The sequence below is a fragment of the Faecalibacterium faecis genome (assembly GCF_040096475.1).
Lineage (GTDB): Bacteria > Bacillota > Clostridia > Oscillospirales > Ruminococcaceae > Faecalibacterium > Faecalibacterium taiwanense.
The window spans coordinates 1-57,671 of record NZ_JBBMEP010000015.1; the positions used below are offsets into that span (position 1 = coordinate 1).

The 57,671-nt window shown below is 57.7% G+C and carries 47 protein-coding genes (1 of these 47 running past the window's edge); 26 read left to right on the plus strand and 21 right to left on the minus strand.

The features are described from left to right. Nucleotides 1-467 precede the first annotated feature (467 nt). The 5 genes from WMO17_RS08870 (at nt 468) to WMO17_RS08890 (ending at nt 5,769) form a co-directional block, all read left to right on the plus strand. On the plus strand, nt 468-1,811 hold the full coding sequence (locus WMO17_RS08870) for an MATE family efflux transporter (RefSeq protein WP_349137919.1): 1,344 nt from the start codon (nt 468-470) through the stop codon (nt 1,809-1,811). A gap of 170 nt (nt 1,812-1,981) precedes the next feature. Continuing rightward, nucleotides 1,982-2,707 (plus strand): YkgJ family cysteine cluster protein, encoded by a 726-nt coding sequence (locus WMO17_RS08875; RefSeq protein ID WP_154261051.1) that lies wholly within the window; start codon nt 1,982-1,984, stop codon nt 2,705-2,707. A gap of 189 nt (nt 2,708-2,896) precedes the next feature. Continuing rightward, nucleotides 2,897-3,928 carry an ABC transporter substrate-binding protein gene (locus tag WMO17_RS08880; RefSeq protein ID WP_154261049.1) on the plus strand — a complete coding sequence of 344 codons (1,032 nt, stop codon included), beginning with the start codon at nt 2,897-2,899 and terminating at the stop codon, nt 3,926-3,928. Between the two features lie 112 nt (nt 3,929-4,040). Next, complete coding sequence (locus WMO17_RS08885; protein ID WP_005939016.1) at nt 4,041-4,982, plus strand: ABC transporter permease; 942 nt, start codon at nt 4,041-4,043, stop codon at nt 4,980-4,982. After that, nucleotides 4,975-5,769 carry an ABC transporter ATP-binding protein gene (locus tag WMO17_RS08890; RefSeq protein ID WP_005939014.1) on the plus strand — a complete coding sequence of 265 codons (795 nt, stop codon included), beginning with the start codon at nt 4,975-4,977 and terminating at the stop codon, nt 5,767-5,769. The genes WMO17_RS08885 and WMO17_RS08890 overlap by 8 nt, the downstream gene beginning before the upstream one ends. Before the next feature lie 110 nt (nt 5,770-5,879). On the opposite strand, the gene WMO17_RS08895 is transcribed toward WMO17_RS08890, so the two are convergent. The 3 genes from WMO17_RS08895 to WMO17_RS08905 are packed head-to-tail and all read right to left on the minus strand — an operon-like array spanning nt 5,880 to nt 9,034. Continuing rightward, nucleotides 5,880-6,893, minus strand: a complete 1,014-nt coding sequence (locus WMO17_RS08895; RefSeq protein WP_349137920.1) for a restriction endonuclease — start codon at nt 6,891-6,893, stop codon at nt 5,880-5,882. Continuing rightward, nucleotides 6,791-8,161 (minus strand): 23S rRNA (uracil(1939)-C(5))-methyltransferase RlmD, encoded by a 1,371-nt coding sequence (rlmD, locus tag WMO17_RS08900; RefSeq protein ID WP_349137921.1) that lies wholly within the window; start codon nt 8,159-8,161, stop codon nt 6,791-6,793. Before rlmD ends, WMO17_RS08895 begins: the two co-directional genes overlap by 103 nt. Nucleotides 8,162-8,173: 12 nt before the next feature. Further along, nucleotides 8,174-9,034 carry an AraC family transcriptional regulator gene (locus tag WMO17_RS08905; protein WP_005939008.1) on the minus strand — a complete coding sequence of 287 codons (861 nt, stop codon included), beginning with the start codon at nt 9,032-9,034 and terminating at the stop codon, nt 8,174-8,176. A 230-nt stretch (nt 9,035-9,264) separates the two neighbouring features. Here WMO17_RS08905 and WMO17_RS08910 point away from each other — a divergent pair, with 230 nt between their 5' ends. Then, on the plus strand, nt 9,265-10,557 hold the full coding sequence (locus WMO17_RS08910) for a galactokinase (RefSeq protein WP_349137922.1): 1,293 nt from the start codon (nt 9,265-9,267) through the stop codon (nt 10,555-10,557). Nucleotides 10,558-10,624: 67 nt separating this feature from the next. Here WMO17_RS08910 and WMO17_RS08915 read toward each other — a convergent pair whose 3' ends face one another. The 11 genes from WMO17_RS08915 to rpsF form a co-directional block, all read right to left on the minus strand. Further along, complete coding sequence (locus WMO17_RS08915) at nt 10,625-10,984, minus strand: hypothetical protein (protein ID WP_337680018.1); 360 nt, start codon at nt 10,982-10,984, stop codon at nt 10,625-10,627. 47 nt (nt 10,985-11,031) lie between these two features. Then, nucleotides 11,032-11,490, minus strand: coding sequence for a hypothetical protein (locus tag WMO17_RS08920; RefSeq protein ID WP_154256146.1), 459 nt, complete (start codon nt 11,488-11,490; stop codon nt 11,032-11,034). 281 nt (nt 11,491-11,771) lie between these two features. Continuing rightward, nucleotides 11,772-13,235, minus strand: coding sequence for a 4-alpha-glucanotransferase (gene malQ, locus WMO17_RS08925; RefSeq protein ID WP_154256145.1), 1,464 nt, complete (start codon nt 13,233-13,235; stop codon nt 11,772-11,774). Between the two features lie 15 nt (nt 13,236-13,250). Next, nucleotides 13,251-14,093 (minus strand): carbohydrate ABC transporter permease, encoded by an 843-nt coding sequence (locus tag WMO17_RS08930; protein ID WP_120081444.1) that lies wholly within the window; start codon nt 14,091-14,093, stop codon nt 13,251-13,253. Next, nucleotides 14,093-14,944 (minus strand): carbohydrate ABC transporter permease, encoded by an 852-nt coding sequence (locus tag WMO17_RS08935; protein ID WP_349137923.1) that lies wholly within the window; start codon nt 14,942-14,944, stop codon nt 14,093-14,095. Before WMO17_RS08935 ends, WMO17_RS08930 begins: the two co-directional genes overlap by 1 nt. Before the next feature lie 103 nt (nt 14,945-15,047). Next, nucleotides 15,048-16,388, minus strand: coding sequence for an ABC transporter substrate-binding protein (locus tag WMO17_RS08940; protein ID WP_349137924.1), 1,341 nt, complete (start codon nt 16,386-16,388; stop codon nt 15,048-15,050). Between the two features lie 71 nt (nt 16,389-16,459). After that, the gene (locus WMO17_RS08945; RefSeq protein WP_349137925.1) at nt 16,460-17,467 is read right to left on the minus strand and encodes a LacI family DNA-binding transcriptional regulator; all 1,008 of its coding nucleotides are present in this window, start codon (nt 17,465-17,467) and stop codon (nt 16,460-16,462) included. A 354-nt stretch (nt 17,468-17,821) separates the two neighbouring features. Next, nucleotides 17,822-18,538, minus strand: a complete 717-nt coding sequence (locus WMO17_RS08950; protein WP_349137926.1) for a hypothetical protein — start codon at nt 18,536-18,538, stop codon at nt 17,822-17,824. A gap of 155 nt (nt 18,539-18,693) precedes the next feature. Beyond that, the gene (rpsR, locus tag WMO17_RS08955) at nt 18,694-18,951 is read right to left on the minus strand and encodes a 30S ribosomal protein S18 (RefSeq protein WP_015538096.1); all 258 of its coding nucleotides are present in this window, start codon (nt 18,949-18,951) and stop codon (nt 18,694-18,696) included. 46 nt (nt 18,952-18,997) lie between these two features. Further along, nucleotides 18,998-19,480, minus strand: a complete 483-nt coding sequence (locus tag WMO17_RS08960; protein WP_349137927.1) for a single-stranded DNA-binding protein — start codon at nt 19,478-19,480, stop codon at nt 18,998-19,000. A gap of 30 nt (nt 19,481-19,510) precedes the next feature. Then, nucleotides 19,511-19,795 carry a 30S ribosomal protein S6 gene (gene rpsF / locus WMO17_RS08965; protein ID WP_005938979.1) on the minus strand — a complete coding sequence of 95 codons (285 nt, stop codon included), beginning with the start codon at nt 19,793-19,795 and terminating at the stop codon, nt 19,511-19,513. Between the two features lie 329 nt (nt 19,796-20,124). On the opposite strand from rpsF, the gene WMO17_RS08970 reads away from it, so the two are divergent. After that, nucleotides 20,125-21,321 carry a cation:proton antiporter gene (locus WMO17_RS08970; protein WP_005938977.1) on the plus strand — a complete coding sequence of 399 codons (1,197 nt, stop codon included), beginning with the start codon at nt 20,125-20,127 and terminating at the stop codon, nt 21,319-21,321. Between the two features lie 57 nt (nt 21,322-21,378). Here the strand turns inward: WMO17_RS08970 and WMO17_RS08975 are convergent, their stop codons facing one another. Then, complete coding sequence (locus WMO17_RS08975) at nt 21,379-22,254, minus strand: UTP--glucose-1-phosphate uridylyltransferase (protein ID WP_097777715.1); 876 nt, start codon at nt 22,252-22,254, stop codon at nt 21,379-21,381. A gap of 68 nt (nt 22,255-22,322) precedes the next feature. Then, nucleotides 22,323-23,297 carry an RING finger protein gene (locus WMO17_RS08980; protein ID WP_082210830.1) on the minus strand — a complete coding sequence of 325 codons (975 nt, stop codon included), beginning with the start codon at nt 23,295-23,297 and terminating at the stop codon, nt 22,323-22,325. 216 nt (nt 23,298-23,513) lie between these two features. Between WMO17_RS08980 and prfB the strand changes: the two genes are divergently transcribed. After that, a complete protein-coding gene (gene prfB / locus WMO17_RS08985) occupies nt 23,514-24,635 on the plus strand; it encodes a peptide chain release factor 2 (protein ID WP_097775423.1) in 1,122 nt (373 codons plus the stop codon). Nucleotides 24,636-24,699: 64 nt separating this feature from the next. Here prfB and WMO17_RS08990 read toward each other — a convergent pair whose 3' ends face one another. Further along, complete coding sequence (locus tag WMO17_RS08990) at nt 24,700-25,248, minus strand: DUF1836 domain-containing protein (RefSeq protein ID WP_349137928.1); 549 nt, start codon at nt 25,246-25,248, stop codon at nt 24,700-24,702. A gap of 267 nt (nt 25,249-25,515) precedes the next feature. On the opposite strand from WMO17_RS08990, the gene WMO17_RS08995 reads away from it, so the two are divergent. The 18 genes from WMO17_RS08995 (at nt 25,516) to WMO17_RS09080 (ending at nt 48,745) form a co-directional block, all read left to right on the plus strand. After that, entirely contained in the window at nt 25,516-26,358 is an 843-nt protein-coding gene (locus tag WMO17_RS08995) for a DegV family protein (protein ID WP_154256143.1), read from the plus strand. A gap of 134 nt (nt 26,359-26,492) precedes the next feature. After that, nucleotides 26,493-28,034: a cardiolipin synthase gene (gene cls, locus WMO17_RS09000; RefSeq protein WP_349137929.1), complete on the plus strand. Its 1,542-nt coding sequence runs from the start codon at nt 26,493-26,495 to the stop codon at nt 28,032-28,034. A gap of 76 nt (nt 28,035-28,110) precedes the next feature. After that, nucleotides 28,111-29,145, plus strand: a complete 1,035-nt coding sequence (locus WMO17_RS09005; RefSeq protein ID WP_349137930.1) for a hypothetical protein — start codon at nt 28,111-28,113, stop codon at nt 29,143-29,145. A 231-nt stretch (nt 29,146-29,376) separates the two neighbouring features. After that, the gene (locus WMO17_RS09010) at nt 29,377-30,216 is read left to right on the plus strand and encodes a transporter substrate-binding domain-containing protein (protein WP_154261026.1); all 840 of its coding nucleotides are present in this window, start codon (nt 29,377-29,379) and stop codon (nt 30,214-30,216) included. A gap of 170 nt (nt 30,217-30,386) precedes the next feature. Beyond that, the gene (locus tag WMO17_RS09015; protein WP_005938622.1) at nt 30,387-31,031 is read left to right on the plus strand and encodes an amino acid ABC transporter permease; all 645 of its coding nucleotides are present in this window, start codon (nt 30,387-30,389) and stop codon (nt 31,029-31,031) included. A gap of 21 nt (nt 31,032-31,052) precedes the next feature. Beyond that, nucleotides 31,053-31,835 (plus strand): amino acid ABC transporter ATP-binding protein, encoded by a 783-nt coding sequence (locus WMO17_RS09020; protein WP_298637563.1) that lies wholly within the window; start codon nt 31,053-31,055, stop codon nt 31,833-31,835. Between the two features lie 192 nt (nt 31,836-32,027). Then, nucleotides 32,028-33,401 (plus strand): MATE family efflux transporter, encoded by a 1,374-nt coding sequence (locus WMO17_RS09025; RefSeq protein ID WP_349137931.1) that lies wholly within the window; start codon nt 32,028-32,030, stop codon nt 33,399-33,401. Between the two features lie 493 nt (nt 33,402-33,894). After that, complete coding sequence (gene recD2, locus WMO17_RS09030; RefSeq protein WP_332376398.1) at nt 33,895-36,117, plus strand: SF1B family DNA helicase RecD2; 2,223 nt, start codon at nt 33,895-33,897, stop codon at nt 36,115-36,117. Between the two features lie 353 nt (nt 36,118-36,470). Next, the gene (locus WMO17_RS09035) at nt 36,471-37,496 is read left to right on the plus strand and encodes a rod shape-determining protein (RefSeq protein ID WP_005941460.1); all 1,026 of its coding nucleotides are present in this window, start codon (nt 36,471-36,473) and stop codon (nt 37,494-37,496) included. A 163-nt stretch (nt 37,497-37,659) separates the two neighbouring features. Continuing rightward, nucleotides 37,660-38,019 carry an OadG family transporter subunit gene (locus WMO17_RS09040; RefSeq protein ID WP_097782221.1) on the plus strand — a complete coding sequence of 120 codons (360 nt, stop codon included), beginning with the start codon at nt 37,660-37,662 and terminating at the stop codon, nt 38,017-38,019. 15 nt (nt 38,020-38,034) lie between these two features. Further along, nucleotides 38,035-39,243: a sodium ion-translocating decarboxylase subunit beta gene (locus WMO17_RS09045; protein WP_097775430.1), complete on the plus strand. Its 1,209-nt coding sequence runs from the start codon at nt 38,035-38,037 to the stop codon at nt 39,241-39,243. 402 nt (nt 39,244-39,645) lie between these two features. Further along, nucleotides 39,646-42,324 (plus strand): ATP-dependent helicase, encoded by a 2,679-nt coding sequence (locus WMO17_RS09050; RefSeq protein WP_349137932.1) that lies wholly within the window; start codon nt 39,646-39,648, stop codon nt 42,322-42,324. Between the two features lie 7 nt (nt 42,325-42,331). Beyond that, nucleotides 42,332-43,111 carry an FAD-dependent thymidylate synthase gene (gene thyX, locus WMO17_RS09055; RefSeq protein WP_120081495.1) on the plus strand — a complete coding sequence of 260 codons (780 nt, stop codon included), beginning with the start codon at nt 42,332-42,334 and terminating at the stop codon, nt 43,109-43,111. Then, nucleotides 43,108-43,779, plus strand: coding sequence for a dTMP kinase (locus WMO17_RS09060; protein WP_349137933.1), 672 nt, complete (start codon nt 43,108-43,110; stop codon nt 43,777-43,779). The genes thyX and WMO17_RS09060 overlap by 4 nt, the downstream gene beginning before the upstream one ends. A gap of 28 nt (nt 43,780-43,807) precedes the next feature. Further along, nucleotides 43,808-44,623 carry a GNAT family protein gene (locus tag WMO17_RS09065; protein WP_349137934.1) on the plus strand — a complete coding sequence of 272 codons (816 nt, stop codon included), beginning with the start codon at nt 43,808-43,810 and terminating at the stop codon, nt 44,621-44,623. Nucleotides 44,624-44,641: 18 nt separating this feature from the next. Next, nucleotides 44,642-45,781, plus strand: a complete 1,140-nt coding sequence (gene mltG / locus WMO17_RS09070; protein ID WP_005941479.1) for an endolytic transglycosylase MltG — start codon at nt 44,642-44,644, stop codon at nt 45,779-45,781. Between the two features lie 14 nt (nt 45,782-45,795). Beyond that, nucleotides 45,796-47,019, plus strand: a complete 1,224-nt coding sequence (locus tag WMO17_RS09075; RefSeq protein ID WP_097782215.1) for a peptidase U32 family protein — start codon at nt 45,796-45,798, stop codon at nt 47,017-47,019. A gap of 10 nt (nt 47,020-47,029) precedes the next feature. After that, complete coding sequence (locus tag WMO17_RS09080; protein ID WP_349137935.1) at nt 47,030-48,745, plus strand: PASTA domain-containing protein; 1,716 nt, start codon at nt 47,030-47,032, stop codon at nt 48,743-48,745. A 76-nt stretch (nt 48,746-48,821) separates the two neighbouring features. Here WMO17_RS09080 and WMO17_RS09085 read toward each other — a convergent pair whose 3' ends face one another. The 4 genes from WMO17_RS09085 to gdhA all read right to left on the minus strand — a co-directional run. Further along, nucleotides 48,822-50,300, minus strand: coding sequence for a glutamate synthase subunit beta (locus tag WMO17_RS09085; RefSeq protein WP_349137936.1), 1,479 nt, complete (start codon nt 50,298-50,300; stop codon nt 48,822-48,824). 13 nt (nt 50,301-50,313) lie between these two features. After that, nucleotides 50,314-54,849: a glutamate synthase large subunit gene (gltB, locus tag WMO17_RS09090; RefSeq protein WP_349137937.1), complete on the minus strand. Its 4,536-nt coding sequence runs from the start codon at nt 54,847-54,849 to the stop codon at nt 50,314-50,316. 251 nt (nt 54,850-55,100) lie between these two features. After that, nucleotides 55,101-56,681, minus strand: coding sequence for a hydroxylamine reductase (hcp, locus tag WMO17_RS09095; protein WP_349137938.1), 1,581 nt, complete (start codon nt 56,679-56,681; stop codon nt 55,101-55,103). Nucleotides 56,682-56,794: 113 nt separating this feature from the next. Further along, nucleotides 56,795-57,671 carry the 3' portion of an NADP-specific glutamate dehydrogenase gene (gene gdhA, locus WMO17_RS09100; RefSeq protein ID WP_349137939.1) on the minus strand. The gene runs 476 nt beyond the window's last position, so the window shows 877 of its 1,353 coding nt (coding positions 477-1,353); its start codon lies off the right edge, out of view — the gene reads right to left on this strand; it ends in the stop codon at nt 56,795-56,797.

Sequence of the window (57,671 nt, forward strand, 5' to 3'; positions counted from 1 at the left end):
GAACACAGAAGTTAAGCTCACTTGTGCCGAAGATAGTTCGCTGGAAACGGCGCGTGAAAATAGGTAGTCGCCGACTTAAAAAAACGCTTCAGAAGAAATTCTGAGGCGTTTTTCTTTTGTCTTGAAACTGTTTTAGGAGAAAACAGAAAGGGAGGTATGCTTTGAAAATGATGTGAGCATTGAAGATGAAACAGACTGGAAGAGAAGGGCGCAATTTCATGCAGAGTGAAGCGAAAAATTTTATGATGTGTTTGTGCCTTATCTATTGAACAAACAAAAACCTTAAATAAATCATGGCGGCTCGGCTGTGCTGACCTTTTGGCACGACCGGGCCGCTTTATTGTAATAAAACCTTGACTCTTCAGTCGTTGTAGGGTTTACTATCTATAACGGAAAGGAGCTGCCCGGTCTGGCAGTGTAAGCTCTGTACATTCGGCAGAGAAGAGGGAAGCCGGGCAGAAAACATTATGGAAAAAAATCTGACCAGCGGCAGTGTGCTGAAAAGCATTTTGTTTTTTTCACTGCCCTATCTGCTTTCGTACTTTTTGCAGACGCTGTACGGCATGGCGGATCTGTTCATCATCGGGCAGTTTGAAGGTGTGGCCAGCACAACGGCGGTGTCCATTGGCAGTCAGGTGATGCATATGACCACTGTGATGATCGTGGGCCTTGCCATGGGAGCAACGGTTACTATTGGCCGGGCCGTGGGCGCAGAGAACAAACCTCGTGCGGCGCGGCTCATTGGCAACACAGTCACACTGTTTATGGCAGGATCTGTGGTACTGGCAGCTGTGCTGGTAGGGCTTGTGGATCCGATCGTACGCATTGTCTCCACACCGGAGCAGGCCGTGGCGGGCACTCGTACCTACCTGATCATCTGCTTTATCGGCGTTCCATGCATCACGGCGTATAATATCATGGCATCAATCTTCCGCGGGCTGGGCGATTCCAGAAGCCCGATGTACTTTATTGCGGTGGCCTGTGCAAGCAACATTGCGCTGGATTATCTGTTCATGGGCGCGCTGCATCTTGGCCCTGCCGGTGCAGCGCTGGGTACCACTCTTTCTCAGCTGGTCAGCGTGATCATCTCGTTGGTCGTGATCCTGCGCCGTAAGAGCGGCATCCACCTTTCGGGTGCGGACTTCAAGCCGGAACGCAGTGCACTTGGCGAGATTCTTTCCATTGGCATACCGGTGATGATGCAGGACGGCTTTATTCAGGTATCTTTTATGATCATCACCATCATTGCCAACCACCGAGGACTGACCGATGCCGCCGCCGTGGGCATCGTGGAAAAGATCATCAGCTTTTTATTCCTGGTGCCCAGCTCCATGCTGTCCACTGTATCGGCACTGGGCGCGCAGAACATCGGTGCCGGCAAGCACGACCGTGTGGATGCCATTCTGCGCTACGCCATCGGCATTGGCCTGACCTTTGGCCTGGTCGTGGCAGTAGCAGTGCAGTTCATTGCACCGTCGGTGGTGCGGCCCTTCACCTCGGACGAGGCTGTGGTGCTGGCCGGTGCATCTTACATCCGGGGTTATATTTTTGACTGCCTGTTTGCAGGCGTGCAGTTCAGCTTCAGCGGCTATTTCTGCGCCTATGGCAAGTCCGGGCTGTCCTTCCTGCATAACACGCTGTCCATTCTGCTGGTGCGCGTGCCGGGTGCCTACCTCGCATCCAAGTTTTTCCCGCAGACGCTGCTGCCCATGGGTCTTGCTTCGGCCTGCGGTTCGCTGTTCTCCATTCTGGTGTGCGTGATCGCTTACCACTGGCTCAAGCGGCAGCAGAAAGCGGTGCTGCATGGCTGAGCGGGAACCGTTCCAAATCGGTGAGATGGCATAGACGTACCGCCTGAGTGTGGGCGCGCTGCGCCACTATGAGCTGCTGTCAAGCGTACAGCAGCTTTTTTGTTGCACAAAAACCGGCCCTGCGGTACAATAGACCTGTTATTTATTATGCAGGAAAGAAGAGAGAACAGATGCGAGACCACCATATCGACCTGTGCGGCCAGATCGATTTTACCCGTACCGAGGCAATGCCCCTGCTGGCGCGGGATGCACATTTCAGCTTTGCGTGCAATGGCTGCGGCGACTGCTGCCGTGGCAGAGAGGACATTGTACTTTCAGGCTTTGACCTGTGGCGCATTGCAGCCCGGCTGCGCCTGCCGCCGCAGATCGTGGCGCGGGGATATTGCCGGGCCAGCATTGGCACGGTGAGCCATTTGCCGGTGCTGCGTCTGGCCCCGGTGAAGGAGAACCGGAACAACTGTCCCTTCCTTACGGGAGACCACTGCGCCATCCACGATGCCGAACCGCTGGTGTGTGCTCTGTACCCGCTGGCGCAGGAGATCAGCAGGAAAGGACAGGTGAGCTATTTTCTGCAGCCAACCGGCTGCGGCGGGCAGGTGATCGAGGCAAGGGTGGAGGACTATCTTGCTTGTTACGATGTCCCGGCCCGGGAACAGACCGATGTGCGCTGGGCGCAGACCTGCATGACACTGGAAGACACGGTGGAACAGCTGGGTGCGCAGCTCAGCCCGGTGCTGGTGCGCCGGATGCAGGACAAGCTCTGGCAGGCGCTGTATTTTGGCTACGACTATGCCGCACCGTTCTTGCCGCAGCTGGAGAAAAACCTGCACTGGCTGGATGCTGAATTTGCAAAACTGACAGAATATCAGCAAAAGCGGAATAACGCATCAAAATAATCGATCAATATATTTGATGCAATCGATAATAAAGGCCGTTTTAGGGCAAAAGTGAGTTGTTTTACCGTGAAATGTGTGATATACTTCACGAGTGTAAAGCGAGACTGTACGAGCCTTGCATACAAAACATAGCTTTTCGGTGCGGTACCTGTAGGCCGCACACGCAAAGAGATAGAGGAGATAAACATTATGCGTAAAATCACTCGTCGTTCGTTTCTGGCTGCTGCCGCTGCCTGCGGCGCAGCTGCTGCCCTGACTGCCTGCGGCGGTTCTTCTGCATCTTCTGCAGCTGCTTCTTCCGCTGCGCCTGCATCCTCGGCTGCTGCTTCTGCTGCAGCCGATGGCCAGAAGTTCACGATCGGCATCTGCCAGTTGGTGCAGCATGCCGCTCTGGATGCCGCTACGCAGGGCTTTGAGGATGCTCTGACTGCTTCCTTCGGCGAGAACGTCACCTTCGATTTCCAGAATGCACAGGGCGATTCCGCTACCTGCGCTACCATCACCAACGGCTTCGTTTCCTCTGGTGTGGATCTGATCATGGCCAATGCTACGCCCGCTCTGCAGGCTGCACAATCTGCTACCGACAGCATTCCGGTGCTGGGCACCTCTGTTACCGAGTACGGTGTGGCTCTGGGCCTGACCGATTTCGACGGCACCGTGGGTGGCAACATTTCCGGCACCTCTGATTTGGCCCCGCTGGATCAGCAGGCTGAGATGATCGTGGAGTGGATGCCGGAGGCCAAGAAGGTTGGCCTGCTGTACTGCTCTGCTGAGGCAAACAGCCAGTATCAGGTGGATGAGGTCCAGAAGTATCTGGAGGAAAAGGGTGTCACCGCTACCCAGTACGCTTTCTCTGATTCCAACGACCTGTCCTCTGTCTGCCAGAAGGCTGCCGACGAGAACGACGCACTGTATGTGCCCACCGATAACACTGTTGCTGCAAACACCGGCATTGTGGACGGCATCTGCCGCCCGGCCAAGAAGCCCGTGTTCGCTGGCGAAGAGGGCATCTGCGCCGGCTGCGGCGTGGCTACCCTTTCCATCAGCTACTACGATCTGGGCTACACCACTGGTGAGATGGCAGTGAAGATCCTGAACGGCGAGGCTGATGTCTCCACCATGCCCATCGAGTACACCGATGTGACCAAGAAGTACAACAAGACGATCTGCGACGATCTGGGCCTGACCGTTCCCGACGGCTACGAGGAGATCGAGGGCTAAAATACTCCGGGAAACCAAACAGAAAATCAGCGGAGAAGGGTAAAAAGTGCTCTTCTCCGCTTTCCCGTATCAAACGGGAAGTAAAAAAGTGTAACGTTTAGGAGGAATTGTTTTGGAAATCATTGCAAGACTGGCAAACCTGCCGGGCGCTTTGCCGGGTGCCTGTGCACAGGGCCTTATCTGGGGTATCATGGCCATTGGCGTGTACCTGACCTACCGTATTCTGGATGTGGCCGATCTGACCGTGGACGGCTCCTTTGGCACCGGCGGTGCAGTGTGCGTCATGTGCCTGCTGTCCGGCCAGAACGTCTGGGTCTCCCTGCTCATGGCGCTGCTGGCAGGCCTGCTGTCCGGCCTCGTCACCGGTGTCCTGCACACATTTATGGGCATTCCGGCCATCCTTGCCGGCATCCTGACCCAGCTTTCGCTGTATTCCATTAACCTCAAAATCATGGGCAAGGCCAATCAGGCCATCAACGTGGACAAGTACAACCTGCTGATCTCCCTGCGCTGGGTCAAGGAGTTTGCTCTCCACAACCCTATCGTTATGATCATCATTGTCACAGCGGTGCTGATCGGCATTCTGTACTGGTTCTTCGGCACCGAGCTGGGCTGTGCCATCCGTGCCACCGGCTCTAACCCCGCCATGTCCCGTGCGCAGGGCATCAACACCAACTTCAATATCGTGCTGGGCCTGGCTGTGTCCAACGGTCTGGTGGCGCTGTCTGGCGCTCTGCTGAGCCAGTATCAGGGCTTTGCAGATGTCGGCATGGGCCGTGGCGCGATCGTCATTGGTCTGGCTGCTGTCATCATTGGCGAGGCTCTGTTCAGCCGCATCTTCCACAACTTTGCACTCAAGATGGTTTCTGTCTCTCTGGGTGCCATCATCTACTACATTGTCATCCAGCTGGTGCTGACTCTGGGTTTCGATGCCAACCTGCTCAAGCTGCTGAGCGCTTCTGTGGTGGCTGTTTTCCTTGCCGTGCCGTACTGGAAGGGCAAGTACTTCTCGAAGCCGGTGAAGAAGGCAAAGGAGGATGCAAAAAATGCTTGAGATCCAGAATGTTTCCAAGACCTTTAACGCTGGCACGGTCAACCAGAAAACTGCCCTGAACGGCCTGAACCTGAAGCTGAACGAGGGCGATTTCGTTACCGTGATCGGCGGCAACGGTGCAGGCAAATCCACCATGCTGAACGCAGTTGCCGGTGTGTGGCCGGTGGACGAAGGCAAGATCATTATTGACGGTGTGGATGTGACCCGCCTGAGCGAGCATCAGCGTGCCGCTTACATCGGCCGCGTGTTTCAGGACCCCATGACCGGCACTGCTGCCACCATGCAGATCGAAGAGAACCTTGCCCTGGCTGCACGCCGCGGCAAGCCCCGCACCCTGCGCATTGGCATTACCAAGGCAGAGCGCGAGCAGTACCGTGAACTGCTCAAGACGCTGGATCTGGGTCTGGAAGACCGCCTGACGGCCCGTGTGGGCCTGCTTTCCGGCGGCCAGCGTCAGGCACTGACCCTGCTGATGGCTACCATGAACAAGCCCAAGCTCCTGCTGCTGGACGAGCACACCGCTGCGCTGGACCCCAAGACCGCGCTCAAGGTGCTGACCCTCTCGGCCAAAATCGTGGAGGAAAACCATCTCACCACCATGATGATCACCCACAACATGAAGGATGCCATTAAGTATGGCAACCGCCTGATCATGATGTACGAAGGCCATATCATCTATGATGTTTCCGGTGAGGAAAAGAAGAACCTGCACGTCTCCGACCTGCTGGCAAAGTTCCAGATCGCCAGCGGCGGCGAGTTTGCAAATGACCGCATGATTCTGTCCTGATAAATTACAAGGTTAAAATGCAAAGCGCCTGTCCCGGAAAAAACCGGGACGGGCGCTTTTTATGTATGTTTACCAATTCAAGAGCAAGGCACAATCATCAATCTTTTTTGTCAATCGGGGAAATAATCGCTGTCGATACGTTTGATATAATAGGTCTTCTCAACGGATACACCAATACTGTATTCGATCATCAAAGTGGTCAGTTTTTGCCCGTCTACAAGAATGATATGCTGTGCATTGGCAAAATCTTTAGCACCTTGAGAAAATTTGGCTGTTGTAATGAATAGCCCTTTCTCAATCTTCGGCGGTCCCATCATAGCTCCAGCAAATTTTTGTAATTCCGGTTTCCCAATCGTAGTGCTGGGATCCCAGCGTTTTGCCTGAATATAAATCAAGTTAAATCCAAGTTTGTCCTCATGAATGATGCCGTCAACACCGCCGTCTCCGCTGTATTTTGTAACAAAACCATCGCCATAATCCATGGCTTTCATTAAATCAACAACCAACTGTTCAAAGAATGCCGGAGACTGCTGCATAACCTCGGAAAGTAAATCATCTGCAAGCTGCTCGTTGATGAGGGAATAAGTGCGCTCCAGAGTTTCCTGCGGAGTATCTGACACAGTTGAAGAAGGCGTTCCGTCCAAAGCAGAAGGAGCTGCTATAGAAACCCCACTTACAAATGCAGAGAAGGCAGGATACCTGTTCTTGAGAAGATCATTTGTAATTTGAACACCACTTGCTAATAGGTTCAGGCCTTCTTTCGTAATAATATAGATGCCGCGTCGTGGAGAATCAATCAAACCTGCCTTTTTTAGATAAGTTTTTGCCCAGTTGACGCGATTATCAAAGGTTGGCTGGCGTTGGCTTGGAAGCCGCTCGGCAAGTTCTTCTGTGGTTAATTGAAGCTTTTGAGAGATGATTTTCTTTACATCTTTTGAAGAATGCGGGGCACCGTCCTGAATTGCAAAGAGGAACAGCGAGTAAAGTTCATTATATTTTGGAATAGCCATTTTTTCAAACCTCACACCTTGGAAAGGCTCAGCACACATTCGCAATGCCGTGTTCTTGGAAACAGATCCACCGGCTGCACCTTCTCTGCGTGATATCCATTTTGTTCCAGCCATGCAGCATCTCTTGCGGCGGTGGCGGGGTTGCAGCTGACGTAGACCACCCGGCGGGGAGACATGCGCACGACAGCGGAAAGGGTGGCTTCGTCGCAGCCCTTGCGGGGAGGGTCCAGCATTACGATGTCCGGGTGAAGGCCCTCAGCAGCAAGGCGGGTGGCGGCCTGACCGGCATCTGCGCAGAAAAATCGGCTCTTTGCGGCCACATCTGCACCCATGCGGGCAGCGTTAGCCTTGGCACTTTCAATGGCTTCCGGTACGATCTCCACACCGATCAGCTCACGGCAGTGCGCTGCCATGGAAAGACCAATGGTGCCCATGCCGCAGTAGAGGTCCAGCAGCAGGTCGTCCGGGGTAAGCTGAGCATACTGGGCGGCAATGCCGTAAAGCTGCTCGGCAGCAAGGGTATTGACCTGATAGAAGGAAAGCGGGCCAAGCTGCACCGGAACACCGCACAGGGTGTCTTCAATATACCCCTGCCCATACAGGGTGTGGGTCTCGGTGCCAAGGATCACGTTGGTGTTTTTAGCATTTACGTTCAGCAGGATCGTGGTGATCTCTGCAAATTGAGCTTTCAGCCGGGTGCAAAGCTCTTCAGCGGAGGGCAGCTTGGCACGGGTGCAGACAAGGCAGACCATGATCTGGCCACTGTGAGCGCCGCGCCGCAGAAAGATATGACGCACAAGGCCCCTGTCGGTCTCCTCGCTGTACGGCTGGATGCCCTTTTCTGCAAAAAAAGCGCACAATGCGTTGCCAATCTCATTCAGCACACCGGGCTGCAGGCGACAGTCCGGGCAGGGGACGATGCGGTGGGTGCGCCCGGCGTAGAAGCCGATACAGGGCTTACCGCTTTTGTCCACGCCCACCGGGAACTGCACCTTATTGCGGTAGCGGTTCACTTCCGGCGAACCCACAATGGGCAGCACAGGCACATCCAATCCTCCGATGCGGGCAAAGGCATCTGCAACATTCTCCTGCTTGGCGCGCAGCTCGGCAGCATAGTCCAGATGCCGCAGGCTGCAGCCGCCGCAGGGGCCTGCCACGGCACAATCCACCGGGATACGGTCCGGCGAAGGAGTGAGCACCTCGTCCAGAATACCGAAGGCGTAGCGCTTGCAGTCCTTAACGATGCGCACCCGGGCTTCGTCGCCGGGGGCGGCACCGGGAATAAACACGGTCTCACCGTCTGGGCTGTGTGCTACGCCGCTGCCATCGCTGGAAAGACGCTCTACGCGCAGGGTGAGAACTTGATTTTTCTGTAAGGGCATGAAGGGTCTCCTTTACTGGTGGTCAGGGCCGTCGGCGGGAGCATCAGCCTGCGCCGCAAAATACTTGCTGGGCGGCACGCCCTTGGCGCGCTTGAATACCCGCGAGAAATAGAACTGGTCAAAGAAGCCTACCGACACCGCGACCTCGGCAATGGAAAGGTTGCCTGCACGCAGCAGCTTGCAGGCTTCGTTGATGCGGTATTCGGTAAGATAATCGATGGGGCTTTTGCCTACGTTCAGCATGAACACGCGGTACAGGTGACTGCGGGAGACACCTACGCTTTTTGCCACATCATCAATGGAAATATCGTGTGAATAATTGAACTGGATGTACTTGATGGCGTTGAGCACATACTGGCTGGAAGAGGAAGCCGTGTGCGGTTTGCCAGCGCTGGTCTCCTTCATCAGAGAAGCGATGAAGAGATAAAGGTAGCCCACCATGGCGGCTTCATCCTGCGGCTGCAGCCCGCGGGAGGAATAAATGTTGGCCAGAGCAGCACGCATCCCATCGGGGTCGTGGGTGTGATGCACCGGCGAGTCGTCGGTGAAGGGGAGCTGCGCGGCCAGTTTGTGGGCACACGCACCGTTGAAGCCTACCCAGCTGTACTCCCAAGGCTGCTGCTCATCGGCAGTATACCGGATCAGCTGGCTTGGCCGGGCAAAAAACAGCTGACCCTGGCTCACTTCCCAGGTGCGTCCGCCCACCTCGAATACGCCCTTGCCGGAAAGTACCAGATGAATCAGGTAATGGTCGCGGATACCCGGCCCCCATGTTTGGCCCGGAGCACAGCGTTCGATGCCGCAATTGAAGATGGAAAGCTCAATATTATTGGTATAATTTTGTTTGAAGGATTGCTTATATACATCTGCCATAGCCGCGTTTCCTCCGCTCTGTCACGTTGCGGGCAGCTTTGTGCCCGATCTTTGGTATAGTATACCACACATCTGCCCGCAAATTCAACAAAAGTACATCTTATTCTTTGAACTGGGTGCCAAAATTCGCGTTTTTTCGGCGTTGGAAATTGAAAAAAGCGGTTGGATGCATTACAATAGACGTAACATACCCATCTATCCCAAAGCAGCATATTGAGGGAGGAATCGTTATGGCAAACAGTGCGCAGCTCCGAAATGAGATCGCGGCGGGCAAATGGGACGATAAGCTCCGGGCACTGTATGGCGATGCGACGCAGGAAATCTGTCGGCAGCGGGCACGCTACTGTGCTGCGCTGGAACAGTTTGAGCTGTACTTTGGGCCGGGCAGGCAGGTGCAGGTTTATTCGGCACCGGGCCGCGCAGAGCTGGGCGGCAACCACACCGACCACCAGCACGGTTATGGCCTTGCGGCGGCTGTCACGCTGGATCTTGTGGCCGTGGCTGCGCACAATACAGACGGCTACGTGCGGGTCAAATCCCGCGGGTTCAACAAGCTGGATGTGATCGACCTGACCGTGGAGGGGCCGCAGGAAGGGGAGAGCACCCACTCGGCCAGCCTGATCCGCGGCATTGCCGAGGGCTTCCGCGCGGCAGGCAAAGCGGTGGGCGGCTTTGATGCATACACAGCCAGTGATGTGCTGCGCGGCAGCGGCCTTTCCAGTTCTGCTGCCTTTGAAATGGGCATGGCTGCCATCTGGAACGGAGAATATGGCTGCGGTCTGGCCCCGGCGGAGCTGGCAAAGATCTGTCAGTATGCGGAGAATACCTATTTTGGCAAGCCCAGCGGCCTGCTGGATCAGCTGACCAGCGCAGTGGGCGGCATTATCTTTGCGGATTTTGCAGACCCCCAGCAGCCGGTTCTGGAAAAGATCCACGCCGACGGCCTGCTGCCGCCGGGCATGAGCCTTTGCGTTACCGATACGCGCGACAGCCACAGCGAATTGACCGGTGAGTTTGCAGCCATCCGGCAGGAGATGGAGCAGATCGCAGCGTTTCTTGGCAAAAAGGTGCTGGGACAGGTTACGGAGAGCGCATTCTGGGCAGCACTGCCTGCGCTGCGCAAAGCCTGCGGCGACCGCGCGGTGCTGCGCGCCATCCACTATTTTGAAGAGAACGCTCGCACCCTTGCCCAGAGGGACGCGCTGCAGGCCGGGCAGTTTGCTGCCTTTGCAGCGCTGGTGCTGGAAAGCGGACGCGCATCCTTTGCGCTATGCCAGAATGTCTACTGCAGCACCGATGTGCGGCATCAGGGGCTTTCGGTGGCACTGGCGCTGAGCCAGAGTATCCTGCAGGGCAGCACGGGAGCCTGGCGGATGCAGGGCGGCGGCTTTGCAGGCACCATTCAGGCGTATGTTCCCCAGAGCCTGCTGGAACGCTATCACAGCGAGATCGAGCGGGTATTCGGCAAGGGCAGCTGCTACATTCTGCGTCTGCGGGAGCAGGGGGCAGTGAAAGTGATCTGAAAACAAAAACGCATCTGCAAGATTTTGCAGATGCGTTTTTTGCTATGCTTTATACTGCTGGGAAGGTTCAGAAAACCGGTTTCGGGCCGGGAGCGGACTGAGCCTGCTCTTTCTCTTTTTCCCGGCGCTGCTGATCCGAGATATACTGCACCATGTCCCGCTCCTCGTGGGAAAAATGGAACAGGTCTGCGATGGTATCGTAGGCGCTTACCACGAAGTTGAAGCCTGTCTTTACCACATTGAACAGCAGCATGGGCACAAAGGTGAAAGAAAGTGAGATCAATCCGCCGCTAAAGAAAAGATCGTCCAGACGCAGATTGCTGAAGAAAAGATCCAGCGCATCGCCCAGCGGCCCGCCGCCGGAAATACTGCGCAGCTCTTCTTCGGAAACAGAAATGTATGAATGCGGCATCTGAAGGTTTTTCATGGAGAAAGCTCCTTTCTGACAAGATCGTTCCGGGAATGGGGTCAAACTCAGGCGGCAGCGGTTTCCTCGGCCTGAGCGGCATCAAAGCTCGGCATGGGGTTCACGATCTGATCGTAGATGCTTGTAACGGTACGAATGACGTTCATGACCTGCGAATAGACATAGACACCGGCCAGACCGGCAACGCCCACAGAAGCGATACGGCTCCAGGTGTTCATCTTATCCCAGGTGTGATAGAAGGTGCCGGACAGGCTCAGACCATTCGACAGACCGGACTGCACACGGCCTGCGATGTACCGGAAGGAATAGTTGCTCATCAACACGAACAGGTTGATCGCTGCATTCTGGCAGAATGTAGCAAACTGATCGGTGTTGAAATAAATATCGTGATTAAAGGCTGAGCCAAGGTAGATGGACTGACCGCCATCCAGATAGGTCATTTCTTCTTCGGAGATAACGGCATAGGAAGCCGGTAAAAGCATGGTATTCTGATTGGGATGATCCATGGTGGAAGAACTCCTTTCCGTAGTGGAATCTGCACAAAGGCAGACAATAATACTATCTGAATTGTAACATAACTGTGTCCAAATAACAAGAGCAGAGATGTGCAAAATCATGATACATTTGTGAATAAACTGTTACGGAAAGACGGTGAAATCACGAATATCAGCCCAAAAATGCGCAATATGTCCAGAATCTGGTCCTGAAAAAATGTTCTGTAGAAAAAGCAAAAGCGCCTGCACATTCCGGGTGCAGGCGCTTTTATGGGGAGAAAATGATCGGGGAATTACTGTGCCCGTTCGTAGAGCACGGTCAGCTGCGCAATGTGCCCGGCCAGTGCTTCCGGCAGGGGACAGGTGAGCCGCCACTGCCAGTTGGAGCCTTGGGTGCTGGGAGTGTTGATGCGGGCCTCACTGCCCAGATGCAGCCAGTCCGCCAGAGGGATCACAGCGGTATCCGATACACTGGCAAGGCAGGCACAGATCATGGCCTCGGTCAGCTCTTCCGGCTGGCAGCGCAGGTAGCGGCAGGCATAGGCCACATCCTCGGCACTGGCGTTGGTACGCCAGCCTTCGGTGGTCACATTGTCGTGGGTGCCGGTGTACACCACGCTGTTGCGGTGGTAGGTGTGGGGCAGGTAATTGCCGGATTCCCGGCTGTCAAAGGCAAACTGCATGATCTTCATGCCCGGGTAGCCGCTGGCAGAAAGCATGGCCTTGACCTCCGGGGTCAGGTAGCCAAGATCCTCGGCAATGATGCCGCCCTCGCCAAGGTTTTCGTGCATGGCGTTGATAAAATCGCGGTCAGGGCCTTTTTCCCAGTGGCCGCCCGTCGCCGTTTTGTTCCCGGCGGGAATGGAGTAATAGCTCTCGAAGCCGCGGAAGTGGTCGATGCGCACCACATCGTAAATGGAGGTGGCGTGCTTCATGCGCTGCTTCCACCACGCAAAGCCGGTGGCTTTGTGCGTGGGCCAGTCATACAGGGGGTTGCCCCACAGCTGGCCGTCTGCTGCAAAGGCGTCCGGCGGGCATCCGGCCACCTGGGTCAGATGCATTTCTCCGTCGGTCTGGAACAGCTCCGGGTGGGTCCACAGATCGCTGGAATCCGGGCTGACATAGATGGGAATATCGCCCACCAGACGGACGCCCTTGCCGTTGGCGTAAGCCTTCAGGGCGTTCCACTGGGTGTAGAAGAAGAATTGCACCGCCTTGTAGTAATCCACCGCACCGGCGAGACGCTGTTTTGCGGCAGCAATGGCTTCCGGTTTGCGGCAGCGCAGGTCATCCGGCCAGTCGGCAAGGCCGGCCTGCCCCTGTTCGGCCTTGACAGCCATAAACAGGGCGTAATCCTCCAGCCAGAAGCTCTGCGCCTCGCAGAAGGCTTCATAGGAGGGGGAGGGGGCTGCCAGCAGGCGGTCGGCTGCCTTTTTCAGGATCACAGGCCGCTCGTTGTACAGTGCGCCGTAGTCGATGGGGCCTACAGGCCGTGCGGCGGGCACTTCATCGGCCGTCAGCAGACCGACGTCGGCCAGCAGGCGGTAGTCAATGAAGTAGGGGTTACCGGCAAAGGCGGAAAAGCTCTGATAAGGGCTGTCGCCGTAGCCGGTGGGGCCGATGGGCAGGATCTGCCAGTAGGTCTGCTTTGCATCGGCCAGAAAATCCACGAATGCAAAGGCCTCTTTTCCCAGCGTACCGATGCCAAAAGGCCCCGGCAGACTGAAAACGGGCATCAGAATGCCGCTTGCACGCATAGTGTGCGCACCTCCTTAGCCCTTGACAGCACCTGCCACAACGCCCTCAATGATGTACTTCTGGCAGGTCATGTACAGGATGATGATGGGGATAATGGCAATGATGATGCAGGCCATCATGGGAGCCAGCTCCACACGGCCGTAGCCGCCGCGGAAGTACTGGATGGCCATGGGAATGGTGCGGTATTTCTTGATGTCCAGCACCAGAGTGGGCAGCAGGTAGTCATTCCACACCCACATGGTCTCGAGGATGGCGGTGGAGATCATGGTAGGCTTGAGGATGGGGAATACGACCTTGAAGAAGATCTGAATGGGGTTGCAGCCGTCGATCATGGCCGCTTCCTCAATTTCCATGGGCACGCTCTTCATGAAGCCGGTGAACATGAACACGGCCAGACCGGCACCGAAGCCCAGATAGATGATGCAGATGTTCCACGGGGTGTTCAGATTGAGCTGGTCAGCGGTCTTGGACAGGGTGAACATGACCATCTGGAAGGGCACGACCATGGAGAACACGATCAGCAGGTTCATGAACTTGCTCAGCTTATTGTTCACGCGGGTGAGGTACCAACCGGTCATGGAGCAGCACAGCAGGATCAGCGCCACACTGGTAACGGTGATGACAAGGCTGTAGCCAAGGCTGGAAAGGAAGCCCATCTTGGTGACACCGTAAACGTAGTTGCTCAGGCCCGCAAAGGTCTCGGCGGTGGGCAGCTTGAACACGGTGGAGGTGGTAAAGCTGCCCTCGACCTTCAAGCTGTTCAGCAGGATCAGCACGATGGGGTAGATCCACAGCAGACTCAGCAGCGTCATGATGACGGTGAGGATGTTATCCCACATTTTTTTCTGTTTAGGCATTACTGCTGCACCTCCTTGGAACGGGTAAAGTGGAGCTGGATCAGAGAAATGACCACGACGATCAGGAAGAACACCACAGCCTTCGCCTGACCAATGCCCTTCCACTGGGCACCGGAACGGCCATAGAAGGTGTTGTAGATGTTCAGGGCCAGCATTTCACTGGCGTTGGCGGGTTCGCCTGCGGTCAGGGCAACGTTCTGGTCGAACAGCTTGAAGCTGTTGGTCAGGGTCAGGAAGGTGCAGATGGTCACGCTGGGCATGACCATGGGAATTTTGATCTTGAACAGGATCTCGCGGTCGTTGGCACCGTCGATCTTGGCGGCTTCGATCAGGTCGCCGGGCACGCTCTGCAGGCCGGCAACGTAAATGATCATCATGTAGCCGATCTGCTGCCAGCACATCAGGATGACCAGACCGACGAAACCGGCCTTGGCATCCAGCGCCAGCAGAGGTCTCTGCAGGTTGGCCAGTACACCGTTGAGCAGAATCTGCCAGATGTAGCCCAGCAGGATGCCGCCGATCAGGTTGGGCATGAAGTAGACGGTACGGAAGATGTTGGTGCCGCGGATGCCGCGGGTGAGCACCAGCGCAATGGCAAAGGCGCAGACGTTGATGAGCACGGTGGATACTACAGTGAACACTGCGGTAAAGCCGAAGGCGTGCAGGAAGGTGGAATCCTGAAATACGCTGATGTAGTTCTGGATGCCCACAAAGGTGGTCTTGCTAACAGTAGTGAACCGCTGGAACGAAAGGTAAATGCCCCAGATAAAGGGCCAGATAAAGCCGATGATGAACGCGAGCAGCGTGGGCAGCACGAACACCGGCCAATATTTGCTGATGGCTTTTTGCATGATGTACCTCCTATATGCGGAGTGGTTAACAAAAAAGGGGAGGCGGGGCGAACTTCTTCGCCCGCCTCCCTGTTCAGTTCTTTTTTATGGACCAATCAGGAGCTTAGCCGTTTGCCAGCTTGTATTCCTTAGCCCAGCCATCGACGAAGGCGGTCACAACGCCGTCCCAGTCGCCGGTGCCTGCTGCGTAAGCGGTCAGAGCGGAACCAACGCCGTTCTTCCACTCTTCAGAAGGCATGGTGGAGAAGCACCAGTCAACACTGGTCTTGCCCTCAGCAACGTAGTCGTTTGCAATGGCAATCAGAGGATTGGTGGAGTCCTTAGCCTTCTTGAAGGGGATGACGAAGCCCATCTTGTCAGCCATCGCGCTGGTGCCGGCCTCAGAGGTGACACACCAGTACAGGAAGTCCAGAGTAGCCTGAATATCGGCATCAGAAGAGTTGTTGTTCACGCACCAGAAGTTCTCGGAACCGGTGCACAGGCCCTGATTCTCCTCGCCATCCACGCCGATGTAGATGGGCAGCATACCCAGATTGTCGTCGCCCAGATCCTTCACGTCATTGTAAGCCCAGGTGCCGTTCTGGTAGAACACAGCCTTCTTGCCCACGAATTCCGCCACAGCGTCGTCGCCGGTCTTGGAAGCCAGCAGCTTGGGATCGCAGGTGGAATCGGTGATGTACAGATCCCAAATCTGCTTGTAGTTGTCCAGATAGGTGCCCTTGATGGCATCGGTGGAGCCGATGCCGTCTGCCTTGTACTCGTAGTAGATGGGCAGGTTTGCCAGATGGGTCTTGAAGCGCCAGTCAGAAGAACCGTCCATGCCAGCGGAGGTGAAAGCACCGTCCACACCCAGCTCAGCCTTGCGTGCCTGAATATCGTCAGCGACCTTCTTCAGATCAGCAAAGCCCTTGATATCGTCCTGCGTGTAGCCGGCGGCGCTCAGCAGTTCCTTGTTGTAGATGATGCCGTAGGTCTCGATGACATATGCAATGCTGGTAACAGCGTCGCCGTCCTTCAGTGCGAAGGAATCGCTGGTCAGCTCACCGTACAGCTGGCTGCCGGACAGATCGTAGCAGTAATCCTTCCAGTTTGCCAGACCCACGGGGCCGTTCACCTGGAACAGGGTGGGAGCTTCGCTCTTTTCCATCTCGCTCATCAGGGTGGTCTCGTACTGGCCGGAAGCGGCGGTGACAACGGTCACAGGCACGCCGGTCTCCTTGGTGTACTCAGCGGCCAGATCCTGCCAATCCTGATCCTGCTCGGGCTTGAAGTTCAGGTAGTAGACCTTGCCGTCTGCCTTTGCAGCGGTGCTGGAAGCAGCGGTAGAACCGGCAGCAGAGGAAGCGGTGCTGCTGGAGGAGCCGCCGCAGGCAGCCAGACCCAGAGCAGCGGCGGAAACGCCAGCGGCCTTCAGGAAGTTACGACGAGTGATCATTTTCTTCATAATAAGTTCTCCTTCTTATTAAAAATAAACTATTTCAAAATCTCCGTCCCCTGACGGAGGGAAAACAAAATTTAAATCGCCCTTACGCTTTCGCCCTGCTGCAACTCCGGCTGCAAGGTGATGGTCTGGGCCGGTGCACCGTGCTCGATCTGCCGCACCAGCAACTCAATGCTCTGCAGCGAGATCTGTTCACTGGGTTGCACAACGGTAGTCAGAACAGGCACACAGTAACGGGACATCGTGATGCCGTCAAAGCCGATCACCGAAACATCCTCCGGCACCCGCAGCCCGGCGCTCGCCAGCGCGCGGATGGCACCTAAGGCAATCACATCGCTCATGGCGAACAGGGCGGTGAAGTCGGCCCGGCGGGCCAGCAGGCTGTTCACGGCGTGATAGGCAGACTCAAAATCGTAGTTGGACAGGCCGTACAGCTTGTCGCTGAACAGGATGCCCGCATCCTGCATCGCCTGCTGTGCACCCTCGCGGCGCATCACGCTGGGATAACTGGTGACCGGACCACCCAGCACTGCGATCTTACGATGCCCTTGCTGGATGAGGTAGTCCACAGCAGTGTAGGCTGCAGCGCGGTCATCCACGCCCACCATGGAAAGATTGGGAAAGTCCAGCTCGTCGGAGACCAGTGTGGTCAGCACCGAGGGGACTGTGATGTTGGCAAAGCCTTTTTTGAAGTTGGCTACGCTGCCGCCCAGAAAGATCATACCTTTGGGCTTGATCTCCCGCAGGATATTTTCGGCGGCATCGATCTCGTTGGCGTTTTCATCCAAATAGGAAACGATGCCATTGTAGCCATACAGGGTGGCGGCCCGCTGCAGCTGGACTAAGAAGTCCGAGAAGAAGAGATTGCGGGTGCCTTTGACCACGAACACCAGACTGCGGGACTGCTGGATCTTCAGCTGTCGTGCATTGGTGTTGGGCACGAACCCGGCCTCCCGCATTACCTTGAGTACATGCTCCTTGGTCTCGGGCCGGACATCGGGCCGGTCGTTGATGACACGAGAAATGGTGCTTACCGAGCAGCCGCTGATCCGGGCAATGTCCTTAATGGTCAGATTCGGCATTTTGTCGGAGTACCTCACTTTCGGTAATAGATTCGGGAACGTTGTCGGGAACGTTTTCGGTGACTATAGTATGGCATAATTTGTATAAAAAATCAATAACCCAAAAGTGTTTTCGTGAAAATTGCATAGCATTCTGAGCTGCTTTTGTGCAGATTGAATTGCGTGCGAATCAAAATGTGCCGACAGTTCCGCAAATTCCCGGTACAAATCAGAAACAACCGGTAAAACCGTACCAATTTGTAACTTTTCAACATAGAGCAGTGGTTTTATAAAAGGAGAAAGAAAAAAACAATGCCCGGCAGATAACACAGCCTGCCGGGCATTGCATGGTTTTGAAATGGTTTATCCGCTTTTTCAAAAATACGGGTGCTGATAGGGTTCGGGTTCCGGGCCGCAGTACAGGCCAAACGCATCGCAGATCCAGTAGCTGCCGTCCTCCATGGGCACGCGGCACCACTGGTGGCTGTACTGGTTCTCGTTCACATGCTCATATGGGATGCCCAGAATGTCCAGACACAGAGCGGTGGCCCGGGCACACCCGGCACAGGATGCTGTGCGCAGTACAAAATAACCGTAGGGGTCGTTGTAATGGTTGGCTTCCATAGAGTAAGCCATGGAGCCATCATCCACCACCGCACGCAGGGCAGAGGCAATGCCGTAAAGCTGGTTTTCCCGGCTCATGAGCGCCAGCGGTGTGACCACCTTCAGCGCTTCTTGATATGCCTGCGCAAACTCCTCATCGGTGCATTTGCGCTTGAGAGACTTGTAGTGGGCCAGCTTGTTGATGGCCACCGGCGACCAGACGGAAGAAAACTGCGCTTCGGTCAAAGAAAGCTCGTCATCACCGGCAATGCCGTCCGCAGAAGGCTTGCGGCCTTCGTCAATGCCGTGATCCAGATAATGACGCAGCAGTGCACCCTCGTCATTGCCGCATACGGCCGCAACATCCGGATACTGTGCAGCGTAGTATGCTGCATCAAAGGTAGAAAGCGCAGCAGCGGAAAGACCGGTCTGTGTGGCCAGTAGCACACCGGCTGTCAGCGCCGCAAGTCTAAGATACCGTTTTTTCATGACAAAAACCTCCTCAAAAAAGAATAAAACGCCTCCTGAACTCAGTATAGCACATCCGGGCCGGAGGGAAAAGACAAAAAAGCGCTCCCACCTTGTCATCGGTGAGAGCGCTTTGCTGATTGCTGATTATTTTGATTGAGTTGATTCTTTAAAGATTAGTCACTGACGTAGGGCATCAGAGCAACGTGACGAGCACGCTTGATGGCGATGGTCAGTGCGCGCTGATGATAAGCGCAGGTGCCGGTCACACGGCGGGGAATGATCTTTGCACGCTCAGAGACGTACTTACGCAGACGGGGCACGTCCTTGTAATCGATGGTGTCGATACGATCGACACAGAAGCTGCAAACCTTCTTGCGGCCGCGACGCATGGGGCGTGCGGGGCGAGAGCCTTCGGTTCTTTCAAAAGCCATTGCTTATTACCTCCTATTGGATTTTTAACGGATTGACCGTTTCGTGTCAGAACGGCAGATCGTCGCTGTCGTCGATGACGGCGAAGTCGTCTGCATTGCCGGCAGAGTAGCTGGGAGCTGCCTCCACAGCGGCCGGGCGGGCAGGCGCTGCGTTCTGGTAGGCGGGAGCAGAATTATTCTGATAATTTGCTCCGCCGCCTGCATTGCTGTTTTTGGGGCCTGCAAAGTTGATATTGTTGGCTACCACTTCCACAGCGGTGCGGTTGTTGCCGTTCTTATCCTGATACTGGCGGGTCTGAAGACTGCCTTCAATGGCGATCAGACTGCCCTTTTGGAAATACTTGCAAACAAACTCGGCCTGCTGACGCCATGCAACGATATCGATGAAATCGGCCTGACGCTGCTCACCCTGACGCGCAAAATTGCGGTCACAGGCAATGCGGAAGCTGCACACATTGGTACCCTGCGGGGTGGTGCGCAGTTCGGGATCCGCCACAAGACGGCCCATGATGGCAACAACATTCAACATTTTACGGTCTCCCTTTCTGTCACAGAAGAATTACTCCTCGTGAGCAATGATCAGGCTGCGCATAACACCTTCAGTGATCTTGTACACACGGTCCAGCTCAGCAGGGAAGCTGGGCTCGCTGGTGAAGTCGATCACAGTGTAGACGCCTTCCTCCTCGTCGTTGATGGGGTAGGCCAGACGGCGCTTGCCCCACTCGTCGATGGAATCGATCGTACCGTTAGCCTCGATCAGGGACTTGAACTTACCAACCAGAGCGGCGGTAGCCTCCTCGTCGAGAGCGGCGCTGGTAATCAGCATGGTTTCGTACTTTGCCATTTTGTAGCACCTCCTTTTGGACTTAAGGGTCCTGCAATCACAGGACCAAGGGTACACACAAAACGCGGCATCGCATTTTGTGTGCGGCGTGTCTGTTCAGACAGCAATTTATTATAGCAAGCTGTGTGGATTCTGTCAAGCTTTTTCCGAAAAAAGATATAATAAAAAATATTTTGATTTTTTTGTGAAAGAGGAATATAATATAGTAGCTTTCAGAGGATGAACGGCAGGGCAGCCGGGGAACGGCCGTCTCTCTGCTCTCTGTTATCCGTCTTCGGAAGGAATGTATATATGGCTCTGGGAATTTTATAGTAAAGGAAGGATTCTTTGTGTATTCGGTTTTCCGTAACCTGGCAATCATCATCCTCAGCGCAAAGTTCTTTGGCCTGGTGGCCCGCAAGTGCAAGGCCCCGCAGGTGGTGGGTGAGATCCTTGCCGGTTTGATCATCGGCCCCTGTGTGCTGAATCTGGTGCAGACCAGTGATGCCATCTCCACCTTTGCAGAGATCGGCGTGGTGATGCTGATGTTCACCACCGGCCTTGGCACCAACCTCAAGGAGCTGATCAAAGCCGGCCCCATCGCCACCCTGGTCGCCTGCGTGGGCGTAGCCGTTCCGCTGGTGGGCGGCACCCTGCTGTACAGTGCGTTCTACGGCTTCTCTGCCGTGGGCAGCCCTGAGTTCTACCGTGCCCTGTTCATCGGCACCATCATGACGGCCACCAGCGTGTCCATTACGGTGGCAACCCTGCAGGAGCTGGGCCACCTGAAGAGCTTTCTCGGCACCACCATCGTCAGTGCCGCCGTCATTGATGATGTCATCGGCATCGTAGTCCTCACCTGCGTACTGGGCGCAAGCTCCGGCACCGGCACGGGTCTGGGCAAGGTGCTCATTAATACGGTGCTGTTCTTTGCCACTGCCGTGGGCGTGGGCGTTGTGGCTCACTTTGCTATGACATGGCTGGACAAGCGCAATCCCCACACCCAGCGCATCACCATCGTGAGCATGGCGTTCTGCTTTGCCATGGCCTACATCGCCGAGGAATACTTCGGCATTGCAGATATCACCGGTGCCTATATCGCCGGTATCGTTCTGTGCACCATGGACGATGCCCCCTATGTGGAGCGCCGCGTGGATATCAGCAATTATATCATTTTTGCACCCATCTTCTTTGCATCCATCGGCTTGAAGACCGACATCAGCGGCCTGACGCCGGAAATCTTCCTGTTCTGCGTCTGCTTCGTCATTGTAGCACTTATCACCAAGATCATCGGCTGCGGCCTTGCGGCCAAGATCTGCCGCTTCAACTGGGGCGACTCCCTCAAGATCGGCGTTGGCATGATGACCCGCGGCGAGGTGGCACTGATCGTGGCCCAGAAGGGCCTGGATGTCGGCGTGGTGGACTCGGTCTACTTTACCGCTGTGATCCTGCTGATCGTGGTGTCCAGTGTGGCAACGCCGCTGGTGCTGAAGGCACTCTTTACCAAGATGCCGCCGCAGAAGCACCCCAGTCAGGTAAATGGGTAAACAATAAAAAAGATCCTCCGACAGGTCTGCCGGAGGATCTTTTATTTTCAGGATAAGTTACAGTGTCTTGCAGAACTCCTTCAGGTAAGCGCGGAATTCTTCGCCGATCTCCGGATGCTGCAGGGCCAGCTCCACCTGAGCTTCCACCACCTTGAGCTTGTTGCCCATGTCGTAGTGCTTGCCGGTGAACTCTACGGCCGTCATGCCGCCGCGGGTGCGGGCATACTCGGCCATGGCATCGGTCAGCTGGATCTCGCCGCCTGCGCCGGGCTTGGTGTGGGCAAGGATATCGTAGATCTCCGGGGTCAGCAGCACGCGTCCCAGAATGGAGTAGTTGCTGAACTCCTGTCCCTTCTTGGGCTTCTCGATCATGTCGTCCACAAAGAAATAGTTGTCGTGGATGGGGGTGGTCTTCAGGCTGCAGTACCGGCTCACATCTTCCCATGGCACTGCGGAAACGCCTGCCGCCGGGCGGCCGAACTCCTCGTAGGCGCGGATCAGCTGAGCACACACCGGGTCCTCGCCCCAGATCACGTCGTCACCATAGATCACCACGAAGGGATCATCGCCGGTGAAGGCCTTGGCGGTGTTCACAGCATGGCCCAGACCCAGCGTTTGCTTCTGGCGCACAAAGAGGATGTTTGCCATGTTGGCAATGCCCAGACATTCCTCCAGCGCCTTTTCCTTGCCGGGCTTTGCCAGCTTTTCTTCCAGCTCAGGGCTGCGGTCAAAGTGATCCTCGATGATGCTCTGGTTGCGGCCCAGAATGATGAGGATATCGGTGATGCCGGAACGCACAGCTTCTTCCACCAGATACTGGATGGCAGGCTTGTCCACAATGGGCAGCATACCCTTGGGCATGGCTTTGGTGGCGGGCAGCACGCGGGTGCCAAGACCGGCAGCAGGGATGACAGCTTTTGTGACTTTCTTCATCATGATCCATATTCTCCTATTACTATTTTGAAATCTGCAATGCCAGCCTTTGCGGGCGGCATTGCAGATCAGAGCATCCCGGCCAAAGCGTCCAGATTCGGACCCATGAGCACGGTAGCGCAGGCACCCAGCACCATCAGCAGTACAAAGGCACCGATCACACCGGCGATGCTCACGCCGCCCTGCGCAGACAGGACCGCACGGCGCTGGGCAGCGTCCGGGAACTCAGCACGGATGCGGCGGATGCGCTCGGCTGCGCTTTTGCGGTACAGCCACTTGGCGTACAGGGTGCGCAGCATCACCAGCGCAAAGCTGAACACCGTCATAATGCGGGAAAGCACGACAATGGCAGTGCTGCTGATGCCCGCAGTGAGCGGACTGCCGGTGGCCTGCATCATGCTCAGCAGGGTGGGCAGGGCCACCACCAGCTCTGCGGCCAGAAAACCAAAGGCCGGCTTCCACGCCTTGCGGTAGAAGAAATAGAACGGGCCGAACACCAGCGCCGAGAAGCACATGGAAATTTTGGTGTGCTGCAGCTGCATCCGGCTGTAATCGTTCAGGTAGACGGGCGCGGCCTTGCCAATATAATCGTTCCAGTCGCTGTAAGGGATGCCGTCGATCAGCTCTTCCTTGCCAAAGGCCGCCTGCACGTTGCGGCGGGTGGGCTCCTCCACCGTCTGCTGATACTGGCGGTAAAGGTCGTTGTAATCAAAGCGTCCGTCTGCGTCGGTGCCGGGCTGGCTTTGGGTGGGCGGCTCCGGGCACTGGCTCTCCGGCGGAAGAACGGCACCGCAGCAGCGGCAGCGCTCTTCGGTGCGCAGGGTGCGCTCACCGCAGCTGGGGCAGGTGCGCAGAGCATCGTCTTTGTACGGGAACGTCCATTCATAGCCCGCGCCATGGGCGGGGGTGTGGATGCAGCGGCCAAGCTTTTCGTAGCACTCGCGGTGATAGGGTGCGCCGCAGTCCGGGCAGACCACGATATCATCGGTCAGCGCCAGCGGTCTGCCGCAGCCTTCACAGGGACAGCCATAATATTTCGGCATGATTTCCTCCTGTTGTATGGTTCATACTGGTATTATACTCCCCTGAAAGAGAAAAGAAAAGGTGAAAATCTTCAAAATTCCAGCAGGATAATCCATTTACCCCTTTACTTTAGCATAGATTCTCGGTATACTAATGAAGTATCTGTGTATAAACTGTGTCTTTTGGCAAGTACAAAGGACTTTATCTTATTTATCATTTCGAGAGGGATTTAGAGAATGATCACGATTGACGAACTGAAGGTGCAGCTTGCCGATTACGGCAAGGCGGTCAAGGACTTGGAAGAAGCCCTTGCCATTGATGCCTCCCGCAAGCGCGTGCAGGAACTGGAGCACACCATGAGCCGCCCCGGCTTTTATGATGATGCAGACCTGAGCAAGAAGGTCTTTGACGAAGTGGGCGACCTGAAGGGCAAGCTGAGCCGCTTTGAAAAGCTGCAGGGCCTGTACGATGACGCCGAGACCATGCTGGAAATGCTGGATGAAGAATACGACCCCGCCATGATCCCCGAAGCAGAGGAGTCTGTGAACGCTGTGGGCAAGGCAGTGGATGAGCTGCAGCTGATGACCATGCTGAACGGTGAGTACGACCACAGCAACGCCATCCTGACCTTCCATGCCGGTACCGGCGGCACCGAGGCACAGGACTGGGCCGAAATGCTGTACCGCATGTACAACAAGTGGGCTTCCAACCACGGCATGACCGTGGAGGTTCTGGATTATCAGGACGGTGATGAAGCCGGCATGAAGAGCGCCTCCATGATGGTGAAGGGAGCCAACGCCTACGGCCTGCTCAAGAGCGAGAACGGTGTGCACCGTCTGGTGCGCGTGTCGCCCTTTGATGCCAACGCCCGCCGTCAGACCAGCTTTGCTTCGCTGGAAGTGATGCCCGAGCTGGACAACACCATTCAGGTGGATATCCGCCCCGAGGATATTGAGATGCAGGTGTACCGTTCCTCCGGTGCAGGCGGCCAGCACATCAACAAGACCTCTTCCGCTGTGCGTCTGATCCACAAGCCCACCGGCGTCGTGGTCAGCTGCCAGACCCAGCGCAGCCAGTTCCAGAACCGTGACTACGCCATGGAAATGCTGAAGGCAAAGCTGTATCAGATCGCAAAGCAGCAGCACATGGATAAGATCGACGACATCAAGGGCGTGCAGAACGAGATCGCATGGGGTCATCAGATCCGCAGCTATGTGTTCATGCCCTACACCATGGTCAAGGATCACCGCACCAACTACGAGACCGGCAATGTGGATGCCGTGATGGACGGCGATCTGGACGGTTTCATCTTCGCATACCTCAAGGCCGCAAGCCGCGGGGAGCTGCAGGATACCTGATCTTGAACGTATAAAATGCAAAGGCCGTGCTTCCTTTTATGGAGGCACGGCCTTTTTTGTGTTCTTACGCCAGATCGGGCAGAATGGTATCCCAGAGTTTTTCCTCCTGCCGCAGGGCGTTGAAGCAGCAGTCCAAGTACATTTTGTTTGCCGCTGCAAGGATCGTGCTGCGCAGAAGCAGCTTTTCATCTGCGGCATCCACGGCAAGGTCGCGGATCTCCCTGGTGCAGCCGAATACAAACGGCAGGCAGTTTTCCATCTCGTCGCAGAAGTAGTCGTAAGCTGCCCCGGCGGAACAGTGCGCCCGCTGCATTTTAAACAGGGCATCGATGTTTTCCATTGAGAGCACCGTTTTGGAGACTGCAATGTACATCAGGGATGCGATCTGATCGCGGGCGTACTTCTTGCGCACCGGGTGGGACAAAATGCCCTTTTTAACGTAGTTGCTGACCATGGAAGAGGTGAGCTCCACGCCGCAGAAGGTGCGGAAATAGCTGTTGACGTACTGCACGGTCTGGTCAAGATAAAGCCCCATCTGCGGGAGATCGGCGTACCGGGGCAGGGCAAACCCGGCGGCGCAGGCCGCAACGCGGCATTTGGTTTCAGTTTTCATATCGTAAGCAGTTTTCTAAGGTTGGTGCAGCAGGGCTGCGCGGGATACAGAAAATGGTTTTCTGGCGGTATTATAGCGCAAATCGGTTCTCTGGTCAACGGATTTTTAAAACTTTTGAAAGAATGCATAAAATCCCTTGACAGGTTTTTGAAAAACTGCTATGATGTCTGCAGTGAACCGAAAAACCATGCAGGCGGAAGTGCGTGTAAGGCACGGAAAATAAAAAAATGACCTGCTATCACAAAATAGATTTGGAGCGTGCATTTTATGAAAACCAAGATCGTTGTGGATTCTTCGTCCAGCCTGTATGCCCTGCCGGGCGTGGATTTTGCCTGTGTGCCGTTGAAGATCGTCACGGATGAACAGGAATATCTGGATGACGGTACTCTGGATGCTGTGGGCATGGCCCGGTCTCTGCGTACTTACAAGGGCAAGACCAGCACCTCCTGCCCCAATGTGGCAGACTGGCTGGCTGCTTATGAGGGTGCGGAGCAGATCTTTGTTGCCACCATCACGGGCACACTGTCCGGCAGCTACAATGCTGCACTGCTGGCAGCGGAAGAATACAAGGAAACGCACCCGGAGGCCCGTGTTTTTGTTCTGGACAGCCTGTCCGCCGGGCCGGAGCTGCGTCTGCTGGCAGAGCGTCTGCGGGATCTCGTCCGGATCGGGATGGAGTTTGACGAGATCTGCGAGGCAATCTTGGCTTACCACAAGCACACACATCTGCTGTTTTCGTTGGAATCGCTGGCCAATCTGGCCCGCAATGGCCGTGTGAAGCCTGCTGTTGCCGCTGTGGCACGGATGCTGGGCATCCGGGTCATTGGTCAGGCCAGTGAGAGCGGCGAGCTGGAGGTGCTGTGCAAGACCCGCGGCGAGCACGGAGCACTGGAACGCATCGTGCTGGAATTGAAGAATCACGGCTTTACCGATGGCAAAGTGCACATTGCCCACTGTGATAACCCGGAAGCTGCCAAGCGCCTGAAGCTGATGATCCACGCGGTGTTTGCAGGGGCGCAGGTGGATGTGGCCGAGTGCGGCGGCCTGTGCAGCTACTACGCTGAGCAGGGCGGCCTGATGGTGGGCTATGAGGATGGAAAAACAGAGTAAAAGAGTTTTTGATATTGCAAGCAAGCCGGGCCTGCGGGTCTGGCTTGCTTTTTTTGAACAACGCAAAACTTGAAAAAGTTGTAAAACCGCGCTATACTTACACATAATTATAAATGGGAAAGGAGGGCAGGCCCATGCTTTTTCGTTCACCGGTCGTGCGCTTTTTCAGCCGCATTCTGAACCGCGTCACCATCACGGTGGTGTTGGTGGCATTGCAGCTGCTGTGGCTGTGCTGGGTGGCGTTTGCCATCACCACCGGCACGGGCCGCGTGTGGGTGAACGGCCTGCTCAACGCACTGAGCCTGCTCATCGTCCTGTACCTTGTGCGCAAGGATGAGAACAGCGCCTACAAGGTGGGCTGGATCGCGCTGATCGGCATTCTGCCGCTGCTGGGCGGTGCGCTGTATCTGGCCTTTGGCAACAAACGCCCGGCCAAGCGTCTGCGCCTGAAAATGCAGGCGGTGGAGGATGCCCACAAAAAAGACCTTGTACAGGAGCCGGGTGTGCTGGAAGGTCTGGATGCCCGCGAGCAGGGGCAGAGCCGATATGTGGCAAAGTACGGCCCCTATCCGGCGTGGCAGAACACTCACACGCAGTATTTTGCCTGCGGCGAAGCCATGTATCCGCAGCTGCTGGCCGATCTGGAAAAGGCTGAAAAGAGCATCTTTCTGGAATTTTTCATCGTGAGCCACGGCTGCATGTGGAACGGCATTGAAAAGATCCTGCGCCGCAAGGCTGCGCAGGGCGTGGATGTGCGCCTGATCTACGATGATTTTGGCAGTCTGCTGGGTCTGCCCGCCGATTTCATCGTGCGCATGGAGCGGGCGCACATCCGCTGCATCCCGTTCAACCCGGTGGTGCCGCTGCTCTCGCTGGTGATGAACCACCGCGACCACCGCAAGATCGTAGTCATTGACGGTACGGTGGCCTACACCGGCGGCGTGAATCTGGCAGATGAGTATATCAATGCGGAGCAGCGCTTTGGCTACTGGAAGGATGCAGCCCTGCGTGTGGAAGGCGATGCCGCGTGGAACTTTACGGCGATGTTCCTCAACTTCTGGAACGCCTTCCGCCCCAGCGAGACGGATTATGATGCATTTCGTCCCATGCCGCTGGTGACGCCGGTATCGGACGGCATCGTGCAGCCCTACGCGGACAGCCCACTGGACGAGGAACCGATGGCCGAGACGGTGTACCTGAACATCCTTGCGCAGGCACAGCGGTATGTTTATATCTACACGCCCTACCTTGCCGTGGGCGAGGAAATGCTGGACGCACTGAAAAACGCGGCCAAGCGCGGGGTGGACATCCGGCTGGTGCTGCCGGGCATCCCGGACAAAAAGCTGGTGTTCCGGCTGAGCCGGTCGTACTATCTGCCGCTTTTGAGGGCAGGTGTACGCATTTACGAATATACGCCCGGCTTTCTGCATGCCAAGTGCTGGGTAAGCGACGATGTAACTGCCGTAGTGGGCAGCATCAACATGGACTACCGCAGCCTGTTCCTACACTTTGAGTGCGGTGTACTGCTGCAAAAGAACAGTCAGGTGGCAGTTCTGCGGGACGATGTACGGGCCACGCTGCCGCAGTGCCGCGAGATACAGGTGACGGAATGCCGCACCAGCCTGCCCGGCACGGTGCTGGACAGTGTGCTGCGGCTGCTGAGCCCCTTGATGTGATAAAAACTCCCTTTCCGGGTAAACTAGCCCAAAAGCCCCTTTACGATGGGGGCAGGAAAGGGAGCGTTTTATTATAATGAAAAAGATACCTCGCATGATCCTGGGCTGCACGCTGGCGGCAGCTCTGGCCCTGACCGCCTGCAGTCGAAGCGATTCCGGTTCCTCCGGCAGCATGAGCACGAACATGGGCGGCAGTTCATCGCAGACGGGGCAGGCGGGCCAGAACGCCGCATACCGCACCGGCCTTGGCATCCTGACCGAAGCGTCTGATCAGGAACGCGCGGGCAAGATCGATACCATCGCAGCTGCCGTTCTGCTGGATGCCGAGGGCAGGGTGGCAGATGTGATGCTGGACGAGGTGGAGATCTCGGTCACGGGGGACAGCACCGGCAAGGTGACGATGCCCACCGACGATCGCACCAAGCGCCAGAAGGGCGACGATTACCCGCTGGCGGCGGTGTCCTCGCTGAAAAAGGGCTGGGCAGAGCAGGCGGATGCCTTTGGCAACTATCTTACCGGCAAAACCCCGGATGAGGTGAAGAAGCTTGCCACCGACGATGACGGCAAGCCGAAGGATGCTGACCTGCTCTCCACCTGCACCATTGCGGTGGACGGCTATCGGGATGCTGTGGTGCGCGCCTGCGAGAATGCAAAGGCAGTCGGCTCGGCCCGCGGCGACCGCGCTGTGCTGGGCGTGTCAGTGCGCAATGACACCAAGGAACTGACCGCCGACGATGACCACGATGTGACCGCGCAGGTGGACATCACAGTGACAGCCCTGACGCTGGATGCTGACGGCCGTGTGACCGGTGCAGTGGCGGATGTGGCAGAGCCTGCCCTTACCGTGGGCGCGGATGGTACGGTGTCGGCACCGGAGATGGTCAAAACCAAGGTGGAACTGGGCGACAGCTACGGGATGCGCGGGGCATCCAGTCTGGACAAGGAATGGTACGAGCACAGCGAGGGCTGGTGCGATTACCTGAAGGGCAAGACCCGTACTGAGATCGCAGGCATCCCGGACGATGGTTCGGATGCCGACCTTGCGGCACTGTGCACCATCTCGGTGACAGAGCTGCAGAAGGCTGCGCTGGCGGCGTTTGCGGAAGAGTAAAGCAGAGAAAAGAGGGAAGGCGCAAAGCTTTTCCTCTTTTCTTTGTGCAACCAGACCAAAGAATTGGCGCAGAAAAGCCTTGAAAAAGACGAACTGCACTAACTTTTGCATTTCCTCTTGCCAAATGGCTGCAAACGCGCTATTCTATAGTCACAGTTTAACACTTTAGCATGATAAAATGCTAAACCGAGAGGGAGCACATTTGGGAAACAAAAGAGGGAGGAACCTTTTATGAAACGTCTTGTCTCTGCTTTTCTGGCTGGTGCCATGGCACTGAGCCTTGCCGCCTGCGGTGGTGCCGCATCCACTTCCACCGTGGCATCTTCTGCCTCTGCATCCGGGAGCGCAGCCGCCTCCGAGACCGCAGCCAGCGATCTGGACTACATCAAGGAAAAGGGCAAGATGGTCATTGGCTACACCGTCTATGAGCCGATGAACTACACCGATGCCGACGGCAACTTTACCGGTTTTGATACCGAGCTGGCAACTGCCGTGTGCGAAAAGCTGGGAGTCGAGCCGGAGTTCGTGGAGATCAACTGGGATACCAAGGTGGTGGAGCTGGATGCCAAGAGCATCGACTGCATCTGGAACGGTATGACCCTGACCGATGACATCATGGCCAACACCGCCACCACCAAGGCCTACGCCAAGAACGCACAGGTCGTGGTCGTGAAGGACGGCACCGACTACAGCTCCACTGCGGATCTGGTGGGCAAGACCGTGGTTGCCGAGGCTGGTTCTGCCGGTGAAGCCGCCATTGAGGGCGACGAGAACCTTGCACAGGCCGATTACGTCTCCAAGAGCGTGCAGACCGACTGCCTGATGGAAGTTGCCGCAGGCACTGCTGATGCCGCTGTGCTGGATCTGACTCTGGCCAACGCCATGATCGGTGAGGGCACTGACTATGCAAGCCTGAAGATCGTGGACGAGCTGAACGCTGAAGAGTACGGCGTGGCCTTCCGCAAGGGCAGCGATGCCGCCGCAGCTGCGGATGCCGCCTTTGACGAGCTGAAGGCCGACGGCACCATGCAGGCTCTGGCCGACAAGTACGATCTGGCTCTGGCCGACTGAGTTCTATAAGAATGTAATTACTCCTTCCGTCATCGCTGCGCGATGCCACCTCCCTCGGTGAGGGAGGCTTTTTGTTGCCGATATGCGTGAGGCTCCCTCATTGAGGGAGCTGTCACCGAAGGTGACGGAAGGAGTTCAAAAAACGGATTGATGGGTGTGTTCTTGTGTCTGTGATTCTGAGTCGCCTTTCCGGCGCGTTTCTGCTCAACTGTGAGCTGTTCGCTCTGACCCTGCTGTTTGCGCTGCCGCTGGGTCTGGTGGTGGCTTTCGGCTCCATGAGCCGGTGCAAGCCGCTTTCCGGCGCGGTAAAGACCTTTGTGTGGGTCATCCGCGGCACGCCGCTGATGCTGCAGATCATCGTGATCTACCTTGGCCCCGGCCTGCTGGGCATGAATAACCCTTGGCCCTCCGGCTCCGGCGGACGCATGGTGGCGGCGGTGGTGGCTTTTGCCATCAATTACGCCTGCTACTTCTCCGAGATCTACCGCGGCGGCATCGAAGCCGTTCCCAAGGGCCAGACCGAGGCCGGTCAGGTGCTGGGCATGACCAAGACCCAGATCTTTTTCAAGGTGACGCTGCTGCAGGTGGTCAAGCGCATTCTGGCCCCCATGGGCAATGAGGTGATCACCCTCGTCAAGGATACCTCGCTGGCAAACACCATTGCCAACAAGGAGATCATCATGATGGCCAAGGAGTACAGTGCAAAGGGCTTGATCTGGCCGCTGTTCTCCACTGCCATCTTCTTCCTGGTGTTCGTGGGTGCACTCACCCTGCTGTTTGGCTGGGCCGAAAAGAAATTGGATTATTTCCGCTGATGAAAGGGAGGAAATTGGATCATGGCACTGCTTGAAGCCTCCGGCATCGGCAAAAACTTTGGCGATACCAAAGTACTCAAGGATATCTCACTCACGCTGGAACAGGGCGAAGCGCTGGCAATCATCGGCTCGTCCGGCTCCGGTAAGACCACCCTGCTGCGCTGCCTGAACTTTCTGGAACGGCCGGACACCGGCATCATCAAGGTGAACGGCGAGACCATGTGGGACGCTGCCGACCCCGCCACCCAGCGCGAGAGCGAGATCCGCAAAAAGCGGCTGCACTTTGGTCTGGTATTCCAGAACTTCAACCTCTTCCCGCAGTACACCGCCCTGCAGAACGTAATGCTGGCGGGTGAACTGCTGGCGAAGGAGCGCCCGGACTACAAGGCCAACAAAAAGGCCATCCATGCCGAGCTGGAACAGCAGGCACAGGAACTTCTGGCCCAGATGGGCCTTTCTGCCCGGGCAGGTCACTACCCGCACCAGCTTTCCGGCGGTCAGCAGCAGCGCGTGGCCATTGCCCGCGCACTGGCTCTGCACCCGGACATTCTCTGCTTCGACGAGCCGACCTCGGCCCTCGACCCGGAGCTGACCGGCGAGGTGCTGCGCGTCCTGCGCGACCTTGCCGACCGCAAGACCACCATGATCATCGTCACCCACGAGATGCACTTTGCCCGTGATGTGGCCGACCGCATCATGTTCATGGATGGCGGCGTGGTGGTGGAGGAAGGCCCCGCCAAGCAGCTCATTGAGCACCCACAGGAGGAGCGCACCAAACAGTTCCTTTCGCATTACGGAGAATAAGCAAAATCACCAATTCTTGCGGAAAAAATTTGGAAATGTTGATGCAATGCAAATCTTGTAAATCCTGCGTCACTCCACTATAATATCATTCATGAATGTACACGACGTCCTGTCCCTTTCCGGCAGGGCGTTTTTCACGGCAAAAATCACGACATCAAGCCGGTTCCCAGTGTGGCAGGAGGATTTTATACTATGACAAAGGATATGACCCAAGGCAGTCCGCTCAAGCTGATCCTTGCGTTTGCGGTGCCGCTGATGCTGGGCAGCCTGTTCCAGCAGTTCTACAATCTGGCCGATACCATCATCGTGGGCCGCTTTGTGGGCGTGGAAGCGCTGGCCGCTGTGGGCAGCGTGGGCGGTTTGAACTATCTGGTGCTGGGCTTTGTGAACGGCATCGCCTGCGGTTTTTCCATCCCCATCTCGTGGACTTTCGGCGCAAAGGACTACAAGGAGATGCGCCGCTACACTGCCAACACCGTGTGGCTTTCCATCTTCTTTGCGGTGGTGCTGACCATTGTCACTGTGGCGCTGACCCGCTCGGTGCTGGTGTGGACGAACACCCCGGAAAACATCATCGACCTTGCGGATATCTATATCCGCACCATTTTTGCAGGCATCCCCTTCACTCTGCTTTATAATGTTACCAGCGCGCTGATGCGTGCGCTGGGCGACAGCAAGCGCCCGCTGTATTTCCTGCTGGTGGCAAGCTTTTTGAACATCGGGCTGGATCTGGTGTGCATCATCATGTTCCATATGGGGGCATTCGGTGCGGCATTTGCCACTGTGGTCAGTCAGGCTGTGGCGGGTCTGGGCAGTCTTTTGTACATCCTGCGCCACTACCCGGAGCTGCGCTGGAGCAGGGAAGAGGGCTGTTTCAGCCTGACCCACTGCGCAAAGCTGTGCAGCATGGGCATTCCCATGGGCCTGCAGTGCAGCATTACGGCCATTGGCAGCGTGGTGCTGCAGGGTGCGGTGAACGGTCTGGGCAGCGACATCGTGGCCGCGCAGACCGCCGGCGGCAAGGCGGCGCAGTTCCTGTGCGTGCCGCTGGAGAGTATCGGCACAGCGATGACCACCTATGCCAGCCAGAATATGGGCGCAAAGGACCTGGACCGTGTGGACCGGGGTGTGTACACCGCCCTCGGCATCGGCTGCGTGTACAGTGTGGCTTCCTTCCTCATCCTGCGCGTGACGGATAAGCTGCTCATCGGCCTGTTCCTGGATGCCAGCGAGACCGCCATTATGGCCAATGCCCAGAGCTTCATCTTCTGGAACAGCGTATTCTACATCCCGCTGGCGGTGCTCATTATCTACCGCTACACCATTCAGGGTCTGGGCTTCTCCGGCCTTGCCATGTTTGCCGGTGTGGCCGAGATGATCGCCCGCGCCATGGTGGGCTTCTGGTTCGTGCCGCTGTGGGGCTACTTTGCGGCCTGCATCGCAAGCCCGGTGGCATGGTTCTTTGCCTGCTTTTTCCTCATTCCGGCCTACTTTGTGGTGCGCAAACGCCTGCAGAAGGAAATGGACATCGAGAAGGAACACGATGCCCGCACCGCAAACGCTTAAAGAATGTTCGCAAGCTCTCCTGCAAAGGGGAGCTTTTTTGCTGTTCGGGCTGTAGAGTAGGCCGCGTGCTGGGAGCTTTCTCCGCGAACAGCCCGGAACCCACGGTTCCGCCCCTGTGCTTACGCACGGGGCCCCACTTCCCGGACATTCGCTGAAGAAACTCCCAGCCCTTGGTTTCAGGGAACTTTATCAGGTGCTACTGTGGGAGCGTTATCTGAGAAAGTTACTGATTTTGAACGATATGACGATTAAAAAGCAACTTTGTCAATGTGACAAGGTTGCTTTGTTCTGAGAAAGTTCCAACTTTGCCAAATGTCCGAACTTTGTCAAGTTGACAAACATCGAATTTATGACGTAGATGGGTTGTTAAATTGGAAGTTTGTCGGATATTTCTCCACGGTAGAGCTGCACTGCAGTCTGCCCGGATGATTTACAAATCCCGCCAAAAGCGTTATACTGCTTATGATTGTGTAATTTGGCAGGAGGTGAGCGCATGGCAGAGCAGCAGCTGGAACAGATCGAGGGCACCGTGGAGGACATCATCTACGAGAACACCGACAACGGCTATATGGTGTTCGAGGTGTCCGGCGGCGGTGTGGTCACGGTGGTGTGCGGCATTGTGGGCGAACTGCACGCGGGCGAAAGCGTGGTCTGCCGCGGCCGCTACGAGAACCACGCCACCTATGGCCGCCAGTTCCACGCGCAGGAGTGCGAGACCGACATGCCCAAGGATCTGGAAGCGGTGTACGCCTTCCTTGCCAGCCGGTCACTGCCGTACATCGGGGCCAAGACGGCGGATAAGATCATCGACCTGTTCGGTGCCCAGGCGCTTGAGGTGATCGCCAACGACCCGGCCCGGCTCACGCAGGTGCCCGGCATCTCGGCGGACAAGGCCGACCGCATCCAGCAGGAGTTCAAGCGGATGTTTGGGATGCGGGAGCTGATCGCCTATCTGGCGCAGTTCGAGATCAGCCCGCGCCGCGCGATGGAGGTGTTCCGCACCTTCGGCCCCGGGGCCATGCAGGCCATTGCGGCAAATCCATATCTGCTCTGCGGCGAACCGCTGCAGCTGGATTTCCGCCACGCGGACAGCATTGCCCAGTATTACCACATGGAAGGCGACTGCGCCCAGCGGCTGGAAGCGGCCCTGCTGCGCACCCTGCGCCACAACGCGGGCAACGGCCACACCTGCCTGCCGCGCACCCAGCTGCTGGAAACGGCATCCAATTTTATCCATCAGCCGCCGGAAAAGCTGGCTGCTGCGCTGGACGAGTGCATCCGCACCGAAGAACTGCGGGTGAAGCTGTTTGACGGCACACCGTATATTTATCTGCCCGACCTGCTGGAAGCCGAGGAGGACATTGCTGCCCGGCTTGCCATGCTGACAAAACGGGGCAAGAATACCGCCCACGGGCTGGATAAAAACATTCAAATTCTGGAACTGACGCAGGGCTTTGCCTATGCGCCCCTGCAGAAGGAAGCCATCCGCAAAGCCATGACCGAGAACTGCCTTGTGCTCACCGGCGGCCCCGGCACCGGCAAGACCACCACCGTCAACGCCATTCTGCAGCTGCTGGAAGATCAGGCGGAACGGGTGGCCCTGTGTGCGCCCACCGGCCGCGCGGCTAAACGGCTGAGTGAGCTGACCGGCCGCAAGGCCAGCACCATCCACCGTCTTTTGGAGGTGGACTACACCGGCGGCGTGGTCAGCTTTATCCACAACGACAAGAACCTGCTCAAGTGCGATGTGGTCATTCTGGACGAAATGAGCATGGTGGATGTGAAGCTGTTTCAGGCCCTGATTGCAGCGCTGCGCTACAGCTGCCGCATTATCATGGTAGGTGATGCCGACCAGCTGCCCAGCGTCGGCCCCGGCAATATTCTGGGCGAGATCATCCGCTCCGGGCTGGTGCCCACCGTGTGCCTGAACGAGATCTTCCGGCAGGCAAAGCGCAGCCTGATCGTGGAGAACGCCCACCACATCATCTCAGGTGAACCGCTGCAGAAGGGCGGTAAGACCGACGACTTCTTCTTTTTGGAATCGGATGGCGATGCGGCCCAGCGGTTGGTGTGTGATCTGGTCACCACCCGCCTGCCGCGCAGCTACGGCTTCGATCCGATCCGGGACATTCAGGTGCTGTGCCCCACCAAGCTTGGCCCTACCGGCACACAGGCACTGAATGTGGAACTGCAGAACCTGCTGAACCCGGAACAGACGGGCAAGCCCCAGCTGCAAAGCGCCGCCCGGGTGTTCCGCGTGGGCGATAAGGTGATGCAGGTGCGCAATAATTACGAGATCATCTGGAACCGCATTGGCGGGGAGCAGGGCGTGGGTGCCTACAATGGCGACATCGGCATTGTGGAGAGCATCAACACGCGGGATCGCTCCATGGTGGTGCGCATGGATGACAAGCGGCTGGTCTACCCGGCAGAAAACCTGGGCGAGCTGGAGATCGCCTATGCCATCACGGTACACAAAAGTCAGGGCAGCGAGTTCCCGGCGGTGATCCTGCCGGTGGCGCAGGTGCCGCCGCGGCTGTGCTACCGCAACCTGTTCTACACCGGCGTTACCCGTGCACGGAAGCTGTGCATCGTGGCGGGCCGCAGGGACGTTGTGAACCGCATGATGGGCAACATCCGCCAGAACCTGCGCTACAGCGGCCTTGCCTATCTTTTGCAGGCAGAGCTGCCGCCGGAACAGACGGAAGCAGAATAACTCCTTCCGTCACCTTCGGTGACAGCTCCCTCGGAAAGGGAGCCTCTGGCGAAGAGGAAAAGCTTTCTGCACTGCCAAAGCCTTCCTCCGGGAGACAGACTTCCCCCGGCCGGGACAGATTCTCCCCGCGCCGGGGAGAAATGTCACCACAGGTGACAAAGAGAGGAACAGATGTCACGTAAGTGACAAAAAGGGGAACAGGTGGATGCGAACAAAGTGAGCAGACGGAAGGAGTTCAAAACCGGTATACTTTTTACGGCAACTATGCTATACTGTAAGCTGGTATGATTTCCGGCCTGCATCAATAGGCCGTTGTTTCGATAGAGGAACCAAAGAAAGGAAAAAGAGAACTTATGGCACAGAACGATATCGGTATCGATCTTGGTACCACTACCATTATCATTGCGCAGGAGGGCAAGGGCGTTGTGCTCAACCAGCCCAGCGTTGTGGCAATGGATACCCGCAAGAAGACCGTGCTGGAAGCAGGCGATAAGGCCCTTGCTATGGTGGGCCGCACCCCGAACTATATTTCTGCCATCTTCCCGCTGAAGGACGGTGTGATCAGTGACCATACCATGACCCGTGAGCTGATCTGCCGTTTTGTCAAGCAGGTGTACAGCTCCCACATGGTCAAGCCCCGCGTGGCCGTCTGTGTGCCCGCCGCCATTACCGGCATTGAAAGCGATGCCGTGGTGGAGGCTGTGGTGGCCGCTGGCGCCCGTCAGGTGTACCTGATCGACGAACCCATTGCCGCTGCCCTTGGCTCCGGCATCGACATCACCCAGCCGGAGGGCCGCATGATCATTGATATCGGCGGCGGCACCACCGATATTGCAGTGCTTTCTCTGGGCGGCAAGGTCAAGGCCACCAGCGTGCGCGTGGCCGGCAACCACTACGACGAAGAGATCCTCAAGTTCGTGCGCAACAAGTACAGCGTTGCCATTGGCCAGCGCACCGCCGAAGAGCTGAAAAAGAACGTGGCCTGCTGCCCCCAGAAGACTGATTTCCACGAGACCATGGAGATCAAGGGCCGCAGCCTGCTCACCGGCCTGCCGGTGCGTGTGAATGTTTCCACTGACGACCTGTACGACCCGGTCATGATGCTCAGCGAGCAGATCGGCACCGCGGCCCATCAGGTGCTGGAAAAGACCCCTCCGGAACTGGCAGGCGATATCTTCCGCAATGGTGTCATGCTGACCGGCGGCGGTGCACAGCTGCACGGCCTTACCGAATACCTGAGCGAAGAGCTGAAGGTGGAGGTGACGGTTTCGCCCGATCCCGTCAACTGTGTGGCACTGGGCACTGCCATGAGCCTTGGCCTGAACGACAAGCTGGAAACCGGCTTTTTGGATGCAACGCCCCGCATTGGCCGCAGATGACCAAAGCTGCACCATTTATCCATGAATCTGAACAAAAGCGCCAAAAAGAAAAAATATCTATTTTTGTTGAAATAAATTGGAAAATAAGGTATAATGTACCCAAATTGATTTTCTGCTGACGATCTTGTATCGGACGCAGTATACAAGAAACAGGAGGAAAACCATGGATTTAGGTTTTGACGTGGTCGTTACCATTACCGGCATCGTACTGGTGTTCTTGATCCTTATCCTGCTGATGGCGATTATCACGCTGGAAGGCAAGATCTTCGATTCGATGAACGCAAAGAAGAAGGCTGCCAAGGAAGCCGCCAAGGCTCCCGCTGTACAGCCCGCTGCACCCGTGCAGCAGGCCGCAGCTGCTCCCGCTCCTCAGGTGGAAGAGGGCATTCCCGGTGATGTGATCGCCGCCATTATGGCAGCAATCCATGCAATGGGCAACGGCAAGTACACCCTCAAGGCTGTGCGCCGCAGCAAGAACGGCTGGGGCAATGCGGGTGTAAACGACACCACCGCACCGTTTTAACAGAGGAGGAAGAGCATGACACAGTTTATTGATACTCTGGTCGGTATTTTCCAAAGCTCCGGCTTTGCGAAGTTTGGCGAGCCGGGCGGCTACCTGTACGCAGTTATGATCTGCGTGGGCTGCTTTTTGCTGTACCTGGCCATCGTCAAAGAGTTTGAGCCGCTGATCCTGCTGCCCATGGCATTCGGCATGATCCTGGCAAACCTGCCCGGCAGCGGCGTTATCCACATGCAATATTTCGTCGGTGACGGTCTGGAACACCCCATGTGGGTGGAGATCCTGAACAACGGTGGTCTGGCCGATATGCTCTACATGGGCGTTAAGCTGGGCATCTACCCGCCGCTGATCTTCCTGGGCATCGGCACCATGACCGACTTCGCACCCCTGATCTCCAACCCCAAGAGCCTGCTGCTGGGCGCTGCCGCTCAGTTCGGCATTTTCGGTACTTACATGGGCGCTCGTCTGCTGACCGCTACCGGTCTGGTGGACTTCACCCAGAAGCAGTCTGCTGCTATCTCCATCATCGGCGGTGCAGACGGTCCTACCGCTATCTTCGTTACCTCCCGTCTGGCTCCTGAGCTGCTTGGCTCCATCGCTGTGGCGGCCTACAGTTACATGGCGCTGGTGCCTGTTATCCAGCCGCCCATCATGAAGGCACTGACCACCAAGAAGGAACGTACCGTCGTGATGAAGCAGCTGCGCACCGTCTCCAAGACCGAGAGGGTCATCTTCCCCATCATGGTCACCATCATCGTTTCCCTGATCGTTCCGGATGCCGCCGTTCTGGTGGGTATGCTGATGCTGGGCAACCTGATGAAGGAGTGCGGCGTGGTGGATCGCATCCAGAAGACTGCCGGCAATGAGCTGATGAACATTATCACCATCTTCCTGGCACTGTCCGTTGGCTGCACCACCTCTGCAAACACCTTCCTGAACACCCGCACCCTGTTCATCATCGTGCTGGGCCTGATCGCATTCTCCTTCGGCACTGCTGCCGGTGTGCTGTTCGGCAAACTGATGTATGTGCTGACCGGCGGTCAGGTGAACCCGCTGATCGGTTCCGCAGGCGTTTCCGCTGTGCCTATGGCCGCTCGCGTTTCCCAGAAGGTTGGCCAGAGCGAAAATCCCTCCAACTTCCTGCTGATGCACGCAATGGGTCCCAACGTGGCCGGTGTTATCGGCTCTGCCGTTGCTGCTGGTATCCTGATCAACATTTTCAGCTAAGCGCTTTCTGAAAAGCATTTTTCCGCCCGTCGGTTCGCAAGAGCTGCCGGGCGGTTTTTGTTTTACGATTTGAAATGCCCGCCGCGTTTGCTTTGGGCATAAAATAAGGAAATTATATTATTTATTTCGTGTTTGTCGCAGCCTGCGGGCTGCTCCAAACACATTTTCACAAAAAGGCCGTAACGAAAAACGGCTGCTGTTTTATCAGATGCAATTTTTCTCTACGACCTCTTTCGTGAAAAAGTAACTCCGAAAAGCCCGCAGGCTTTTCGGAGTTACAAATTATAAGAATATTTTTTCCGCTGAAAATAGCCAGAGCGAACGCGGCGGCTATTCTCAATCGTTTTGAAATGTGGTATACTGTATTTTGATAGTATAAACATAAAAGGAACAGGGGAAACCATGGCAACAGATCTCACACAGGAATTCTGCGCTCTGCGCGATACCTATATCGAAAAACAGTTTGGCCGCCTGAACGATATGCAGCGGCAGGCAGTGTTCACCACCGATGGCCCGCTGCTCATCCTTGCTGGTGCAGGCAGCGGCAAGACCACCGTGCTGGTAAACCGCATTGCAAACCTCATCCGGTTCGGCTCGGCCCACGGCTCCAAACAGACACCGCGCCCGGCCACGGAGGACGATATCAAGGCTCTGCGCAACGCCATCATGACCGGCACTGCCGCCCCCAGCTGGCTGGACGGGATGCTGCGCCAGAACGCTGTGCGCAGCTGGAACGTGATGGCCATTACCTTTACCAACAAGGCAGCAGGGGAGCTGAAGGAACGTCTGCGCCGGATGCTGGGCGGCGAGGAGGGCGACGAAGTGTTCGCTTCCACCTTCCACTCGGCCTGTGTACGCATCCTGCGCCGCTGGGCGGAGGAGATCGGCTACCCGCGCAGCTTTACTATCTACGATACCGATGATTCCCAGCGCGTGATGAAGGCTGTCTACAAAGACCTGAATGTGGACGATAAGTTCCTGCCCATCAAGGCTGCGATCAACCAGATGAGCCGATGGAAGGATCAGCTTGTCAGCCCGGAACAGGCCCTTGCCAGCCCCGCAAAAGATACCAAAGGCGCGCTGACGGCCCGCATCTACGCGGCCTACGAAAAGCGCCTGAAGGAAGCCGGAGCATTCGACTTTGACGACCTGATCTACCAGACCGTGCAGCTGCTGGCCGAGCATAAGGATGTGCGGGATTTTTACCAGAACAAATACCGCTATCTGCTGGTGGACGAGTATCAGGACACCAGTGTGGCCCAGTTCCGTCTGGTGAGCCTCCTCACCGGCCCGGAAAAGAACATCTGCGTGGTGGGCGATGATGACCAGAGCATCTACCGCTTCCGCGGCGCTACCATTGAGAACATCCTTAATTTCGAGCGCATTTATCCGGGCACTAAGACCATCCGTCTGGAACAAAACTACCGCTCTACGTCCAATATCCTGAACGCTGCGAACTGTGTCATTCAGCACAACACCGAGCGCAAGGGCAAGACCCTGTGGACCAGCAATGGCGAGGGCGATAAGGTGCAGGTGTACACCGCCGAGAACGAGCAGGACGAGGCCAGCCACATCGCGGATGTGATCGGCCAGCACCTGAAAGAGGGCGGACATCTGGCCGACCACGCCATCCTCTACCGCATGAACGCCCAATCGGCCCCCATCGAAAGCTACTTTACCCGTGCAGGCATCCCCCACAAGATCGTGGGCGGCCAGCGCTTCAACGACCGCAAAGAGGTCAAGGATATCCATTCCTACATGTCCATCGTGGCGAACCCCCGCGATGATGTGCGCCTGCGCCGCATCATCAACGAGCCTGCCCGCAAGATCGGTGCCACCACCGTGGAGGTCATTGCCGATCTGGCCGCGCAGGAGGGCGTGAGCATGCTGGACATCATCGGCCATGCCGACCAATACGCAAAGCTCAGCCGCGCCGTAATGCCGCTGCTCAAGTTCTGGCAGATCTATCAGCGCCTGCAGGATTCTTTGGAGATCCGCACGCTGGACGAGTTTGCAGCCGATGTGATCGAGCTGACCGGCTATAAGGCCATGCTGGAAGCCGATGCAGCCAAGGGCCACGAGGATGCGGCTGACCGCCTGCAGAACCTTGGTCAGCTGGTGAATAACGTCAAGAACTACTGCGACCAGCACGGTGAGGAAGCTACGCTGGAAGGCTATCTGGAAGATATCGCCCTCATCAGCGATATCGACAGCTATAACGAGAGCGCCGATCAGGTGGTGCTCATGACCATCCACTCCGCCAAGGGTCTGGAATTTCCGTATGTGTTCCTGATTGGCATGGAGGAGGGCGTGTTCCCCAGCGAGATGAGCAAGTATTCCGAAGCTGATCTGGAAGAGGAGCGCCGCCTTGCCTACGTGGGCATCACCCGCGCCAAGAAGGAGCTGTATATCTCCAACAGCGTTTCCCGGATGCTGTATGGCCGCACCCAGCGCAACGAGCCGAGCCGCTTTTTGCGGGAGATCGAGCCGGAGTATATCGAGGAGACCCGCAGCCCGGTACTGGAACAGCGCTCCCGCTTTGGCGGCTGGGGCGACAGCTATCGTGATACGGTGCCCGGTGGTGCGTCCGGTTACTCCGGGCCGTCCGGATGGGGCCGCAGCGCCAGTGGGTACGGTTCGGGCGGTTACGGAAGCGGCTATAGCAATCGCAGCGGCTACCTGAACCGCGAATACAACGCGGACGAGGGCCGCGGCTTTGGCTCGGCCTATGCAAACCGGGGCCAGAGCCAGAGCGGATATAGTTCCGGCTATGGCCGCAGCGGCGCAGGTACGGAATATGGTTCTGATTACAGTTCTGCATATTCTGACGGAACAACGCGAAAAAAATCTGCAAAGCAAATCTCCTTTACAGGCGCACCGGCAGCAAAAACCGCTGCAAAAGGCGCAAAACACTATGAGCCGGGCGATCTTGTGGAGCACAAGGTGTTCGGACGCGGTCAGGTAGTGGCTGTGAAGCCTGCCGCCGGAGATCAGATCGTGGAGATCAACTTTGAAAAGGTGGGCATCAAAAAGACCATGGCCAATTTTGCGCCCCTGACCAAAATCACTGCGGAGGAATAACACACTTATGATGACTGTTCGTTTGATTGCACATACCCCGGAACCGGAAAAGGTGGTGGCTGCAGCGGCAAAGCTCTGCTATTCCGATGCGCACATCACCGACCTGCTGGACGGCCTGACCGAGGAAAAGACCGCGAAGTTCCTGACCATGCTCAGCGATCTGGGCCATGCCAGCCCCATTGAACATGCCAGCTTCACCTTTGGCATCGAGGGGGTCAGCCGCACTTTGCTGGCGCAGATCACCCGCCACCGCATTGCATCCTTCAGTGTGCAGAGCCAGCGCTATGTGCGGCTGGACGATTTCCGCTATGTGGTACCGCCCGAGATCGAAGCCATCCCGGAAGCAAAGGAAGCTTTCCTTGCCAGCATGGAAGAGGACGCAAAGCGCTACCTCGACCTTGCCCACAAGCTGGAAGAAGGCCACACCGCCCGCCTGATGGCTGAGGGAATGCCGGAAAAGCAGGCCCGCGCCAAGGCCAGCAAGCAGGCCAACGAGGATGCCCGCTTTGTACTGCCCAACGCCTGCGAGACCAAGATGGTGGTCACCATGAATGCCCGCAGCCTGCAGAACTTTTTCCACCTGCGCTGCTGCAGCCGCGCCCAGTGGGAGATCCGGGAGCTGGCCGAAAAAATGTTTGAGCTGGTGTATCCGGTGGCACCGCATATCTTTGCAAAGTCCGGCCCGGCCTGTGTGAGCGGCCCCTGCCCGGAGGGAAAAATGTGCTGCGGCAAAACCGCTGAGGTGCGCGCAAAATATGCATCCATCAAGGAGGCTGCAGGCGTATGAGCAAGGGAAAACTGATCGTACTGGAAGGGCTGGACGGCAGCGGCAAGGCCACGCAGGCAAAGCTGCTGGCAGCACATTTAAAGGAGCAGGGCTTTTCTGTGCGGGAGATCACCTTCCCGAACTATGAGAGCGACTCCAGCGCCCTTGTAAAAATGTATCTGTCAGGGCAGTTCGGCCAGCACCCGGACGATGTAAACGCCTATGCGGCCTCCAGCTTTTACGCGGTGGACCGCTACGCCAGCTACAAAAAAGACTGGGGCAGTTTTTACGAGAATGGCGGCATCGTCATTGCCGACCGCTATACCACCTCCAACGCGGTGCACCAGTGCTCCAAGCTGCCGCCGGAGCAGTGGGAGAGTTTTCTCGGCTGGCTGTTTGATTTTGAGTTCCATCTGCTGGGCCTGCCTGCGCCGGATGAGGTGATCTACTTACAGGTAGACCCCGCCGTGAGCCAGAAGCTTATGACCCAGCGTTACCACGGCGACGAGAGCAGGAAGGATGTGCACGAGAAGGATACCGAGTATCTTGCCCGCAGCCGCTGCGCCGCCGAGTATTGTGCCGCGCACCTTGGCTGGGCCGTCGTGCATTGCACCAGCGGGGACAACATGCGCAGCATCGAAGACATTCAGGCCGAAGTGCAGGAGATCGTGTTGAAGCAGCTGACATAATTTTCGATAAGAGGGGGCATCCTGACAGATGTATCGTTTGATGCAGCCGGGAGATAAACCGGCAGTGCTGGCTTTATGGCAGAGCCAGCGCAATGAATCAGAAGAATTTGCCAAAAAGGCCATTGAGCAGTTTGCAGGCGAGCAGAACGTCTATGTGGCCGAGGAAAATGACGAGATCGCTGCGGTGGTGCTGGCTGTGCCGGTCACGCTGCAGGGCCGCAGCGGCACCTACCTGTACGGTCTGTGCGGCGAGGGCAGCCTGATCCTGGCGGGCCTTGTGGACTATCTGTGTGCCCAGCAGAAGCTGCGCGGCGCAGGGTTTACGGTGGCAGTGCCCACCAGCCCGGAGCAGGCCGCACTGCTGCAGGATAAGGGCTTTGCATGGGCCTTCGCCCTGCGCTGCCTGCCGCGCGAGGTGGAGCGCAACCTGTGGAGTCAGGCGGAGTTTGATTCCGTCACCGCCAAAAAGCTGTGTGAGCTGCGGGAGCGCTTCTGGCCCGATACCGTGCAGCTGACCCCGGAGCGCATGGCCGTGGTGCTGGGAGATCTGTACTCCTCCGGTGCCACCATCGTTTCCAGCGCCCACGGCTATGGTATTTATTTCCGCAAGGAGGATACGCTTTACTTTGTGGAGCTGCAGGCCGACAATGACCGCGCCGCCGAAGTACTGATGGAAGCCGCCCGCGAAAAGGAAGTCATCGTGGAAAAGGCGGTCATTACCGTGGGCGCATCCCAGCCGCTGTTCCTCGGCGAGGGCACCCGGCAGGACTACGGCATGATCCGCTTTGATGCCGAACCCTTTGATGTAGCCGAAAGCTACATGCGCCTGATGCTGGAAAACTAAGATAAAAGGAAGGTGCTTATGGCACACGAAAAAAACACCCGCAAAAAAGGCGGTGTAGGGAAGATCCTGCTGGTGCTGGTGGTACTGCTGGCGCTGGCCGTTGGCGGGGCGCTGCTGTTTGCGCACAACGAGATCAGCGGCAATGGCAGACCCGGCACGGAGGTAACGGTGAGCATCCCGCAGGGCAGCGGCGTTTCCGTCATTGCGCAAAAGCTCAAGGATGCGGGTGTGATCCGCTCAGCCTATCTGTTCCGCTGGTATGTGGGGCAAAAGGGTGCGGCATCAAAGCTGCAGTATGGCGATTTTACCCTGCAGAAGAGCGCCTGTTCTTACGATGCCATTATTGCGGTCCTGTCCACCTACGCCAAGGCCGAAACGGTGCGCGTGACCATCCCAGAGGGAACCACGGCCATTGCCATTGCCCAGAAGATGGAAGCCGCCGGGCTGTGCAGCGCCGAGGATTTCCTGAAGGAAGCTAACGAGGGCGATTTCAGCGAATACACCTTCTGGCAGTACGTGCCGGACGATGCCGACGCGCCGGACCGCTTTATGAAGTGCGAGGGCTATCTCTTCCCGGAAACCTACGAATTCTTAAAGGACGACACCGTGCACAACTATGTAGCCACCTTCTATGCCCAGTTCGATGCACAGATCACCGATGAGATGTATGCAGAACTTAAAAAGCAGGATATGACCCTGCCCCAGCTGATCACACTGGCATCCTTTGTGCAGGAGGAAGCGGGCAACAGTCAGGACTCGAACGTGGCACAGGTGTTCCGCAACCGTCTGGCTGCGGATTCGCCCTACCCGCGCCTGCAGAGCAACACCTCCAGCTATATCCAGAGCGACAGTGACAACAATTACCTCTGGAACTGGGTGGCACCCTACTATGGCGGCTGGGATAATATCCCGGAAAATATCGTGGCTGCGTATGATACCTACAGCTGCAAGGGCCTGCCTGCCGGGCCGATCTCGAACCCCGGCATTGCGGCCATCAAGGCAGCGCTGGCCCCTCAGCCCAATGAGGAGGCCAAGGATGCCTATTTCTTTGTGACCGACCTCAAGGGCAGCTATTATTATGCCCGCACCCTGAGCGAACACAGCGCAAACTGCCAGAAGGCAGCACAAGTGAACAAAACTGTGAATACGGAAAAATGAGAGGAATTTGAACTATGCTGCAAATCCCGGAACTGCTGGCCCCGGCAGGCGATCTGGAACGCCTGCGCTATGCCATCAACTACGGTGCCGATGCCGTTTACTGCGGCCTGCCTGAATTTGGAATGCGGTCTGCTCCGGCCAACTTTACGCCGGAACAGCTGGCCGAGGGTGTCATCTACGCTCACGCCCGTGGCCGCAAGGTCTACCTGACCATGAACACCCTGCCCACCAACGAGGAAGCCGACCGCCTGCCCGAGGCCATCAAGGAAGCAGCCAAGGCCGGTGTGGATGCCTTTATCGTGGCAGACCTTGGTGTGCTGGATGCCTGCAAGACCTTTGCACCGGACATCGATGTGCACATGTCCACCCAGACAGGCATCACCAACTGGGCTGCGGCTCGCGCCGCCTACAACATGGGCGCAAAGCGCGTGGTGCTGGCCCGTGAGATGTCCCTGCAGGATATTGCGATCCTGCGCGATAAAACACCGCCGGAGCTGGAGATTGAAGCCTTTGTGCACGGTGCTATGTGCATGAGCGTTTCGGGCCGATGCCTGCTTTCCAACTACATGGCGGGCCGCGACGCGAACCGCGGCCAGTGCGCCCAGCCCTGCCGCTGGAAATACTATCTCAGCGAGGAGACCCGTCCGGGCCAGCTGTACGAGATCGGCGAGAACGAGAACGGCAGCTACATCCTCAACGCCAATGATATGTGCACCGCGCCTTTCCTTGATCTGATCTGCAAGGCAGGTGTGGACAGCCTGAAGATCGAGGGCCGTGCCAAGACCTTCTACTATGTGGCAAGCGTTACCGCCGCCTACCGCAGGGCGCTGGACGCTTATCTGGCCGACCCGCTCAACGACAACTTTGAGCTGCCTGCTGAAGTGTACGAGGAGCTTACCCGTACCAGCCACCGCCATTACTCGCCGGGCTTCTACTTTGGCCGCGAGCAGGCCAGACAGGCCACCGACAGCGCTACTTACATCCGCGAGTGGGAGTTTGTGGGCACGGTGGACGGCTGGGAGAACGGCGTTGCCTCCTGCCAGCAGCGCGGCAAGTGGAGCCTGGGCGACACTCTGGAAGCCCTCTGCCCGGATGGCCGCAGCATTCCGCTGAACCCTGAGTGGATCGAAAACGAAGCCGGTGAACGGGTGGAGAGCACCCCGCATGCCATGGAAAAATACACCATTCCCACGCCGGAGCTGCCGCCCATGAGCCTGCTGCGGCGCAAAACGGTATAAGGAGACCACAATGGAAGCAACACGCCTGTGTCCATACTGCCTGCAGCCGCTGCCCGGAGCAGCACAAAGCTGCCCGCACTGCGGCAAAAGCTTTGCCGGGCGCAACCCCGGCGGCACCCTGCCGGTGGGCACCGTGCTGGCCGGGCGCTACACCGTAGGGGAAATGCTGAGCATCGACGGCGAGGGCATCCTCTACCGCGGCGCAGAGAATCTGGGCCGTTTCCGGGTGACCATCAAGGAATATCTGCCCATTACCCTCACGGCGGAGCGCACGGCAGAAAGCACCCTGCGGCCCAAGACCGGCAGTGAGGTGCTGTTCAAGACCACCCGCATGGATTTTGCGGACCTGTACCGCTCCATCCAGCGCATCACTCCGGCCAATGGTCTGGAAGCCGTGCTGGATGTGGTGGAAGCCAATAACAGCGTTTACGCCATTCTGGAAAATCTGGGCGGCACCCCGCTGGATCAGTGGCTGGAAAACCACCCCGGCACCATCCGCCCGGACGATGCCTGCACCATGCTGCAGCCGGTGTTTGAAGGCGTAGCCGCCATGCACAAGATCGGTCTGGTGCACCGCGGTATCTGCCCGGAGAACATCCGCGTGATGGAAAACGACCGCTGCCGTCTGGCAGGCTATGCCACGGTGGGCCTGCGCACGGCGGGCAGCGGCCTGCACGAACAGCTGTACGAAGGCTATTCCGCCCCGGAGCAGTATTCCACCGCAGAGTTCGAGGGCCGCTATACCGATGAATACAGCCTTGCGGCCGTGTTCTACCGCATGGTGTGCGGGCAGGCCCCGGTGCCTGCAGCGCAGCGCATTGTGGCAGACTCCAACCCACGCGCAAAATCGGTGAACGGCAGCCTGCCGCTGTACGTCTCGCAAGTGCTGCAGCTGGGCCTGCGCCTGCGGCCCATGGAGCGCATCCAGACCGTGCCGCAGCTGTATCAGGCCCTTTCTTCCAAGGAATACACCGCCGAGCTGACCCGCACCATGAAGCCGGAGACTCCGGTGCGCACAGCCCAGCCGGAGCCGGAACGCAAGGAGCATCTGCTCAGCTTAAAAGCGCTGCTGGCGGGCATTGTGATCCTGCTGTCCATCCTCATTCTGCTCACGCTGTGGAGCGTGCTGAGCCAGCACATCCACCGGCCTGCCGCGTCGGCTGCGGAGTCGGAACCGGCCAGCAGCGAGGTGATGGTGCCGCAGAACCTTGTGCCGAACTTTATTGGCATGGACTACACGCAGGTGCAGAACAACCGGGAATATACCAGCATGTATCTGTTCTACGTCACCGAGGAATACAGCGATACCGCCCCGGCGGGCCAGATCATCCAGCAGGAGCCGAGCGCGGACACTGTGCTCAAGGCAGGGGAGACCATACAGCTGGTGGTGAGCAAAGGCCCGCAGATGGCCGAGATGCCCAATATCATCGGCTTTACGCAGGATAGCGCGGTAAAGGAACTGGAAGCCCGGGGCCTTGTGGCCAGCTGCTTTATGGTGGTGAACGATGGCTCCTATGCATCCGGCTGCGTGGTGCGAACCAGCGAGGAGCCGGGCACCAAGGTGGAAGTGGGCACGGTGATCACCGTGTATATTGCGGCAGACCCCAGTGTGCAGATCACGGTAACACCGGAAGAACCCGCCGCTACCGAACCCACCACGACAGAGCCGGCCCCTCCGGAAACAACAGATCCTACCCCCACGGAACCGGAATACAATACAGACTAAAAAACAAAAGCAGAAGCGGGAGCCTTGCAAAGGCCCCCGCTTCTGCTTGTTTAGGATAGGAAAGAGAATGGCTTAGTTAGAGGTTGGTGTAGCCCATCAGGTAGCGGTCTACCTCGGCGGCGCAGTCGCGGCCTTCGCGCAGGCCCCACACCACAAGGCTCTGGCCGCGGCGCATATCGCCGCAAACGAACACCTTTTCCACGTTGGTCTTGAAGCTGTGGTCTGCCACATTGCCGCGGGCGGTCAGCTCCACACCAAATGCATCGGCCACGTAGCTTTCGCAGCCGGTAAAGCCTGCGGCGATGAACGCCAGCTGGCAGTTGTAGGTAAATTCTTCACCGGTGGGCACCATGCTGGTACGGCCGGTCTCGGGGTTCCGCTCCGGCTTTAGGTAGGAGATGATAGCACCGGTCAGATTGCCTGCATCATCCTTCAAAAATTCCTTCACGGTGGTCTGGTACACGCGCGGGTCCTTGCCAAACTTTGCAAGACACTCGGTCTGACCGTAGTCCACCTTCAGCACACGGGGCCACTCCGGCCACGGGTTGGAGGCTGCACGCTCCTTGGGCGACTGCGGCATCATTTCCAGTGCCACCAGATCGGTGCAGCCCTGCCGCAGGGCCGTGCCCTGACAGTCGTTGCCGGTATCACCGCCGCCGATCACCAGAACATTCTTGCCCTTGGCATCGATGGCCTTGCCGTCCGCGAACTGGCTGTCCAGCAGACTTCTGGTCACGCTGGTCAGGTAGTCCACGGCAAAGTGCACGCCGTTTGCATCGCGGCCGGGCACATTCAGGTCGCGGGCCTTCTTGGCACCGCAGCACAGCACCACGGCATCGTAGCCGTTCAGCAGCTCTTCGGCGGCAACAGCCCCGCCCACATCCATGTTGGTGCGGAACTCCACGCCCTCGGCCTGCATGATCTTGATGCGGCGCTCGATGACGGATTTGTCCAGCTTCATGTTGGGGATGCCGTACATCAGCAGGCCGCCCACGCGGTCTGCACGCTCGAACACAGTCACGGCGTGGCCGCGCTTGTTCAGGTATTCAGCCACCGAAAGGCCGGAGGGGCCGCTGCCCACCACGGCTACGCTCTTGCCGGTGCGGGAGGGCGGCGGTGCGGCGTGCAGCCAGCCCTTGGCGTAAGCCGTCTCAATAATGGCGTGCTCGTTCTCGCGCACGGTCACGCTGCTGCCGGTCACATCGCCGCAGGTGCAGGCCGCTTCACACAGGGCAGGGCACACCCGGCTGGTGAACTCCGGAAAACGGTTGGTGGCCATCAGCCGGTGCATGGCCAGCTCCCACTTGCCATGATAAACAAGGTCGTTCCACTCCGGGATGAGGTTATTCAGCGGGCAGCCGGAGGCCATGCCGCCGATCATCATGCCGGCCTGACAGAAGGGAACACCGCAGTCCATGCAGCGTGCTGCCTGCGTCTGCTGCTCCTCGCGGGAGAGCCAGACGTGAAATTCGTTAAAGTTTTCAATGCGTTCCAGCGGCGGAACATCCGTGCTGGTTTTGCGCGTATAGTCGATAAATCCAGTTGTCTTACCCATAACGCTGCCCTCCTTACTTCTTCTTCTGCACCGTGTAGAATGCTTCGATCTGTGCCTGCTCGCCGTCCAGACCGCGCTCCTCAACGGATGCGATCACACGCAGCATACGGTCATAATCGTAGGGCAGAACTTTCTTGAACTTGGGCAGGAATTCGCTGAAGTTGTCAAGAATCTCTTTGCCGCGGGGAGAGCCGGTGGCCTCCACATGTTCGCGGATCAGCTCTTTCAGGGTGGCAACATCGTACTTGTGCTCCACAGGCTCCAGGCTGACGGTCTCCTTGTTCACGCGCTGGTAGAAGTCCCAGTTCTCGTCCAGCACGTAGGCGATGCCGCCGGTCATACCGGCTGCAAAGTTCTTGCCGGTCTGGCCCAGAACCACCACCGTGCCGCCGGTCATGTACTCGCAGCCGTGGTCGCCAACGCCCTCCACAACGGCGGTGGCACCGCTGTTGCGCACGGCGAAGCGCTCACCGGCCACGCCGGAAATGAACGCCTTGCCGCTGGTAGCACCGTACAGGGCCACGTTGCCGGTGATAATGTTCTCCTCGGGCTTGAACGTGATGCCCTTGGGCGGGCGCACGACGATCTTGCCGCCGGACAGGCCCTTGCCCATGTAGTCGTTGCAGTCGCCCACAAGGTCCAGCGTCAGGCCGCCCGGGATGAAGGCACCAAAGCTCTGGCCGCCTGCACCCACACAGTGGGCGGTGTAAACATCATCCGGCAGGCTGTTGCCGTATTTGCGGGTGATCTCGCTGCCAAAGATGGCACCAAAGGCGCGGTCGGTGTTGGAGACATCCAGCGTCACGCTCTGGGCATTCTTGCTGCTGAGCTTGAACTTCTTCATCAGCACCTTCATATCGAGGGTGTTTTCCAGATGGAAGTCGTAGGTGTCCTCCTTCACGAAGTGAACATTGCTGTTCTCGATGGCAGGGTTGTGCAGGATGCAGTCGAGATCCATCTTGGAAGCGCGGCTGCCGGGTGCGGCAGGCTTGACCTTGAGCAGGTCGGTGCGGCCCACCAGTTCATCGATGGTGCGCACGCCCAGCTTTGCCATGTACTCGCGCAGCTCCTCGGCCACAAAAGTGAGGTAGTTGATGATGTATTCCGGCTTGCCCTTGAAGTTCTTGCGCAGCTCCGGGTTCTGGGTGCAGATGCCCATGGGGCAGGTATCCAGATTACACACACGCATCATCACGCAGCCCTCGGCCATCAGCAGGGTAGTGCCGAAGCCGAACTCCTCTGCGCCCAGCATACAGCTGATGGCAACATCGCGGCCGGAGAGTAGCTTGGAGTCGCTCTCGATGCGCACGCGGGTGCGCAGGCCGTTCAGGATCAGGGTCTGATGGGTCTCGGCGATGCCCAGCTCCCACGGCAGGCCAGCGTGCTTGATGGAAGTACGCGGTGCTGCACCGGTGCCGCCGTCGTAGCCGGACACCAGAATGACCTGTGCGCCGCCCTTGGCAACACCGGCCGCAATGGTGCCAACGCCGGCCTCACTGACCAGCTTGACATTGATGTTGGCGCTGCGGTTGGCGTTCTTCAGGTCGTAGATCAGCTCTGCAAGGTCCTCGATGGAGTAGATATCGTGGTGCGGCGGGGGAGAGATCAGGCCCACACCGGTGGTGCTGTGGCGGGTCTTTGCAATCCACGGATATACTTTGGCACCGGGCAGGTTGCCGCCCTCACCGGGCTTTGCACCCTGTGCCAGCTTGATCTGGATCTCTTCCGCAGAAACGAGGTATTTGCTCGTCACACCAAAGCGTGCGGAAGCCACCTGCTTGATCTTGGAATTGCTCTCGCTGTGGTAGCGCTCTTCGGGTTCGCCGCCCTCGCCGGTGTTGCTGCGGCCGCCCAGACGGTTCAGGGCAATGGCAATGGTCTCATGGGCTTCACTGCTCAGGGCACCGTAGCTCATGGCTGCGCCCTTGAACCGCTTGACGATGGAGCTTACCGGCTCCACCTCTTCCAGCGGGATGCCGCCGTCAGGAGCATAGTTGAAGTCCAGCAGGCTGCGCAGATGCACGCCGTCAGCACCCATATTGTCCACGGTGCTGGTGAACTGCTTGAAAGCCGAGTAGTCGTTCGTCCAGCAGGCTTTCTGGAACAGGTGGATGGTCTGGGGGTTGAACAGGTGTTCTTCCTTGCCGCTGCGGAACTTGTGTGCGCCGCTGTCGGCCAGCTCCATGTTGATGTCCAGACCCAGCGGGTCGAAGGCTGCGTTGTGCTGGGCTTCCACATCGGCCTGAATGTCCGAAAGGGTAATGCCGCCCACACGGCTCACCGTGCCGGTGAAGTATTTGTCGATGACATCCTTGGAGATGCCCACAGCCTCAAAGATCTGGCTGCTCTGGTAGCTCTGGATGGTGGAAATGCCCATCTTGGAGGCAATCTTCACAATGCCGCTGAGGATGGCGTTGTCGTAGTCCTCCACGGCTGCATAGTAATCTTTGTCCAGCAGGCCTTCGTCGATGAGCTGGCCGATGGTCTCATGTGCCAGATAGGGATTGATGGCGCAGGCACCGTAGCCCAGCAGAGCGGCAAAGTGGTGCACCTCGCGCGGCTCTGCACTTTCCAGGATCAGGGCCAGTGCGGTGCTCTTCTTGGTGCGGATCAGGTACTGCGAAACCGCGGAAACTGCCAGCAGGCTGGGAATGGTCACGTGGTATTCATCCACATCGCGGTCAGAAAGGATGATGATGTTTGCACCATCCTTGTAGGCGCGGTCAACCTCCAGAAATACACGGTCGATGGCCTTTTCCAGACTGGTATTCTTATAGTAGTTGATGGACACCGTGGCTACCTTGAAGCCGGGCACGTTCATGTATTTGATCTTGAGCAGGTCGGTGCTGGTCAGGATGGGGTTGTGCACCTTGAGCACCTTGCAGTTCTCGGGCTTGTCCTCCAGCAGGTTGCCGTGTGCGCCAATATACACGCTGGTGGAAGTGACCACCTTTTCGCGGATGGCATCGATGGGCGGGTTGGTGACCTGCGCAAAGCGCTGCTTGAAGTAATTGAACAGCGGCGGATGCTGGTTGCTCAGCACAGCAAGCGGGGTGTCGGTGCCCATAGCGCCGGAAGGCTCTGCGCCTGCCCGTGCCATGGAGAGGATCATGGTGTTCACATCCTCATACTTGTAGCCGAACACCTTCTGCAGGCGGGTGAGCTGATCGCCGGTGTAGCTTTCCACCTTCACGTTGGGAATTTTCAGTCTGGCCAGCTCCACAAGGTTGCGGTCGATCCACTCGCCGTAAGGCTCACGGCTGGCGTAGAACTCCTTGAGCTTTTCGTCGTCCACCACTTCGCCCTTCACGGTGTCCACCAGCAGCATTTTGCCGGGGCGCAGACGATCCTTGACCAAAATATTATCCGGCTCACATTCCAACACACCCACCTCGGAGGACAGGATCATGCGGCCGTCCTTGGTGATGTAATAGCGGCTGGGGCGCAGACCGTTGCGGTCCAGCACAGCGCCCATCACGTCGCCGTCCGAGAAGAGGATGGCAGCGGGGCCATCCCAAGGCTCCAGCATGGTGGCATAATACTGGTAGAAATCGCGCTTTTTCTGGCTGATGTTCTTGTTGTTCTCCCACGGCTCGGGAATGGTGATCATCACGGCCAGCGGCAGATCCATGCCGTTCATCACCATGAATTCCAGCGCGTTATCCAGCATGGCGGAATCGGAGCCGGAAGTGTTGATGATGGGCAGGATCTTGTTCATGTCGTCCTGCATGATGGAGCTGGAGATGCTCTCTTCACGGGCCAGCATGGCATCCGTGTTGCCCTTGATGGTGTTGATCTCGCCGTTGTGCAGGATGAAGCGGTTGGGGTGTGCGCGCATCCAGCTGGGGTTGGTGTTGGTGGAGAAGCGGCTGTGCACCATGCCGATAGCGGATTCATAATCCTCGTCCTGCAGGTCGGTATAGAACAGGCGCAGGTCGTGCACAAGGAACATGCCCTTGTACACGATGGTGCGGCTGGACAGGCTGGGCACATAGGTGCCGTTGCTGGCCTGCTCGAACACGCGGCGCACAATGTACAGCTTGCGGTCAAAATCGATGCCCTTGCTCACCTTGGCGGGCTTTTTGATGAAGCACTGCCAGATAGCAGGCATACAGTCGCGGGCTTTCTGGCCCACGGCATCCGGGTTCACGGGAACCTTGCGCCATGCCAGAAATTCGAGGCCTTCCTTGCGGGTGACCACCTCGAACAGCTTCATGGCCTGCGCACGCAGGTGTTCGCTCTGGGGGAAGAAGAACATGCCCACACCGTACTCGCGCTCGTTGCCAAGGCTGATGTTCAGTTCTTCGGCCACCTTGGAGAAGAACTTGTGGCTGATCTGCAGCAAAATGCCCACACCGTCGCCGGTCTTGCCCTCGGCATCCTTGCCGGCACGGTGCTCCAGCCGTTCCACAATGGCCAGTGCATCGTCCACGGTCTGGTGGCTTTTGCGGCCCTTGATATCCACCACAGCGCCAATGCCGCAGGCATCGTGCTCAAACTGTGGATCGTACAGACCAAGGGTGTTTTTCTGCTCTGTAAAGTTTTCCATAGACTTTCCCATCCTTATCTAAAATCCTCACCGGTGCGGCACCCTCCGCATTCTGACAAAAAAGAAAAGCGCCCCGCAAGGGCAGACTTTACCCTTGCGGAACGCCTTTGTTCCGGTACTTATTATTATAGCGAGCCGTGAAGAATCTTCAAGTGACAGCTGCACCAAATATAACAACAGCTTTCCACTGCTTCTTGTGCGAAACGCCGCGTACGGCGGTCAGTTGTAGCTATAGTGAGAACAGTGCAGGCTCAATGTCTGCCCAGAATGGCCCGCAGGTCGGCTTCCGGGGTGGCAATGGGCTTGAGGCCGTACCGTTCCTGCAGGGTGCGCACCACCCCCGGCGAGAGGAACGGGGGCAGGGTAGGCCCCAGCCGGATGTTCCGGATGCCCAGCGCCAGCAGCGCGATGAGGATGCACACGGCCTTCTGCTCAAACCAGCACAACACCAGCGAGAGGGGCAGGTCGTTGACGCCGCAGCCAAAGGCGTCGGCCAGCGCCAATGCGATGCGGATGGCGCTGTAGGCGTCGTTGCACTGGCCCACGTCTAGGATGCGGGGCAGGCCGGTGCCCGGCACGGTGCCAAGGGGCAGGTCGTTCAGGCGGAACTTGCCGCAGGCCAGGGTCAGCAGGATGGTGTCGGGCGGGGTAAGGCGGGCAAACTCGGTGTAGTAGCGGCGGCTGGGCCGGGTACCGTCGCAGCCGCCCACCAGAAAGAAGTGCCGCAGCTTACCGTCCCGCACCGCCTGCACGATCTCGTCCGCGTGCTGCAGCACGGCGGTGCGGGCAAAACCGGTGGTCACCGTGGAGCCGCCGTTCAGGCCGGGCAGCAGGGTGTCCTGCGCGTAGCCGCCCAGCTCCAGCGCCTTTTCGATCACCGGGGAAAAGTCGCGCCCTTCGTCGATGTGGGGCACGCCGGGGTAAGCCACCACCGAGGTGGTGAACACCCGGTCGGCGTAGCTGGCGCGCAGGGGCATGATGCAGTTGGTGGTGAACAGGATGGGCGCGGGGATGTCCTCGAACTCCCGCTGCTGGTTCTGCCATGCGGTGCCAAAGTTGCCCTTGAGGTGGGGGTAGCGGCGCTTCAGCTCCGGGTAGCCGTGGGCGGGCAGCATCTCCGAGTGGGTGTAGACGTTGACGCCCCGGCCTGCGGTCTGTTCCAGCAGCTGCTGTGCGTCGTAGAGGTCGTGGCCGGAAATCACGATGAACGGCCCCTTTTCAATGGTCAGGGGCACCTGCACCGGTTCCGGATCGCCAAACGCGCCGGTGTTGGCCGCGTCCAGCAGCTCCATGCAGCGGTAGCTGGCTTCTCCTGTGGCCTGCACCAGCTGCCACAGGGCGTCGGTGGTCTGGCCGGGGTCGCCCACGGCCTGCAGGGCGGTACAGAAGAACCGGTCCAGCTCCGGGTCGATGCGGCCCAGCACCCGGGCGTGGTAGTTGTAGGCGGCCATGCCCCGCAGGCTGAACAGCACAAAGCATTTCAGGCTGCGCCGGTCGGCGTCTGGTTCCCGCCAGAGGGCCTGCATGTCGTAGTCCGGGCCGGTGCCGGGGCTGGCGTCGTGCACCCGGCGGGTCAGCGCGTCCACGGCGGCGGGGTCAAAGTTCACGTTGGTAATGGTGGTGAACAGCCCCTGCATCAGCAGCCGGGCCTGTTCCGGGGTCGGGCCGCGCCCCGCCGCGATGAGCTGCCCGGCAAACGCGATGAGCGCCCCGGTGAGCCGGTCCTGTGCGGCGGCTGTCTCGGCCGACTTGCCGCACACCCCCGCTGCGCCGGTGCAGGCGGTACAGCCCGCCGCCTGCTCACACTGAAAACAAAACATCTGCTCGTCCATACAAAACTCCCTTTCTGCCATAAGATACTGCCAGTGTGGGCAGAGCGGGGCGGGGTTATACCAAAAAAGAGCCGCACCCCTGCGGGCGCGGCTCTTAGACGACGCGGTATGACTTAGTAGGTGATGCCCTGTGCCATCATGGCGGTAGCAACCTTCAGGAAGCCGGCGCAGTTTGCACCGACCATCAGGTTGCCCTCGGAACCGGCAGCCACAGATGCATCGTAGGAAGCATGGAAGATGCCCTCCATGATGCCCTTCAGCTTGGCATCGACCTCTTCAAAGGTCCAGCTCAGGCGCTCGGAGTTCTGGCTCATCTCCAGACCGGAGGTGGCCACGCCGCCTGCGTTGGAAGCCTTTGCAGGTCCGTACAGGATGCCGTTGGACAGGTAGACCTCGATGGCCTCCGGGGTGCTGGGCATGTTGGCACCCTCGCACACGACGGTGCAGCCGCCCTTCACCAGAGCCTCAGCGGACTCCTTGTTGATCTCGTTCTGGGTTGCGCAGGGCAGGGCGATGTCGCAGGGGACAGTCCAGACCTTGCTGCAATCTGCAACATAGGTTACACCCTCGTGGGTCTCGGCGTACTCCTTGATACGGCCGCGGCGCACTTCCTTCAGATCCTTGACGTAGGCCAGATCAATGCCGTTGGGATCGTAGACATAGCCGTTGGAGTCGGACATGGTCACGACCTTGGCACCCAGCTGGGTAGCCTTCTCGCAAGCGTAGATGGCCACGTTGCCGGAACCGGAGATGACCACGGTCTTGCCCTCAAAGCTGTCGTTGCGCATGCACTTCAGAGCCTCAGCAGTGAAGTAGCACAGGCCGTAGCCGGTAGCCTCGGTGCGGGCCAGAGAGCCGCCAAAGGTCAGGCCCTTGCCGGTGAGCATACCGCCCTGGAAGCTGTTGGTCAGGCGCTTGTACTGGCCGAACATATAGCCGACCTCACGGCCGCCGACACCGATATCACCGGCGGGGCAGTCCACGAACTGG

Coding starts and splice junctions, on each gene's coding strand:
- WMO17_RS08870 (WP_349137919.1), top strand. CDS start 468: ATGGAAAAAAATCTGACCAGCGGCAGTGTGCTGAAAAGCATTTTGTTT.
- WMO17_RS08875 (WP_154261051.1), top strand. CDS start 1,982: ATGCGAGACCACCATATCGACCTGTGCGGCCAGATCGATTTTACCCGT.
- WMO17_RS08880 (WP_154261049.1), top strand. CDS start 2,897: ATGCGTAAAATCACTCGTCGTTCGTTTCTGGCTGCTGCCGCTGCCTGC.
- WMO17_RS08890 (WP_005939014.1), top strand. CDS start 4,975: ATGCTTGAGATCCAGAATGTTTCCAAGACCTTTAACGCTGGCACGGTC.
- WMO17_RS08895 (WP_349137920.1), bottom strand. CDS start 6,893: ATGGCTGGAACAAAATGGATATCACGCAGAGAAGGTGCAGCCGGTGGA.
- rlmD (WP_349137921.1), bottom strand. CDS start 8,161: ATGCCCTTACAGAAAAATCAAGTTCTCACCCTGCGCGTAGAGCGTCTT.
- WMO17_RS08905 (WP_005939008.1), bottom strand. CDS start 9,034: ATGGCAGATGTATATAAGCAATCCTTCAAACAAAATTATACCAATAAT.
- WMO17_RS08910 (WP_349137922.1), top strand. CDS start 9,265: ATGGCAAACAGTGCGCAGCTCCGAAATGAGATCGCGGCGGGCAAATGG.
- WMO17_RS08915 (WP_337680018.1), bottom strand. CDS start 10,984: ATGAAAAACCTTCAGATGCCGCATTCATACATTTCTGTTTCCGAAGAA.
- WMO17_RS08920 (WP_154256146.1), bottom strand. CDS start 11,490: ATGGATCATCCCAATCAGAATACCATGCTTTTACCGGCTTCCTATGCC.
- malQ (WP_154256145.1), bottom strand. CDS start 13,235: ATGCGTGCAAGCGGCATTCTGATGCCCGTTTTCAGTCTGCCGGGGCCT.
- WMO17_RS08930 (WP_120081444.1), bottom strand. CDS start 14,093: ATGCCTAAACAGAAAAAAATGTGGGATAACATCCTCACCGTCATCATG.
- WMO17_RS08935 (WP_349137923.1), bottom strand. CDS start 14,944: ATGCAAAAAGCCATCAGCAAATATTGGCCGGTGTTCGTGCTGCCCACG.
- WMO17_RS08940 (WP_349137924.1), bottom strand. CDS start 16,388: ATGAAGAAAATGATCACTCGTCGTAACTTCCTGAAGGCCGCTGGCGTT.
- WMO17_RS08945 (WP_349137925.1), bottom strand. CDS start 17,467: ATGCCGAATCTGACCATTAAGGACATTGCCCGGATCAGCGGCTGCTCG.
- WMO17_RS08950 (WP_349137926.1), bottom strand. CDS start 18,538: ATGAAAAAACGGTATCTTAGACTTGCGGCGCTGACAGCCGGTGTGCTA.
- rpsR (WP_015538096.1), bottom strand. CDS start 18,951: ATGGCTTTTGAAAGAACCGAAGGCTCTCGCCCCGCACGCCCCATGCGT.
- WMO17_RS08960 (WP_349137927.1), bottom strand. CDS start 19,480: ATGTTGAATGTTGTTGCCATCATGGGCCGTCTTGTGGCGGATCCCGAA.
- rpsF (WP_005938979.1), bottom strand. CDS start 19,795: ATGGCAAAGTACGAAACCATGCTGATTACCAGCGCCGCTCTCGACGAG.
- WMO17_RS08975 (WP_097777715.1), bottom strand. CDS start 22,254: ATGAAGAAAGTCACAAAAGCTGTCATCCCTGCTGCCGGTCTTGGCACC.
- WMO17_RS08980 (WP_082210830.1), bottom strand. CDS start 23,297: ATGCCGAAATATTATGGCTGTCCCTGTGAAGGCTGCGGCAGACCGCTG.
- prfB (WP_097775423.1), top strand. CDS start 23,514: ATGATCACGATTGACGAACTGAAGGTGCAGCTTGCCGATTACGGCAAG.
- WMO17_RS08990 (WP_349137928.1), bottom strand. CDS start 25,248: ATGAAAACTGAAACCAAATGCCGCGTTGCGGCCTGCGCCGCCGGGTTT.
- WMO17_RS08995 (WP_154256143.1), top strand. CDS start 25,516: ATGAAAACCAAGATCGTTGTGGATTCTTCGTCCAGCCTGTATGCCCTG.
- cls (WP_349137929.1), top strand. CDS start 26,493: ATGCTTTTTCGTTCACCGGTCGTGCGCTTTTTCAGCCGCATTCTGAAC.
- WMO17_RS09005 (WP_349137930.1), top strand. CDS start 28,111: ATGAAAAAGATACCTCGCATGATCCTGGGCTGCACGCTGGCGGCAGCT.
- WMO17_RS09010 (WP_154261026.1), top strand. CDS start 29,377: ATGAAACGTCTTGTCTCTGCTTTTCTGGCTGGTGCCATGGCACTGAGC.
- WMO17_RS09020 (WP_298637563.1), top strand. CDS start 31,053: ATGGCACTGCTTGAAGCCTCCGGCATCGGCAAAAACTTTGGCGATACC.
- WMO17_RS09025 (WP_349137931.1), top strand. CDS start 32,028: ATGACAAAGGATATGACCCAAGGCAGTCCGCTCAAGCTGATCCTTGCG.
- recD2 (WP_332376398.1), top strand. CDS start 33,895: ATGGCAGAGCAGCAGCTGGAACAGATCGAGGGCACCGTGGAGGACATC.
- WMO17_RS09035 (WP_005941460.1), top strand. CDS start 36,471: ATGGCACAGAACGATATCGGTATCGATCTTGGTACCACTACCATTATC.
- WMO17_RS09040 (WP_097782221.1), top strand. CDS start 37,660: ATGGATTTAGGTTTTGACGTGGTCGTTACCATTACCGGCATCGTACTG.
- WMO17_RS09045 (WP_097775430.1), top strand. CDS start 38,035: ATGACACAGTTTATTGATACTCTGGTCGGTATTTTCCAAAGCTCCGGC.
- WMO17_RS09050 (WP_349137932.1), top strand. CDS start 39,646: ATGGCAACAGATCTCACACAGGAATTCTGCGCTCTGCGCGATACCTAT.
- thyX (WP_120081495.1), top strand. CDS start 42,332: ATGATGACTGTTCGTTTGATTGCACATACCCCGGAACCGGAAAAGGTG.
- WMO17_RS09060 (WP_349137933.1), top strand. CDS start 43,108: ATGAGCAAGGGAAAACTGATCGTACTGGAAGGGCTGGACGGCAGCGGC.
- WMO17_RS09065 (WP_349137934.1), top strand. CDS start 43,808: ATGTATCGTTTGATGCAGCCGGGAGATAAACCGGCAGTGCTGGCTTTA.
- mltG (WP_005941479.1), top strand. CDS start 44,642: ATGGCACACGAAAAAAACACCCGCAAAAAAGGCGGTGTAGGGAAGATC.
- WMO17_RS09075 (WP_097782215.1), top strand. CDS start 45,796: ATGCTGCAAATCCCGGAACTGCTGGCCCCGGCAGGCGATCTGGAACGC.
- WMO17_RS09080 (WP_349137935.1), top strand. CDS start 47,030: ATGGAAGCAACACGCCTGTGTCCATACTGCCTGCAGCCGCTGCCCGGA.
- WMO17_RS09085 (WP_349137936.1), bottom strand. CDS start 50,300: ATGGGTAAGACAACTGGATTTATCGACTATACGCGCAAAACCAGCACG.
- gltB (WP_349137937.1), bottom strand. CDS start 54,849: ATGGAAAACTTTACAGAGCAGAAAAACACCCTTGGTCTGTACGATCCA.
- hcp (WP_349137938.1), bottom strand. CDS start 56,681: ATGGACGAGCAGATGTTTTGTTTTCAGTGTGAGCAGGCGGCGGGCTGT.